This window comes from Halococcus agarilyticus, assembly GCF_000334895.1.
GTDB classification, from domain to species: domain Archaea; phylum Halobacteriota; class Halobacteria; order Halobacteriales; family Halococcaceae; genus Halococcus; species Halococcus agarilyticus.
Window position 1 is genome coordinate 1 of record NZ_BAFM01000017.1, and the last position, 55,838, is coordinate 55,838.

Here is a 55,838-nt window from a genome sequence, read left to right on the forward strand (position 1 = left end):
AACATCGAGAATGAGTATCTTTCCAAGAGATTTATAGAATACAAAACAAGCAGCACCTCGCATTCAAATTCTCTCGAAGAAATGGGACAAATTTCGGCGTATTTTGGCTTTATCCATTCTCTATTGCTTTCAGAAATGCGAGATAAAGATAATGTGCGATTTCTAAGGACCTACGTGCGTCTGTTAGAATTCCGAGCCGAGCGAGCAATTCGTATGGAGAACCATCATGTTTTTGGAGAAGATATACCTACAGCTAATGACGAGAGTAGTTCAGCATCCACGCAGTTTTGGAATTCTTTTCTATTTACTATAAAATATGTTGATAATACAGAGATTTATCGCGAAATTCTCGACAACTATCTCGATGCTGTACTGAAATCGATCATGGAAAATGAGAGGTACATGCGTATGTATAGTGACATACCTAGCAGGGAAGATAGGACGAAGTATGAAGACCAACGTGTTAGATGGGGAAGAATTATTGAGAATCATTATAATGAGTTACTTCGAGAAATGCACCGATATTGCACAAATATAGATTTGGACGAAGGTTCAGAAGTTATATCAGCATTTGACTGGAGTATGAGTAGATTGGCGGGGGAAATACTTGAGTCGAATGGAGGAATTGAATTACGGAAGCGACTGCTATCAAACCTGACGTACTACCATGGTATGATCTGCATAATAGGGCATGAATATGAAGGATATGTTTTCACATCCTACTTGGATGTGACGGTTCTATATGAAAGGGTCAAAGAAGAAGATGATGAAATATCCGACGAGAATATAGAGTTGATTATGCTAGTGTTAGATCGAATTGAGGAATACATTAACGCACTTGATGATATAGACCGCTATATGGACGTATTTTCGTCGATATCTTTAGAGGCATATGAAAGTAACCCAGGTATAATAGAACGAATTGTTGATATATCAATAGACTACCTAGAAAGCCATGAAGGTGACGACCTGAATCTCACCCCAGTAATTGAGAAAGCAATAGAGGAATTTGAGCCGGAACTATCTGCTGATACAGTCGAAAGAATTGAGTGCGTACTTAACGACCAAGATGACAGATAAAAACAATCTATGAAAGAAAATATCAATCGGCAAATAAAGCATGTGATAGAGGTTCTACGAAAGTCTCGCCGGATAATACTCGGAAGAGCATCGACAGCTACCTCCATACGTACTAGAGGACATACAGAAATCTACCGCCAGAACGCATTATGCGTTTCTAGATTGGAATTTCTATCGGTCTATTAGTGGATTGTAGAACGAAACGCCATGTTCCTCGGTTCACAGCTCGCGGGCTTCTGGGGCGATTGCACACCCCACACCACTCCCGACGGCGCGTAGCTCAACAGAAGTTCTGAGTGGCGTACACCCGCGTCCGGCCGTCCTGGCGCTCGACGTACACGCCGATCGCCTCCTGACGCCAGTAGGACTTGAGGAGGTTCTCCCGGTGGCTCGTGGAGTTCATCCAGCCGTTCACGATCCCCTGGGCGAGCTCCTCGGGCGTCTCGTAGCGCACCGACCGATCGTCCATCCGCACCGGCGCGTCGTAGTAGGTGTAGAGGATGTTCTCGCCGCCGGTCGCGTACTGGAACCCGCCCGCGGGAACGCGACACCGGTAGTTGAACTTCGCGTAGCGATCGCCGAGCGTCTCGCCCTCGGGGCCGACGTGGGCGAAGTAGTTGCGCTCGGCCATGTCGGCGCTGTGATACCGGGCGACCGGGCGGAGCTCCGTGTCGAACGCGAGTTCGGATCGGTTGTGCTCTGCGCGCTCCTCGTTGACCTCCTCGTGGACGAGATACTCGAGCCTGGTACCGTTGAGTTCGCTCGGGTCCGAACGCGGGACCTCCGGTACGCTCGCGTTGCCGGCGGCGTCCGCGCCCTCGACCCCACTGACACCGCCGACGCCACCGAGCCTGCCGAGGTCGTCGATCCCATCGCCAGCGGCGTCACCGATCCCACGCACGTCCTCGCCCAGCTCGTCGGCCGAGGTCGGGAGATCGGCCCCGCCGAACGCGAACCCGGCAGCGAGACCGACGACCGCGACCACGAACGCGAGCCGGAGGACCACCGAGACCACCCACGCGAGCAGCCTCGCGAGCGAGCGAAGCATCGGTTCGGACTTCGCTCCCGGAGAGTATGTATCTGTCCGTGGGGCGCGGCCGAACTATCCGACGATCGAGCGGCCGGTGGCCGGATCGGCGGCCGGGCTACTGCGCCGATCAGATCGCGAGCACGCCGGGGTCGATCCCGTCGGTCGGACTGTTCCGTCGCCACCGGACGGGACCGTCGACGGGATCGACGCGCTCGTCGGGGCCACACGAGCCGGCGAACAGCACCACGAGACAGTAGATCGACGATCGATCGCGGTCCGCCTCGTCGCCGACGCCGACCATCGAGATCCGCTCGACGCCCTCGATCTCACAGTCGATCCCGGTCGCCTCGCGCACGTTCCGGACGGCCCCCTCCTCCAGGGATTCGTCGGGGTCGACCCGGCCGCGCGGGGCGGCCCACTCGTCGCGGCGATCGCGCACGAGGAGGACCTCGTCGTCGTCGTTCGTGACCCGCACCCCCGCCGCGGCGCGCTCGTCGGCCGCGACGTCCGCGATCCGTTCGTAGCGCTCCGCCGGCACCGCCCAGCTCGCCTGGTGGACCGAGTCCGACCCGTACTCGTCGGTCAACCGACCGAGCTGGTCTTCGACCCACTGCTCCGAGCGACCGGCGACGTCCATGCCCCACCGTTTCCCGCGACCGGAATAAATCCGATGCATCCTTCATCGCCGAGTCGTATCGACCCGATCCGGCGTTTTCGTTCGTTTCAGCCGATTTCGGGCCACGGAGCCCATCGCTCACGACCGCCGGGGCGAACAGGTTAGACGTGCTCGTCGAGGAATCGGGTGATCGCGGTATAGGCCTCGATCCGGTTCTCGCGCTTCGTGATCCCGTGGCCCTCGTCCTCGAACAGCAGCTTCTCGACGGGGACACCCTGCTCGCGGACGCGTTCGACGATCTGCTCGGCTTCGCCGACCGGCACTCGGGGGTCGTTCTCGCCGTGGAGCACGAACAGCGGCGCGTCGATCCGGTCGGCACGGTGGATCGGACTGATCGATTCGAGGAGGTCGCGGTCCGCCTCAAGCGAGCCGTACTCGGCCTCGCGGAGTTCGCGCCGCCACGGCCCGGTGTTTTCGAGGAAGGTGACGAAGTTCGCGATCCCCACGATGTCGACGCCCGCCGCCCAGAGGTCGGGGTACTCCGTGAGCGCCGCGAGCGTCATGAACCCGCCGTAGGAGCCACCCATCACTACAATTCGGTCGGGGTCCACGGGTGAGCGGTCGGCGAGCCACTCGACGCCCGCCTCGATGTCGGCGACCGAATCCATCCGCTTTTCCACGTCGTCGAGGTGGGTGTACGCCTTGCCGTAGCCCGACGAGCCACGCACGTTCGGCTCGAACACCGCGTACCCCTGATCGAGGAGGTACTGCGTGACGGGGCTGAACCGTGGCCGGCGCTGGCTCTCGGGGCCACCGTGGATGTCGACGACCACCGGCGTGTCGCCCGCCGCGGGGTCGGTGGGCAGCGAGAAGAAGGCGGGAATCTCCCGGCCGTCGAAGCTCTCGAAGTGGACGAGCTCCGAGCCGTAGAATCGATCGTCCGACAACCCGGCGGTCGAGGCGTGCGTCCAGCGCTCGCTCTCGCCGGACGCGATGTCGACGACGTGGACGTTCGGGTTCTCGCGCGGACTCGTCACCGTGACCGCAAAGCGCTCGGCGTCGTCGTCGAACTCGATCGCGCCCGCGAGACCGTCGGGGAGATCGGGCGTCGGGAACGTCTCGATCTCCGTCTCGCCGGCGAGTCGCGCGACCGTGAGATCGGTGTAGCCGTCGACGTTGCGCCCGTAGACCAGCCGGCCGGTGTCCCCATCGAGCGTGAACCGATCGACGTTCCACTCCGAATCGTCGACGACCGGTTCGACTTCCAGACTGCCGAGATCGAGCCGTGCGAGCGAGAGGGTGTCGCCGTCGCGATCGGTCAGACAGTAGAGCGCGTCGCCGTCCGGTCCCCACTCCGTCCCGAGGAAGCGCGCGTCGCCCTCGTGGGGCGTGACGTGCTCGAACGATCCGGTGTCGAGATCGAGCACGTGGAGATCCTGATCGAAGCTCGAATGGGCTTCGCTCACGACGAGGCGGTCGTCGGCGGGGGCGAAGCCGGGGATGGAGAGCCAGCCGTCGCCCTCGTGGACCAGCTCGGCGTCGTCGCCGGTCGCGTCGCGCGCCTGGGTGTAGACGTCGAACACCGACTCGTCGCGCCGGTTCGAGGTGAACGCGAAGCGCTCGCCGTCGTGACTCCAGCCGCCCCATCTGTGTTTGGCTGCGGGACGGTCGGTGAGCGCCGTCACCGAGCGCTCGGGATCGAGCCGGTAGAACTGGACGCGCTCGTTGCCGCCCTCGTCCCGTCCGAAGAGCAGTTCGTCGCGCGTCGGCGAAAACGACGCAAAGGTGACGCGCTCGTCGGCGAACGTTCGCTGCTCGGGCCAGGCCCCGGGTTCGGGAAGCGTCCAGATCTGGGGCGTGCCGGTGGTGTCGAGCAGGAAGGCGAGATCGCCCGACGGCGCGAACGACGCCCCCGACGCGCTCCGGACGTTGAGGTAGCGTTCGATGTCGGAAAGCACGGCGGGTGTTCGCGGAGCGCTCACAAACCGTTTCGGATGGGGGAAAACCGGCGGACGTCGGTGGCCGGGCGTCGTGGACGACCTGTTTGCAGCGGTCGGGCCTTCGTACGCCACGACAAGGCAGATAAGGCCGAACGGCGTACTCGCTTCAAGTGATCGAACCGGGCCCGGAGTCGGAACTACTCGACAGGGAGGAGCTGTCCACCATCGAGCAGTGGCTCGCGCCCGCGGTCGGTGTGCTCGTGGTCGTCGTCCTCCTCGCGGGCGTCGGCTTTCTCGTCTCGGGGCTCTTCGACCAGCCCGGTGCGGCCGAAAGCGACTCGTTCGGAGCCGGCCCGGCCGCCAACGGAACGGCTGCGACCATCGCGCCGGCCCAGAACGGGGCCGCGACGACAGCGACCACGCGATCGACGAACGCGATCGCCACGGCCCCAACCACGACACCAGCTGAACGCCCAGCGCCGACAGCAACGACGGTGTCGACCGTGACATCGTCGCCGACACCGTCCCCGACCGCCACAGCCGCCACGTCGCCAACGGCCACACCGACCCCGACGACCACCGAGACGCCAACCCCGACACCGACCGCGACCGCCACGCTGACGGATACCCCGACGGCGACTCCGACGGACACTGCAACGGCAACACGGACTCCCACGCCGACGGCGACTCCGACTGCCACACCGACTCCGACCGCGACACCGACGGCGACGGCAACCGCGACGCCGACAGCTACCGCAACACCCGTGCCGACATCGACTGCCACACCAACCCCGACCTCGACTCCGACCCCCACCGCCACGCCGACCCCGACACCGACGGCAACGGCAACGGCGACGCCGACTCCCACCGAGACGTCGACTCAAACATCGGCTTCGACCGAGACGCAGGCTCGAACCACGACGCCGACGGCAACACCGACGCCGACGGCAACACCGACGCCGACGGCAACACCGACGCCGACTCCCACCGAGACTCCCACGAGCACACCGACCCCGACTCCCACCGCTACGCCGACTCCGACGCCGACCGAGACGACAACGGCCACCGCGACGGCGACGACGACCGCAACGCCGACTCAGGTCCCGGTTCCGACCGAGACGCAGACCCGAGCCACGACACCGACGCCGACCGAGACAGCCACACCGAGCCCCACGTCAACTGAGACGCCGACGACAACGGCGACCGCGGCACCGACGACAACCGCAACATCGACGACAGTAACCGCCACGAGTTCAGTGACATCGGCGACGTCGGTCACTCCATCCACGACGGAGTCGACACGGGCGACAACCGCGACCACGGAGACTGCTGCGACAGCGACGACGCCACCGTCACGGGCGAGCGCCAGGCAGGGCGAGCGAAACGGGACGGCCAACGAGCGCGGACCGCCGACGCGGGCGAACGACGAACGGGCCGACGAACGCGGACCACCGGAACGAGGGGAGGACGACCGAACCGACGAAGTCACGGAAACCGAAGCAGCCGACGAGGAGGAGACGAGCGACGACGAGGAGTGATCGGCGGGAGCCGGCATCCTGCCGGGATCGCTCACCCGACCCGCCGGCCGTGACTCACTCGTCGCGGTCGAACGCGTGGGGCGCGCCCGCCGCCTCGCTCACCCGCACGGCCGCGACGCTCTCGGCGACGTTGTGGACGCGAACGATGTCCGCCCCTCGCTCGGCCGCGAGCGCGCTCGCCGCCACCGTCGCCGGGAGTCGCTCGCCCGCCTCGCTCCCGACGAGTTCGAACATCGACTTGTGGGAGTGACCCACCAGTATGGGGCAGTCGAGCGCGCGGAGCTCCCCGAGCCGGCCGAGCAGCTCGAAGCTCTCCCGGCGACGCTTGCCGAACCCCAGGCCGGGGTCGACGATCACCTGGTCGCGGTCGAGCCCCGCCTGCTCGCACCGTCGGACGAGCGGTTCGAGCTCTCGAACGGTGTCCTCGACCACGTCGTCGTACTCGGGCTCGGCATCGGGATCCACAGGGGTATCCATACTGTGCATCACCACGATCGGGCAGTCGAACTCGGCGGCGACGAAGCGCATCTCGGGATCGTCGAGCCCGGAAACGTCGTTGATGATGTCGGCTCCGGCCGAGAGCGCCGCCCGCGCGACGTCGGCCTTCCGGGTGTCGATCGAGAGCAGCGCGTCGACGTCGGCGATGCGCTCGATCACGGGGACGACCCGGTCACGCTCCTCGGCTATCGACACCGGCTCCGCGCCCGGACGGGTGCTCTCGCCACCGATATCGATCACGTCGGCCCCCGCTGCGACCATCGCCTCGGCCTGCCGGACCGCGGCATCGGTCTCGTCGAACTCGCCACCGTCGTGAAAGCTGTCGGGCGTGACATTCAGAATGCCCATGACGGCGGTGCCCTCGTTCCACGGGTACGTCGGCCCCTCGTCGGCGGGTTCGTCACCGGGGTCGTCCGCCGGCGAACCGATGTCGAGCGCGTGCCCGATATCGGTGGCGAGCGGGCCGAGCCCGTAGGGCTGGGCGTCGAGCTTCGCCACGAGTCGCTTGAACTGGGCGAGCGTGCCCGCGAGCACGACGTCGAGTCGCTCCTCGTGCTGGTCGTTCAGTCCCGAGACCGCACACTCGCCGCCGAGCGAGAGGAGTTCCTCCTTCAGGTACTGCGCCTGACGCGGTCGAACACGAGTCTTCAGCACACGGTGAACGGTTTTCCCCCGCATCCGGTAGACGCCGGGATCGGTGACGTGTGCGCCGGAGAGCACCCGGCGGGCGTCGTCGAGATCGTCGACCCGTTTCGGCACGTCGAGTCGACTCCAGCGGGTTCTGGCCTCTCGCACAGTGTAGAGCGAGCCACAGACCACGACACAGTCGTCGGAATCGGCGGCCGCGATCGCGTCAGCGACCGCGTCGGTGACCGCGTTCCGGTGCTCGACGGCGACGCCCTCGCGCTCGAACGACGTCGCGAGCACGCCCTCGTCCTCCGCGCGGTCGACGTCGGGCTGACAGGTGACGGCGCGATCCGGCGTCGGAAGCGCGTCGATCATGCCCCGGTGATCCTTGTCGGCGAGCGCGCCGAAGACGAGGTGGAGGTCGTCGTACTCGAACTCGTCGAGGACGCGCGCGAGGCGCTCGCACGCGCCGGGGTTGTGCGCGCCGTCGAGCGCGACCAGTGGCTCCCGACCCATGACCTCGAACCGACCGGGCCAGTAGGCCGTCCGCAGCCCCTGCGCGAGGTCGTCGCCGTCGATCTCGACGCCGAGTGCGCTTCCGACGTGGCGGGCGAGCGGGATCGCGACGCCGGCGTTGTCGGCCTGGTGTGCGCCCACGAGCGGGAGTCTGGTCTCGACGTCCAAGTCCGCTCCCGAGAGTGCGACCCGGCCCTCGATGCCTGCCCGGCCGCCGTAGGTCACCGCCACGTCGGCGTCGGCCCCGGACCCGACGGTCACGACCTCGTCGGCCACCGCGTCGATCCCGGTTCGTGCCTCGCCGGTGGCGGCGGTCACGAGCGGCCCGTCGCTGGGGGCGACGTGAGCGAGGTCGCGCCCGATCTCCTCCACTGTGTCGCCGAGCACGTCGGTGTGTTCGAGCGTGACGCTCGTGACCGCGCTCGCTACCGGATCGACGACGCTGGTCGCGTCGTACTGTCCCCCGATGCCGACTTCGAGCACCGCACAGTCGACGTCCCGGCGTGCGAACTCCCAGAACGCGAGCCCCGTGATCGTCTCGAAGAAGGTCGGTGAGTCGCCGTCGGTCGCGCGGTCGACGATGTATGGTCGCACCGTCTCGACGTACTCCGTGAGGGCGGCCTTCGATATAGTGCGGCCGTTCACCGTGACGCGCTCGCGGATCGAATCGAGGTGTGGCGAGGTGTAGAGTCCGACGTCGAGACCGGCCTCGTGGAGTATCGACTCGGCCATCCGCGCGGTCGAGCCCTTCCCGTTCGAGCCCGCAACCTGGGCGAACGCGCACTCCTCGTGGGGGTCGTCGAGCGCGGCCAGGAGGTCGCGCGTCGCGGAGAGCCGCGGCTTTGGGGGGTAGCGCCGCAGCCCGAAGAGGAAGTTCGCGGCGTCGTGGAACTCCATATCGGATTCCCGTGGGGACGTGGTTTGAGCGTGTCGGACGGGCTCGTTCACCCACCTGTCGACGGTTCCCACAGTCATAGGCGACCGTGTTGAAAACCTCTGGTCGTTTTCCGCGGTCGGCGGCGTTCGCCGGAACGATCGCGGTTCAGCAGTACGTCGAGAGCGCCTCGTAGGCCTCCTGTGCAGCTTCGTCGGGCCGGTCGGGGTAGGTGTAGAGTTCGAGCGTGGCGAACCCATCGTACCCGATGTCGTCGAGCGCGTCGAAGATCGCCCGAAAGTCGAGATCGCCCTCGCCGGGGATCCGATGGTAGTGTTTTCCTCGAACGCCGCCGACGATGTCCTCCAGATGAACGCCCGTAACGTGCCCCGCACTTCGTCGGATCGCCTCGACGGGCTCCTCGCCGTAGACCGCGGCGTGACCGACGTCGAGGTTGATTCCGAGCGAGTCGCGACCGACGTCGTCGATGAGCGCGAGCACTTCCTCGGTGCACTCCACGAGGAGTTCGGGTTCGTACTCGATCCCGACGTCGACGCCGTGTTCTTCGGCGTAATCGAGGATCGCACCGATCGAGTCGCGGAGATACTCGTGAGCGCGCTCGGGCGGCGTGCCGGGGAGCGGTCGGCCGGTGGCGAGACAGACCGCGGGCGCACCGGTCAGGGCGGCGAGGTCGATCGCGCGCTTCGTGTACTCGATCCGCCACTCCCGGTCGTCGTCGTCCGCAGTGATCACGCTCGGATCGAAAAACGACGAGGGCGGTGCGTCGTCGTAGTAGCCCGTCGCGGTGTTGGCGTTGATGTTCGAGACCCGTAGTTCAGAGTCGTCGAGCGCCGCGACCAGGCGCTCCTCGTCGGCGTCGTCGAACGTCGGGAAGTACGCGTGGGGCTCGTCGCCCAAAATTTCGACGCCAGCGTAGCCGTGATCGGCGATCGATTCGATCGCCTCGGGGAGCGCGTGGCGGGTGTAGGCGTTCGTCGAGAACGCGAGATCGACCATACCCCTCCAGATGGCCGCCCACGACAAACACCTTACGAGCCACCGGGCCAATCACGAGACGTCGAACGTTCGGGCGAGCGCGAGCGCGGGCACCAGAAAGGCGAGCACGGCGAGCGACCACGTGATCCCGACGACCGCCGCGAACGCCGCGTCGAGCAGCGCGAGTCCGAGCACGCAGGCACCGACAGCGGGGCCCACAGTTCCCGGACGAGGATCGGCGTACGCCGGTGCGAGCGCGCGCCCGGTCCACGCGAGGAACGCGGCGACGAGCACGACCGCGAGCCCACCCCAAGCGATCGGCGGACCGACGGTTGCGACGACCCCGAGCACCGCCGCGGTGGCCACGACCACCCCGGCGGCCGCGGCCGCGACCGCTCCTCGCGGGGTGTCGGTCGCCTCGTTCGCGGCCATGTACGTCACCAGGGCGATGTAGAGCGCGACGATCACCGGAACTGCGAGCGCCCACGCCGGGAGGGCGATCGTGCCCGCGGCGACCGTCCCGAGAAGGACGTTCAGCCCGCGCGCAGCCCCCATCGCGAGGAATCCGACGGGACCGCCCTTCAGCGCGCCGTCGTAGAGCGCGATCGTGGCCGCGAGCGCCGCCGCGAGAACACCAGCACGCAGGCCGGCAGCGACGAACGCGAGGACGACGCCGGCCACGAGCAGCGATCCGCCGAGCACGCCCGCCGCTCGCCGTGACACTCGTCCGGAAGGGATCGGTCGTTCGGGTCGCTCGGTCGCGTCGATCGGCGCGTCGAAGTAGTCGTTCAGCGTGGTGCCACCGGCGTACAGCAGAACGGCGGCGAGACAGAGGCCGGCGAGCGCGGGAATCGGGACCGCCGTACCGGCCGCAGTCGCAAGCGCCGCGCCGAGCAGCACGTCCGGCGGCGCGCTGAAGAGGTTCGGGACGCGCACCAGCGTGGCGTAGGCTTCGAGTCGCTCCCGCAAGCCGGACTCGTCGGGTCGATCGACCGCCACCCGCCGTCAGACCCACCCACCGTCTTCGAGGGAGGCCATCGCGTCGCGGGCGGTCTCGGCCGCGGTTGCCTCGTAGGGGTAAAGCTCGACCGTGACGAACCCCTCGTAGTTCCGGTCGTCGAGCGCCGCGAGAAAGGCGTCGATGTCCATCGCGCCGTCGCCGAGCTGGGTGTGCTCGTGGCTCCGGTCTTCGGGGATGTCCTCCAGATGGACGTGATCCACGAACGGTTCGAGCGTGTCGAAGGCCTCGACGGGATCCTCGTCCACACAGAAGAGGTGGCCGGCGTCGAAGTTACACCGGATTCGAGGGTGGTCGATCCGGTCGGCGAACTCGCGGAACTGGTCGGAGGTCTCGATCAGGAGGTCGGGTTCGGGTTCGACGTGGAGATCGACCCCCACGTCCTCGGCGACCGGGAGCACCTCGCGGAGGCTCTCGACGAACGTGTCGAGCGCCCACTCGCGGGACTCGTCGTCGGGAATCGGCCCGCCAGGCTCGATCGAGATGTAGTCGTGATCGAGCGCGGCCGCCGTCCGTAGCGCGGCCGTCGTGTAGTCGATGCGCTTCTGGCGGTAGTCGGGGTCGGGCTCGATGTAGGACGGGTGATGGAACCCCTCGATCGCCGTGAGCATGAACGCGTTGCAGTTGCTGATCGCGATCGCGTGCTCGTCGAGTGCGTCGCGCACGTCGGCGACCGTCTCGTCGTCGACGTCGTGGGGGTAGAGATGCGGCCGGTCGAACAGGAGTTCGATCCCGTCGTATCCCGCGTCGGCGACGATTTCGATGGCTTCCTCCCAGTCGTACTCGCGGAACGCGTTGGCCGAGAATCCGAACTTCATCGCGGATCGTACTCGAAGTTCGGCGATTGATCGAAGAACTCGTAGGGGTTGTCGAAGACGACCTTCTTGACGTCCTCGCGCGGCCAGCCCCGATCGAGCATCTTGTCCCTCGCTTTCGGCACCGCGAGCGGATCGGAGGGGTCCCAGTCGGCGGCGCTGTTGAACAGCATTTTGTCGGTGCCGTGCTCTTCGAGGAGGTCGATCGCCTTCTCGTCGGCGATCTTGCCGGGGTACAGCGTGAATCCGACCCAGCAGTCCGTCGTCAGCGAGGTCTCGATCGTCTCGGGGGTGTTGTGATCGATGACGATGCGTTCCTGCGTCACGCCCTCGTCTTCGATGATCTCGACGATCCGCTCGGTTCCTTCTGGTTTGTTCGTGTGTGGCGTGTGGATGATGACCGGGAGTTCGCGCTCTTCCGCCATTCGGAGCTGCTCACGAAGAGCCCACTCCTCGTCGTCGGTTCCTTGATCGAACCCGATCTCGCCGACGCCGACGACGTTCTCGCGGTCGAGGTACTCGGGGACGCGATCGAGGACGTCTTCGGCCATCTCGCGGTAGTTCGCCTCCTTGGGTTCGAGGCCGATCGTGACGTAGTGATCCATCCCCGCCGCGCGCTCGGCGCGATCGGTCTCGAAGTCGATGATCTGTTCGAAGTAATCGAAGAAGGAACCGGCGTGCTGTTTGTCGGTGCCGCTCCAGAACGCGGGCTCGATGCAGCACTCGACGCCGGCGCGGCGCGCGCGTCGGTAGTCGTCGGCCGAGCGCGACACCATGTGCATGTGCGGGTCGATGATCTCCATGCCCTCCGTTCAGTTCCCGGCGTAATATATGTGCGGCCAACCCTTCTAGAGAGCGGACTGCGTGGCGAGATATCGGGGTAGCCACGATCCAAACGCTGAACCTTCTGTGCCCGATACGGTGATGCAGAACAATGATGGACGAGGCAGTTGCCCCCGGCAGGAGGGCAGGCGTGGACGGAGCCGGCCAACCACGGGTGAGCGAGGAAAACGCCCGCAGATGGTGACGAAAACAGGCGTCTGGCTCGTCGGCGCGCGCGGGAACGTCGCCACGACCGCGATGATCGGGGCGCACGCGATCGCCAACGGCGCGACCAGTACGGACGGAATGGTCACCGAGCGCACCCCCCTGACCACCCTCGATCTCCCGGCGGTCGAATCGCTGGTTTTCGGTGGTCACGACATTCAGGCGGGCAGCGTCGTCGACACCGCCGAGCGCCTCCACGAGCGCAACGGGGTTCCCGACCGCGACACGCTCGACGCGGTCCACGAGGACCTCGCCGCGATCGACGACCGGATCGTGACCGGCACCGCGCGCAACTGCGGACGCACCGTCGCGGAACTTGCCGACGACGCGGCGTTCGACGACGATACCCTCTCGCTTCGGGAGCTCGTAGAGCGCATCCGGGCCGACTACGATGCATTCCGCAAGGACGAGGATCTCGATCGGATCGTGGTGGTGAACGTCGCCTCCTCGGAGCCGCTGCCCGCCGATCCCGACCAGTACGACTCGATCGAAGCGATCGAGGCCGCGCTCGACGCCGACGACCCGCTCCCGGCGAGCGCGCTCTACGCCTACGCCGCCATCGATGCAGGCCACCCGTTCGTGAACTTCACGCCGAACGCCGCGAACGCGCTCGGTGGAATTCAGGAACTCGCCGAACGCGAGAACGTCCCCCACATGGGTCGTGACGGCAAAACCGGCGAAACCCTCCTGAAGACCGCGCTCGCGCCGATGTTCGCTGGCCGCAATCTCCGAGTGCTGTCGTGGGAGGGCCACAACATCCTCGGGAACAAGGACGGCGCAGTGCTCGAAGACGACGCGAACAAAGCGGGCAAGCTCCAGAGCAAAGGCGGCGTGCTCGACGGCATCCTCGATTACGACACCCACAATCGAGTGCGGATCGACTACACGCCCGCACTCGGCGACTGGAAGACCGCCTGGGACGATATCCGGTTTCGGGGCTTTCTCGACACGCAGATGAAACTCCAGTTCACGTGGGAGGGCTCCGACTCGGCGCTCGCCGCGCCGCTCGTGCTCGATCTCGTGCGGCTGCTCGCGCACGCCGACGAACAGGGCGAAGGGGGGCTCCAGCCCCACCTCGCCTCCTTCTTCAAGGACCCGCTCGGCGTCGACGAACACGACCTCTCGCGGCAGTTCGATCGGCTCTACGAGTACGCCGACCGGCACGCTGCCGGAGAGAACGAAGCGGGGGATGGATCGTGAGCGACGCCGCGAGCGTCGGCACTGCGGGCCGGGCGATCGTGCTCGACGTCATCGGGCTCGAACCAGGCCACCTCGATCGGGGGCTCGCGCCGAACATCGCCGACCTCGTCGGCGAATCCACACGGGCGACGCTCGAACCACCGTTCCCGTCGGTCACCCTCCCGGTGCAGACCACGCTCGCGACCGGTCGCTCGCCCGAATCCCACGGCGACGTCTCCAGCGGCGAGTACGACCGCGCGAACGACGAGGTCGCGTTCTGGGAGCGCGATCGAGCCGACCGCGACCGGCTCTGGGAGACCGCGAGCGACGCCGGCCTCACCACCGGTGTGTTCTGTTTCCAGCATCTCATCGACACGACCGCCGACGTCGCGCTCACGCCCTCGCCGATCGAGGACGAGGACAACAACATCCTCGAGATGAACTGCTGGACCAATCCCGACGACTTTTACGACGATCTCCAGGAAGAATACGGCCACTTCCCGCTGCACACCTACTGGGGACCGGGCGCGAACGAGGAGTCCTCCACCTGGATCCTCGACGCCGCCACGACGGCGATCGAGCGCTACGACCCTGACCTCCTGTGGATCTACGTTCCCCACCTCGATTACGACGGCCTCCGCCACGGTGCCGGCGACGAACTCGACGACGCGATCGGGGTGGTCGACGATCTCGTCGGCGACTTCCTCGACGGGCTCCGGGGCGACGACCGCTGGGACGAGACCGTCGTGAACGTCGTCAGCGAGTACGGCTTTCACGACGTCGACACCCCAGTCTTCCCGAACCGCGCGCTCCGGGAGGCCGGGCTGCTCTCGGTGATGGACGACGGTGAGGGTGGCGAGGAGGTCGATCTCGACTCGTCGAGGGTGTTCGCGATGGTTGATCACCAGGTGACCCACGTTTACGCCGACGAGAGCGCGGTCGACGACGCCCGCGAGGCGCTCGCCAGTCTAGAGGGCGTCGAGCGCGTGCTCGGCGACGAGGGGAAGGCCGAGTACGGTGTCGATCACCCGAATGCGGGCGACCTGGTGCTCGTGGCGGAGCCATCGGCGTGGTTCCAGTACTACTGGTGGCGCGACGACGCCGATGCACCGTACTACGCGACCGACATGGATATCCACGCCAAACCCGGCTTCGACCCCTGTGAGCTGTTCTTCGGTGACAGCGGTCTCGCATCGCTCGATCCAACGCTCGTCGGCGGCTCGCACGGCCGGGCGGACTGCGGGGGGTTCTACGGGCTTGGCGGCCCGGCCGCACCCGAATCGGTCCCCGAGACGGTCGATGCGCGGACGGTCGCGCCGACGCTCGTGGATCTCCTCGATGTCGACGTGGAGATGGCGTTCGAAACCGACCCGCTCTGATCGAGCGTCTGGCGAGCGCTATCGTCCCCACTCCCACCACGGCGGCAGCGCCGCGACCCGCTCGGCGATCCGGGGGAACACCCACACCGACCCGCCCGCGATCGCGGCGGCGAACGCGGCCGAGCCGAGCGTCGATTCCGTGAGGAGGACGATCGCCGCACCGCCGTGGGCCGCGAGCAGAATCGTGAGGTTGTGCGAGACGGCGCGCGCGAGGAGCAGTCGTGGCGTCAGCGGCGGCCACGCGAGCGACGTCCAGCCGGTACGGACCGTGCCGATGGCGACCGCAGCCGTCGACAGCGCGACGATCGCGGCGAACTTCACCGCGGCGTTGGCGGCCGCGTCGAGCAGGCTCAAAAGGGCCGGCCACGCCAGCACCGCGACCTCCGCACAGCCGAAGAAGACGCCCTCGATCCACCGCTCGACGCCGACTTTCTCGGCGTTTCGCGGCCCGGCCTTGCGCCGTTCGGTAGTGTGATCCGATCCCCTGTTCGGTGGCACTATCTCCGATTCACCCCATTGTACGAGTGACGACGCTCCCACGCGTGCGGTGGCGTACACATCGCAGCGCAGCGGGCCGTCTCAGTCCTCCTGTCCGACCCGAATGACCTGGAGGAGCGATTCGACCGGCACGCCCTCCAGCTCCTCGACACCGCGCTTGTCGACCAGCACGCCACAGCTCACCGGCGTGCCGCCCTCCTCGGCGATGGCGTCGACCGTCTCGGTCATGGTCGTGCCGCTCGTGATGGTGTCGTCGATCACGTAACACTCCCGGTCGCGGATCCCCGCGAAGTTCCGCGAGAAGTTCCCGCTGAGGTCGTCGATGTCGCCCTCCTCCCACTGGTGTTTTCGGGGGGCGTACGTCGCGAGGTCGGCGTCGAGTTCGAGCGCCACGGTGGTCGCGAGCGGCGTGCCGGCCTTCTCGATCCCGACCACGAGATCGATCTCCTCGTTGTCACCGTCCGTGCTGCCGAGCAGGTCGGCCATCGCGCGGCCGACGTACGAGAGCCGGGTGCTGTCGCGGCCGAACGCGCTCCAGTCGACGTGGATGTCTTCGAGTGCGTCGGTCGCCGCCGGCTCCCGGGTCGTCGTGCCGCCGCCGCGCTCGACCAGCCAGCTCGCGGTCTCGCGCGAGACGTTGAGCTCGTCCGCGATCTCGCCGTTCGATAGCCCCTGGTCGGCGAGTTCGTTCGCGCTGCCGATCAGGTCGTCGACGTTCTTCATCGCCGGGGGTTGCGCCCGGCCTGTAATAGGTGTGTTGTCGTCGGGTCGCGCGAGCGGCCCCGATCAGTACGTGCGTCGTCGCTGCCCGCCGTCGTCGATCGATCGATCGGCCCCCATCGGCGTCGCGCCGTCACACCGGTCCGCGCCGGCGGCGATGGCGTCGAGCGTGAGCGCCTCCGTCGGGCCGTTCCGCCGTGCGCTCTCGCTCGCGTGTTCCATACACGAAAGCAGCGTGTCGGTCGCGGCCCCGCGGGTCGTGACGTGCCCGATTGGCCGCTCGGTCACCGTCTCCCCGGCACGCTCCCGACACGTCAGTCGCCAGCGCCCGTCGAGATCGAACGACAGCGGGTTCGCGTCGTCGGCCTTCGTCGCCGCCACTTCGAACCCGCCGTAGGCGAACACGAGCTCGTCCTCCTCGACGTGCTTGCACACCCACCCGCACGGTAGCTGTACGTCTTCGGATAGTGGACTCATGCCTTCCTCCCCCTGTACCCACAAACACGCAGCAACTGTCTTCACGTTCTGCCTGCGGCTGCCAGCATACTATATGGACCCCCGTCGCCGCTTCGTATACCGTCACGAACGAGAGAGTGTCCGGAAACGCCGAACGGTGCGCCCACGGTCGCCGCCGATTCGAGCGTGCGTCAGGAGAACTCGATGTCGGCAGTGTACCGATCGACGAGGAGCACGAGCGCGCCGCCGATGGTGGCGACGAGGACTAGCGTCGTGGCTGCTATCGGACTCACGTCCGGAGTGTTTTCCAGTACTTTGATCGCGGGGAGCCGAAGCGCGCCGACCATCAGGCTCACGAGGAAGGTGAGTGTCGCCTCTCGATAGGTCGCGAGCGCCCATCGGATGGCGTAGGCGATGGAGAAAAGTCCGATGAGTGCGCCGACCCCGAACGCTCCGACGACGATACCAGGTTCGATGACCGCCGCGAGGCTTCCGCCGGTTGCGAGACCGACGAGCGCTTCGGTGAAGTCCGAAAGGACGCCGGTCAGGTACGTGTACTGACCAAGCAAGAGCAGGAAAAAGGCACCCGAAATACCTGGAAGGATCATCCCGGCAATGGCGATAGCGCCTCCGATGAGAACGAACAACGGCGAGTTCGGTAGTCCACCGCTCGCGCTCGCGCCTGAGATCACGAAAGCGATGACGAAACCACTGATCGCGACTGCGAGCCGGCGCGGTGTATCGATCTTGACGTGTCCGTAGAGAACGATAGCGCTCGCGGCGATCAGCCCGAAGAAAAACGCGAACGTCGGGCCAGGATACGTCTTGCGAGCGATGTCGACGACGTGGGCGACGCTCACGATTGCCGTGGCGATGCCCGTCCCGAGCGCGAACAGGAAGGGAACGTCCATTTCGACCAGCACGGCCCGAAGCTCGGCGCGTTCGGTCCGGCGGTGGATCCGCGGCAGATAGCGGAGCGCGCTCGGATCGAGCGCGGTGATCGCGGCGATCAGCCGCTCGTAGATGCCCGTGATGAGCGCGATCGTCCCGCCCGACACGCCGGGCACCGCGTCCGCCGCGCCCATGAAGACCCCCTTCAAGTAGACGACGACCCACTCACGCACCGACTCGCGGCCGCTCATCGTGCCGTCCACGCTCCGACCGGTGTCGCCCGAACTGACGCCGTTCTTGCTGTCGAGTCAACGATCCGCTCGCCGGGGGTCGCCATCGTGCTCGCGTTCGTCGTGTTCGCGGTCGTCCCGTTCGCCCCTTCACTTGCGTTCGCTCCGGCCGAGGCGTTCGTCGCCGTGCTCGCGTTGCTCGACGTGTTCGTTCCATCAGCGTCCGATGCGTTGGCGCTCGTCGGGGACGGAACCGACTCCTGCTGGAGGTCGACCGTGACCGTCTGGTTGGTCCGGCCGATCACCGCTCCCTCGGGGACCTCGGCGGTCGCGTTCCACCGGGTCGCGTTCCCGTCCGTGCCCTCGACCGGCGTGCGGAAGGTGTACGGCCCGGTCGCCTGGACCGAGACGTTCGTCGCGCCCTCCTCGGTCCCCCACCGGTCGTAGCCGGTGGTGGAGTACGGCAGCGTCATCGTGAACCCACCCTGGTCGTTCGTCGTAGCCTGCTGGGTGTAGTCGAACGTGGTGTTGGCCCCGGGCATCCGCATCTCGACGGTGGCCTCCACGGTCGTGTTCGCCGGGCCGGTCCCCTCGACCGTCGCGCCCGGCACCCGCTCGAACGTCTTGACCCAGCTCGGCGTGGTGGGGAACAGCTCGGTCGCGTTCAGCCCCGTCGTCTGGAGCCGCTGGAACGCGGTTCGGGAGAGCTGACGCGAGGACTGCTGGCTCGCGTCGGCGAGACGGTAGTGTTCGAGCGCCGCAACCCGTTCCTGGGGGTACTTCCCGACGCCACCGAGCTGGGCCGAGCCGTCCTCCTCGACGAATTGGCGCGCGGCCGACATGTTGTCGAATCGCTTGACCGCCGACTCGTTGCCCGACGGCAGGTACGCGGCCCGTGTCGAGTCGCCCTGGGGGATCGGACTGTCGTAGTCGACCACGACGGGTTCGGGTTCGACCGCGCTGCCGTGGAACGTGTACAGCCGGGTGCGCATGGTCTCGAAGTGGCGCTGCTCGTAGGCCAGGAAGGCCGTGGTGGGCTGTTCGCCGGACGACTGGATGATCGGCGTCACGTCGTCGTAGATCGAGAGCGGACCGTCGTTGTACCACGTGAACGGGGCGGAGAACAGCGCCCCGCCGGCGGGATCGGCCATCCGCCAGTCGATCATCACGTAGCGCACACCCTCGCCGTCGTCCATTCGGGTGATCTCGTTGGCTTCGCTTGGCTCATCGGCGAGCAGGAAGTTCGCCGCCTGGCGCGCGTTCTGCTGGAACGGGTTCGCGGTCGGGATCCGCTCGCCGAGCACCGTGATCCAGTGGCCGTAGTCCCACCACGACAGCACGCCGTAGGCCCCGTCGGGGTAGTTGAAATCGTCGACGCGGTCGTACTCGCCGTAGTACTCCATCGACGCGTTGCCGCCGCCGTAGCTCCCCTCGGCGGGCGTGTTGTTCGCCATCCACTCTAGACTGCTGTCCCAGCCGAAGACGGTGCTGCCGGGCGAGGAGCGGCTGTCAGCGTAACCGCCGGCGGTCGTCAGCGCCCCGCTCCCCACGCCGCCCCCGCTGCTGCCCGCGGCGAGCGGCGCGGTGATGAGGAAGACGACCGCGAGCACCGTGAGCACCTGGTAGGCCTCGAGATCGCGGAGTCGCCCCCCCGTGTCGGCGGAGGCGGAGCCGAGGAAGCGGACCAGTTCGCCGACGATCACCGCGTTCAGCACGCAGATCGGGACGATGAGGTAGTAGTTGAACCGCGACTGGGTGAGCGTCGCCGCGGTCATCAGCAGGGCCCAGACGAGCACGAACACCGAGGCCGCCCGCTGGTCGCTCCGGCCGAAGACGAGCCGCCCCACGAGGACGACGGCACCGACGATCGCGGTGAAGAAGGCGAGTCCGTAGGAGTTCCGGAAGAAGGTGAGCGCCTGGTCGACAGCGGTCCCGAACGGGACGCCGGTCTGGAACGGGGGCTGGGCCTCGCCGACGGTCAGTGCGGTCGCGCGCGAGCCGAACCCGACGACCCGTTCGAGCTGGGTGAGGAGGTAATCGAACAGCGCGGGCGTGAGGAGCGACATCGCGAGCGCGACGACGACGAACAGCCCGAAGATCGTCGCCGGGTAGGCGTAGCCAGGCAGATCGCGCGTCTCGACGGTGCGGGCGAGCCACGCGAGGAACACACAGCCGATCGCGCCCGCGAACGCGAGCCCGGGATGGAGGATCGAGAAGTTCGTCACGCTCACCTCGAACGTGTCGAACGTGACGAGCATGAGGAACCCCGCGACCGACAGCGTGACCGCGCTCACGATGGCGACGTGTTCGGGGCTCTCGCCGCGGAGGTACGCGGCGGGGAGCGCGACGAGCAGGAAGATCCCGAAGATCCCGACGAGCAGGAGGCCCGGCGGCCACGCCCAGACGTAGAGCGCGATCGCGATCCCCGCGAGCACGCCCCAGCCGACCGGCCGGCGCAAGGAGGAGACGTCACGCTCGACGAACTGCTCGTAGACGGGTTTCTCGCGCTCGGCGACCGTGAGCGCGATCAGGATGACTGCGACCGCGAGCACCTGGAAGAACGCCTCGGCGGCGTGGTGGTCCGAAAAGCCCGCGATCGACCGGGCGAGGAACGTGCTCGGCGAGAGCGCGAGGATCGCCACGCCGACGACGCCGCCGAGCCGGCCGCCGAAGCGCTTGCCGATGAAGTACGCCGGGATCGCGGTCAGCGTCCCGAACACTGCGGGCGCGAACAGCAGGGCGAGCGCAGTGGTCTGCTGGGTGGGGCTGCCGAGCCCGACCGCGAGCGCCGCGGTGGCGACGAGCTGGTCGTACAGCGTGCCGAACTGGCCGACGGCGGTTCCCGTGGGGAAGCTGGTCCACGGGTCGAACGGCATCGTCCACGGCCAGTGGCGGGTCGTGTACTCCACCTGGCGGAGGTGATACCACGCGTCGTTGCCGCTGAAGTACACCTCGCCGTCGACGAGGAACCGCTGCCAGTTGCGCACCCGGATCCAGAGCATGAAGCCGAGGAGCAGAACCAACAGCGGAACGTGATACCACGACTCGGCGCGAGCGAGCGTGGAATCGGCGGCAGAAAGGCGTTCGGCGAGTCGTTCGCGACGCTGACTCATTGGCGCTATCCAGTCGGAAGACGCGCATAAGGCTTGTGAAACGACGAACCCCATCCCCGAGACCGCGCAGCCGGAACGGAAACGGCTATGCGTCGGCCACTGCGAGACGCCGCCATGCGGGTCTCGGTCGTCCTCTGTACGTACGATCCGGCGCTGTTCGACACGTTCCGCGACGTCGCCGACGACGTGCTCGACCAGACCCATTCACCTATCGAGCTCGTGGTCGTGATCGACGGGCGGCCCGCGCTCGCCGACCGAGTGCGGGAGGCGTACGGCGACCGCGAGAACGTCGTGATCCACTGCAACGACGAGAACCGAGGCCTCCTCGAAAGCCGGAACACGGGCGCGGAGCTCGCCTCGGGCGACGTCGTGGCGTTCACCGACGACGACGTCCGGGTCGACTCGGAGTGGGTCGCCGAGCTCGTCGCGGCCTACGAGCACACCGACGCGCTCGCGGTCGGCGGCCGGATGACTCCCGAGTGGGTCGCGGGCCGACCAGGCTTCCTCCCCGCGGAGTTCTTCTGGCTCGTCGGCGTCACCCACCGCGGGTTCGGCCCCGACGGCGACGAGACCGCGGCGGGCGAGGTGCGCAACACGTTCGGCTCGAACATCTCCTTCGACAGGGAGGTCTTTCTCGACCTCGGCGGGTTCGATCCAACTATCGGCGGGCGAAAGGGCGATGCGAACCTCCAGGGAGGTGAGACCGAACTCTGCGCCAGGCTCGAACGCGAGTACGGCCACGGCATGTATTACACCCCCGACGCGCGGGTCGCGCACAAGGTGTTCGAATACCGCACCCGGCCACGGTGGCTCGCCGACCGCGCGTTCTGGCAGGGCTACTCGAAGCGGGCGATGGAGACTCTGGTTCCGGACTCGACGGGCGAGGAGAGCGCGTTTCTGCGTCGGCTCCTCACCGAGTTCCTCCCCGGTCGGCTGTGGGATCTGCTCCGGGAGCCGTCGCGCGAGCGCGCGGCGAGGTTGGTCGGGCTGGTCGCGTTCACGGGCCTGGTTGGCTTGGGGTACTGTTATGGACTCACCCAGTTCCCCGGTGAGTTCGGGGCGTCGAAATGACGGCCACCGATGCCGACCGGAGCGGCGACGTCGGGCTACGGGTGCTGTGGCTCACGCCCGACAAGCCCACGGACATCAGCGTCGGGCGGCGGCGGATCGCCGAGCATCTCCGGAGGGAAGGTATCGACGTGACGCTCCGCGGGACCACGTTGCGGACGGTCCTCACCGCGCTCCGCGAACGCGGCGAGTACGACGTCGTCGTGGGAACGACGCGCGCTGGCGCGTTCGGCGGGGTCGCGCTGAAGCTGCTCGGCATCCCGCTCGTGGTCGATCACGTCGATCCGATCCGGCAGTTCGCCGACACCCACCCGCAGCCACTTGCGCTCGCGGTCCGGCTGGCCGAGAACGCCGCGTTCGCGCTCGCCGATCATACTCTCTACGTCTACGAGGAGGAGCACGCCCGCGTCCGACGGTACGCTCGCGCCGCGACCGAGACCGACCTCGGGGTGGCGTACGATCGGTTCGCCGACCCCGATCCTGGCGTCGTCGAGCACGCCCGTGATCGCCTCGCTGCGGCGGGGGTCGGCTCCGACGACCGGGTGGTGATCTACGTCGGTGGGCTCGAACCGATCTATCACGTCGCGGAGCTGCTCGCGGCGATGAGTCGGCTGGACGACTGGCGTCTGGTCGTCCTCGGAACCGGGTCGCTGGAAGGAGTGGTCGAGCGCGCCACGAACGAGCGCGAGAGCGTCGTCTTCCTCGGGACGGTCGATCACGACGCCGTACCGGGGTATCTTCACGTCGCCGACGTCGGCGTCTCGCTGGTCGACGACCCGCACACGCTGAAGGTGCTGGAGTACGCCGCCGCGGGGTTGGGCGTCGTACAGGCCCGCGGCCGTGCCGAGGAGCGGTTCGAGGAGTACGTCACCTTCTGCGAGCCGACGCCAGCGGCCATCGCTCGTGCCGTACGGGAGGCGAGTGAACGCGAACGCGACGAGGAGTTCCGGGAGTTCGTCCGTGAGTTCGATTACGAGCGGGTGGCAGCGAGCTACGCGGCGGTCCTCAGCGAGATCGCCATCCGGGACGCGTAGGTACCCGTCGGTCGGCGCTCGTGGGCCGTGCGCTGTGAGTGGGTTCCGGCGGTGGTCGCGGCCGACCAGCAAACGTTTGTACGCATCGAGACGAGGACGAGTATGCTCACCGACGTCGCCCGAGGGGCAACGTACGCCGTCCGCGAACTCCGAGCCCACTACGACGATCGGCAGTGGTGGAAAGGACGGTTCCGACACCGGGTCGTCGGCGACCTCTACTATGGCCGGCTGCGGTCGAACAACGGCCTCTACGTGATGGAGGAAGATTGGGACGTCCTCGTGCTGCTCGACGCAGCGGGCTACGACCTGTTCCGGACGGAGGTCGGCGCGTTCGACATCGATCCGACCCGGGTCGAAAAGCGGGTGTCGCGCGGGTCAGCCACGCCACAGTTCCTCGCGGAGAACTTCCCCGGAGCGTACCCCGATACGGTGTACGTGACCGCCAACCCGATGGTCGACGTTCACGTCGGCGACGCGTTCCACGACCTCGTTTCGGTCTGGAAGACTCACTGGGACGACGACGAACGAACGGTCCGCCCGGAGGCCGTCCGCGACGTCGCTGTCGAGACCGCCGCGCGCTACCCCGACAAGCGGATCGTCGTCCACTTCATGCAGCCACACTGGCCGTTCGTCGACCGCGACCTGACCGACGAAGTAGTCGGATTCGGCGCGACCCGCGCCCGAGCCGACGAGGCGTTCGCCGGCGACGTCGACGAGGACGAGAAGAACCTCTGGGACCTCGTCGAGGCCGGCGCGATCGCTCCCGACCGCGCCCGGATGGCCTTTACCGAGAACCTCCGGCTCGCGCTGCCACACGCGCTCGACGTCGCTCGCGAAACGACGGGCCGGGCAGTCGTCACCGCCGACCACGGCAATTCGATCGGCGATCGGGCGTGGCCGTTCCCACTCCGGATCTACGGCCATCCCCCTGGCGTCAGGATGCGATCGCTGGTCGAGGTGCCGTGGCTCGCATTCGAGGACGATGAGCGCCGCGACGTCCGAGCCGACGCCACCGCTGAGACGTCGTACGACGACGCCACGGCGACCGAACGCCTCGAAGCGCTCGGCTACGTCGACTGAGGTGGTCGAGATGGACACCCCGGGTCGTCACCGATCCGTAGTGGCACGTGTGAGACCCTAGCGCGTGCGGGCGTCGCGGCGGATGGCAAGTTTCTCGGTCGTCGGCGACGGGGAGCTACTAAATGACCGATCTCGTGCTCGTCACGGTCGACTCGTTGCGGGCCGATCACGTGGGCCGGTACGGCTACGCCCGTGACACCACGCCGACCATCGACGCCGTGGCGGCCGACGGACATCGGTTTGAGAACGCCTTCGCCCACGCGTGTTCGACTCGTCCGTCGTTTCCGTCAATCCTCACGTCGTCGTACCCGCTGATGTACGGCGGATTCGAGCGCATCGCACCAGGCCGGACGCTGGTTTCGGAACCGCTCGCGGACGCGGGCTATGCGAACGCCGGGTTCCACTCGAACCTCTTTCTCTCGGCGGAGTTCGGCTACGACCGCGGCTGGGAGACGTACTTCGACTCGAAGACCGATCCGTCGGTGACCGCCCGCGCCAAGCAGGCGATCAAGGAGCGACTCGACGAGAACGGTCGCCTCTATCGGTTTCTTGCCGGGGCTGTCGACACCGCCGAGCGCGAGGCCGGCGTCAACGTCGGCTCCGCATACGTCCTCGCCGACGAGATTACCGATCGCGCCCTCCAGTGGGTTCGATCGCGGGCCGGTGCGGACTCGCGATTTCTCTGGGTCCACTACATGGACGTCCATCATCCGTACGTCCCACCCGCCCGCCACCAGCAGCCGTTCCGTGATGATCCGATCGGGGAGCGCGACGCCATCCAGCTACGTCGGAAGATGGTCGAAGACCCAGACGACCTCACCACGACCGAGCGTGACGCACTCGTCGACCTCTACGACGCCGAGATCCGGTTCGCCGACGCCGAGATCGGCCGACTACTGTCGGGCATCCACGAGGCGTGGGACGGCGATCCGCTCACGATCGTCACCGCCGATCACGGCGAGGCGTTCGGCGAACACGGGCCGTACAGCCACCCAAACACCTTCTACGACGAGGTAATGCACGTCCCACTGGTGGCGTCGCTGCCGGACGGCGTGGACAGGGCGGCCGGGATGGGTGACGGGGGGGACGGCAGTATCGTCCACGACGATCTCGTCGGTTTGCTTGACGTCGCCCCGACTCTGGTCGATTACGCGGGCGGCGACCGCGAGAACTTCCACGGCCACAGCCTCCGATCGCTCGTCGAGGGCGGCGACTGGCCCCGTGAGCGGGTCGTTGGCGACCACGAGGGCGGCGGCGAGCGAACCGTCGCGATCCGGACCACCGACCGGAAATTCATCCGGCGGGAATCGACGGGTGAGAGTACCGAGGGGACGGTGATGGCCGCTGGCGACGACCGCCCACGGGGTGCGGGCGTCCACGAGGAGCTGTACGATCTCGGGACCGATCCCGGCGAGACCACGAACGTCGTCGCCGAGCGCCCCGACGAGCGCGATCGGTTCCGGGAAGAAGCCGCAGAGCATCTCCGTGCGGTCGCGGCCACCGACATCGATCTCGGCCGAGTTGAGATGGACGACGCGGCCGCGTCGCGCCTCCGCGACCTCGGCTACCGGGAATGACGGGGCCGAGCGACGAGACGACGCGGAATGGATCGCCCTCAGTCGGTTCGCGGACGGTCCTCGTGGTGTCGAACCGACGACTGGACGAGAATTCGGGCCGCGCCGAGAAGCTTGCCACCCGCGCTCGCCTGCTCCGCGAGCGCGGGTGGGAACTCCGGATCGGCTACGTCGAACCGACGGCGACGAGACTCCCGCGAGGCATCGTGCGGTGTGTCCGGCTGGCGCGCGAGGCCGACGTGATCAACTCCGTCAGCAACCCACCACACCTCCAGATCGCCGGCGCGATCGCCGCCCGTGCGACCGGGACGCCGTGGGTCGCGGAGTTCCGCGATCCGCTCGTCACGAACCCCGATGTCGAGCCGGGATCGGTCGCCGCCCGGCTCCGTCGCTGGCTGGAACGATACGTCCTCGTCCACGCCGACCGCGTCGTCTGGTACGACGGGATCCAGATTCCCGACAACTACTTCGCCACCACGTACCCCGACGTGCCGACCGATCGGTACCGGAAACTGCCACCGATCGGGTTCGAGCGTGCCGCGTTCGACGCCACCACGCCTCGATCGTTCGATCAGTTTACAGTGACGTACGCGGGTTCGTTCTACGAGGGATGGATCGAACCCTACACCTTCCTCGATGGCTTCGGCCAGTATGTCGACGCAAATCCCGGAGCCGAACCGCAGGCGCTGTTCTACGGTGATTGGAACGACGAGTACGACCGTGCAGCTCGGGCGCACGGCGTCGTCGACCACGTGACTCCGAAACCGTTCGTCGACCACGATGAACTCATCGGCGTGCTGAAAGGATCGGACGTGCTGCTGTACGTCGGTGGCGACGACCCGCGAAACCGGCTGAACCTCCCCTCGAAGCTCTACGACTACATCGGTGCTGGTCGGCCGATCCTCGCAGTCGTCGATCCCTCCTTCCGGGTCGCCGAGGTCATCCGTGACAACGGCCTCGGGACCATCGTCGAGCCGGACGACGCCGGAAGCATCCGAACGGTGCTCGAACGAATACGATCGGGCGAGTTCGTCTACGACCCAGACCCGGCGGCAGCGTTCACCCGCGAACGCAGTACTGCCGCCTACATTGAGACCGTGGAGGCGGTGACAGAATGAGCGTCCTCGACCCGATCCGCTACGCAGTCGGCGAACTCCGCACCAACTACGACGACCCCGTCTGGCGGCGCAAGCGGCTTGCGGATCGGGTCGTCCGACCGGTCCACGCCCGCTGGCATGGCACCGACGGCCTCGACATCCCGGCGGCCGACTGGGACGTGCTGGTCGTGCTCGACGGCTGTCGCGCCGACCTGTTCGAGGCGGGCGCGCTCGATGCCGGCGGCGGTCTCGATGGAGCTGACGGCGGAGAGTGGGGCGACCACGGCTCCGTACCGATCGACCCCACCCCGTTCGACGCCTACCGGCGGGTGACTGCTCGCGGGAGCGCGACCCCGGAGTGGCTCAGCGGGAACTTCGCCGACGGGACGTTCGGCGACACCGTCTACGTCAGCGCGAACCCCTACGTCGCTCGAATCTGCGGCGACGCGTTCCACGAGGTGCGCGCGGTCTGGGAGTCCGCGTTCGACGCCGATATGGGAACCGTCCATCCGGCAGCGGTCGCGGCGGCGGCGCGGGCGGCTGACGACGCCCATCCCCACAAACGGCTCGTCGTCCACTTCATGCAGCCCCACTACCCGTTCCTCGGCCACCCGGACCTCCAGTTCGCTGGGATCGACGCAGATCAGGTGCTCGGCAAGCGCGATGCCGTCACAGGTGAGCCACACGACCCGTGGGAGGCGCTCGCGCTCGGCCGCGTCGACCGCCGCCGGCTCCGCCGGGCGTACGCCGACAACCTCGCGGCGGTGCTCCCCGACGCGCTCTCGGTGGCCCGCGACCTCCGGGGGCGATCGGTAGTCACCGCCGACCACGGTAACCTGCTCGGCGAGCGCGCGTGGCCCATACCCGCGAGACTCTACGGCCACCCGATCGGGGTACGAACGCCTGCCCTGGTTGAGGTGCCGTGGGCCGTCGTCGACGGCGAGCGTCGCCCGGTCCGCGACGACGGCGTTGCCGCCCTCGATCCCGCCGACGAGGCGACGATCGACGAGCGCCTCCGACGGCTCGGTTATCGGAAGTGACGGCGAGCATCGGCCCCGATCCCGACGACGAGCGCCGCGGACGAATCCGTGAACCATTTGCCCGCCGCCTGCGCCCGTAGAGGTGTGCGACTCGGCCGGACGTCGGCGATCCACTTCGGCTCACAGGTGATCTCCTCGGTCGTCGGGTTCGTCGCGACGCTGTACATCGCCCGAGGTCTCGGGAGTGCGACGCTCGGCACCTACTCGCTGTTCGTTGCGGTCGTCATCTGGCTGAAGGTCGCGACCGGCACCGGCCTCCAGCAGGCGGTCAAGAAACGCATCAGCGAGCGTGACGGTGGCTCCCGCGATCTCGGTGCCGGGGTCGTCGTCCAAGTTGTGGCGTTCGTGGTCGTCGCGCTCGCGGCCCTCGCGCTTTCGGGCCCGCTCACCGACTACCTTCGGTTCGATAGTACCCATCTGCTGGTCGTCACATTGGCAACGACGTTGGGGTTCTCGTTCGTTGACGCGACCCTCCAGGGTGAACAGAAGGTTCATCTCGCAGCGCTACTCACCCCGCTCGATCGAGTGGTTCGGAGTGGCCTCCAGCTCGCCGTCGTTTTCTTCGGGGCACTCGGTGGTGGCATCGCCGGGCTGATATGGGGGTATGTCGCCGGCGCGGCCGTCGCCGGGATCGTGGGTCTCGCCTTCGTGACGATGCGCCCGCGATGGCCCGGTCGAGAAGGGTTCGAGCGCGTCCTCGGATTCGCTCGGTACTCGTGGCTGTCGGGTATCGAGGGACGGTCGTTCTCTTCGATGGACACCATCGTCCTCGGGCTGTTCGTCGCCTCGAACCTCATCGGCTACTACGAGGTGGCATGGAACCTCGCCTCCATCCTCGCGGTATTCGGGACTTCCATCAGCGACGCTCTCTTCCCGGCGCTGAGTCAGCTCTCCAGCGAGGACGACGAGAGGGCCGTTGCGGGGCTCATCAACGACGCCCTCGCGTACACGGGACTGTTCGTCGTCCCCGGCCTCGCCGGTGTCGTAGTGGTCGGCGATCGCGTCCTCGCGATCTACGGCGGCGAGTTCCGCGCGGCGTCGACGGTGTTGGTGCTCCTCGTGGTCGCGCGGCTCGTCTACGCCTACGAGGCACAGCTGGTCTCCACGCTGTACGCCATCGACAGGCCCGGCGTGGCGTTCCGGGTGAACGTCGCGTTCGTCGTCGCCAACCTCGGCCTGAACCTCCTGCTGGTCGCGCTGTACGGATGGATCGGTGCGGCGGTCGCGACGACAATCGCCGCCGTCGTCGGGCTCGTACTGGCCCACCGTGCGCTCTCGGCGACGATCGCGTTCGACGTTCCGGTGGCGGAGCTTGGTCGCCAGTGGCTCGCGGCGGTGACGATGGGGGGTGCGGTAGCTGTCGCGGAGAGACTCGTTGCCGACGTGCTGGGCTCGGGCATCATCGGAACGGTCCTGCTCGTCGGCTTCGGTGCAGCGGTCTACTTCGTCGCGTTGCTCGGTCTCTCCGGACGACTCCGCGCGACCGTCGCGGACAATATCGCCCTCTGACCGGGCACAGCCGAGCGCAGAGCAACCACCGCCGCTGCAACCGGACCGCGTCTGGCGTTCGAGTGGTCCCTCACGCCACTGCCTCCCCGACGCTCTCGTACTCCCAGACCAACTCGAAGTACCGGTTCAACCCCGCGACGAACGACCCGTTCTCGGTGATCGCGGCCTGGCGAAGGTGGTTCGGGATCTCGTCCTCCTGGACGAGCAGGATCGCGGTGCCGGTCTCGTAGTCCATGCTCGGGTCCGCGAGCGTGCCCCGCCACGGGAGCTGCTCGGTGCTGAAGCGCAGTCCGACGGCGGGGAACTCCGTCCGCAGCCGCTCGACGATCGCGGCCTGGGTCGTGGCGTTCGATTCCGAGAGGTCGTCGGGGTGGAGCACGAGCACGTCGACGTCGATCCCGCGCTCGATCGCGTCGGCGAGCGCCGGCTCGACGGTGTCGAGGTACTCGAAGCTCTTCGAGATGATCCGTATCCGATCCCGGGCCTCGTGGTAGAGTCGCCTGGTCTCGGACTCGCTCGGCTCGCCCACGTCGACCACCGAGAACAGCTCCTCGGCGGGGGTGACGTCCTCGCTCGCTCGCTCGTATCGGGGTTCGAACTCGTCGAGGAACGCCTCGCGGCGGTCGTCGAGGTCAGTTCGAAAGCCCTCGTACGCCTGGCGACGGTTCTCGACCGCGCGATCGAGGATCGCTGCCGGCGAGCGGGGCTGGTAACGCTTCGGACGCTCGGGGATCACCTTCACGAACCCCCGATCGGCGAGCGCGTCGAGCACGCCGTAGATCCGGGCCTTCGGGATCCCGGTGGCCTCGGCGAGCGTCGGCGCGGTCGTCCGTCCGAGGGTGAACAGCTCGGTGAGCGCGCCCTCCTCGTACTCGGTGAGGCCCACCCGATCGAGCGTTCCCGTGGGGTCGGCGTCGGTCATACCGACGGTTCGACGGTCGGGACTGTAACGCTGCCGGAGGCGTCGCGAGTGGCTGTGAACGGGCCGCGACTCACCGCACGACCGTGGCAGTTTTCGGATCGCCGTCCCGCCTGGGACGACGGATAGTCCGTACTGGGGAAAGGTATTTACGACCGGCCGTCGTTGGTTACTCAGAAACCGAGTAACCATGGCATCGAAGGCAACCACTGAGGACGACGCGTCGGAGGAAGCGCCCGCCGACCGGCATCTCGACGGCGTCGCGGACGGCTGTGGATGTACCGAAATCTGGGAGCACCTGAGCGAGCGGCGCGCGGCCGACGACTGAGGCTGCTCTGGGGTTCGCTCGGCGCGTATCGGTCCGGTCGGGTAACAAAGGCTTTTGCGCGCGCGCCGCCGAACCCCGGGAAATGGTCGATCGCGGCGAGGTCTGCGTGTTGCTCCCGACCTACGAGGAAGCCGCGACCGTCGGCAGCGTCATCGCGGCCTTTCGCGATCGTGGCTTCTCGAACGTGCTCGTCGTCGACGGCCACTCGACCGACGGAACGCGGGAGATCGCCCGCGAGCACGGTGCACGCGTTATCACCCAGTCCGGCCGGGGCCGTGGCGGCGGCAAGGGCCAGGCGGTTCGGGAGGGGGTCGAACGGGCCGACGCACCGTACGTCCTCCTGCTCGACGGCGACGGCACCTACCGACCGGAGGACGCCGACGCGCTGCTCGAACCGCTGCTGAGCGGGGAAGCCGAGCACGTCATCGGCGATCGGTACGCCGACATGGCCGACGGCGCGATGACGCGGCTCAACGGCGTCGGCAACGGGTTGATCAATCGTGCCTTTCGGTACATCCACGGCCGCGACCTCGGGGACATCCTGAGCGGCTATCGCGCGTTCACCCGGGCGTCGTTCGAGCGGTGCAACCCCACCTCGGAGGGGTTCGGGATCGAGACCGAACTCGCCGTCGAGTGTGTGAAACGCGGCATTCCGACGACGGTGGTCCCGATCCGGTATCGAGCGCGGCCCGACGGCTCGGAGACCAACCTCAGACCCGTCCGCGACGGCGGAAAGATCCTCCTCACGCTCTACCGGCTCGCGAAGACCAACAACCCGCTCTTTTACTTCGGGAGCGCCGGCGGCCTCGCGGGGTTCGTCGGGGCCGTGGTGGCTGCATACGTCGCCGTCGAGTGGCTCACGCTCGGGATCTCCCACGAGGTGCTCGCGGTCGCGTCGGCCTTTGCGATCATCGTCGGCGTCCAGCTGGTGATGTTCGGCGTCCTTTCCGATATGATGCTCGCGATCAACCGCGAGCAGACGCGGCGGTTCGAACAGCTCGTCGGTCGCCGCCAAGCAGACGACCGGCCCACGGTCGCGAGACGATCACCGACCGACCGGGACGACACCCGAGTTGAACGCCCGCCCGTCCTGCACTACGATCGGCCGCGGGACGGTGGCGACCGGGAACGACGAGTGCGGGAGGAGGACGGAGAGGAACGGCGAGTGCGGGACGGAGAGAGCGACGGCGGGCGTGTCGAGCACGGAACCGAGGAGGAGCAGGCAACCGACTGATCCGGCGGACGAACGAGCGCTGAAGCCGCAGTAGGGCCCTTCGGCCGAGTTCGAGACCCGACGCTCTCGTGGTCACACCGACGGGGACCTCACCGTACGCTGCGGGAACGAATCGGCTCTCGTCCACAGCGTGTTCCGGAACGATCCCAGCCGAACCCATCCACAGCAACGCACGGACGACGTGCTCCGAACCGATTGTCACGAACGATATGGTTTATATCGACGGACGTGGTACGGTATACCGAGGCGAGAGCATGAGCACGGAAACCGGAAACAGCCGGAGGAGCAGGCCGTTCACTGACAACTGGCGAGTACTGGCAGGCGTTGGAGCACTCGTATCGATTCTCGGGATCATTGCGATCTTTTCGCCGTTCGTGACCGGTATCGCCCTCTCGCCGATCCTCGGTGTGTTGCTCGTCATTGGTGGCATCGGCCACGCCGTCCACGTCTTTTCCGCCGAAGGGACGAGAACGTTCGTCTGGCAGGCCCTGCTCGCGGTGGCCTACGCCGTCAGCGGCATCACGTTGATCGCGAACCCGATCATCGGGCTGCTGACGCTCACGCTCCTGCTGGCGGTGTTCTTCGTCATCGAGGGTCTCATCGAGGTCGTGATGGGAGTGCGACGTCGTCCGGCGTCCGGGTGGGGCTGGCTGCTCGCCAGCGGCGTCGTCGGCATCGTCGCCGGCGTGCTGGTCTGGATCGGGTGGCCGATCAGCGCGCTGTGGGTGGTCGGCCTCGTCTTCGGGATCAAACTGCTCAGTACGGGGGCGACGATGATCGTACTGGCCATGGGGAGCCGCAGAGCCGCGCGCGACACCAGATCGTCCGGTACGACGTCGCGCAGCGCCTGAACTCTCTGCAACTTTTGCGTAGAGGGTGCAGAACCGTCGACGAGACCCTGCAACTCGGTGAGCGAGTCCGACTCGGTTCGAGAGGGAGTTGATGTCGGAATTTAGATGTCTTCAGAAAACATTATTATCGATCAAAAGGTATCGGTGGTACGGCTCCGGGATCGGGGACGGCGAATCGTGGACGGTTGAGTGCTCCACGGCGCAGACGAGCGTCCGACTCGGTTCGAGACCCGATCGACGGAGCGATGGGGGAACACGATGGCAAATCAGGAATTTCACGGCCGCATTGGACGCACGTACGACGAATCCGAACCGTGGTGGCCCGAGCAGGCGCGAGCGCCGGCAGACGCGCCGAACGTTCTGTTGATCACCCTCGACGACGTCGGGTTCGGCCACTGGGGCTGTTATGGCGGGATCGCCGACACGCCCAACATCGATCGCCTCGCCGAGAACGGCCTTCAGTACAACAACTTCCACACGACGGCGATCTGTTCGCCGACCCGGAGTTGTCTGCTGACCGGACGGAACCACCACTCCAACGGGATGGCCAGCATCGCCGAGGTATCCACGGGGTTTCCGGGATACAACGCCCATATTCCCCACGAGAACGGTTTCCTCTCCGAGACGCTCGTGGAGGAGGGCTACAGCACCTACGCGCTCGGCAAGTGGCATTTGACACCCTCCGAGACGAACAGCGCCGCGGGACCGTACGATCAGTGGCCGCTCGGTCGCGGGTTCGAGCGCCACTACGGGTTTCTCGGCGGGGACACCGACCAGTACACGCCCTCGCTCGTTCACGACAACCACCAGGTCGACCCACCGGCGACGCCCGAGGAGGGCTATCACCTCACCGAAGACATCGCCCAGCGCGCCATCGACTTCATCGGCGACGCCAAACAGGTCGATCCCGACAAGCCCTTCTTCACGTACTTCTGTCCCGGCGCGTGCCACGCACCGCATCAGGTACCCGAAGAGTGGATCGAGAAGTACGAAGGGGAGTTCGACATGGGGTGGGACGAGGCACGCGAGCAGATTCTGGAACGTCAGAAAGAACTCGGCGTCGTCCCGGAGAACACGGAGCTGTCGCCACAGAACGAGGACGTCCGGGCGTGGGATTCGCTCTCCGATGACGAGCAACGCCTCTACGCCAGGATGATGGAGATATTCGCCGGGTTCCTCGAACACACCGACCACCAGATCGGCAAAGTCCTCGACTACCTCGAAGAGCTCGGCGAGCTGGAGAACACGCTCGTGATGGTGCTCTCGGACAACGGTGCGAGCGCGGAAGGTGGCCCGAACGGTTCCGTCGACGAGAATCACTTCTTCAACAACGTTGAGGAAGATCTAGAGGAAAACCTCGAGGCGATGGACGACCTCGGCGGCCCGAAGTACTTCAATCACTACCCGTGGGGCTGGACGTGGGCCGGCAACACGCCGTTCCGCCGCTGGAAACGCGAGACCTACCGTGGCGGCGCGAGCGATCCGTTCGTGATCTCGTGGCCCGAGGGTATCGAGGCCAGTGGCGAGATTCGCGAGCAGTTCATCCACGCCATCGACGTCGTCCCCACGGTACTGGAGTGTCTGGATATCGACGCCCCCGACGAGATCAAGGGCGTCCCCCAATCACCCATCGAAGGGACGAGCTTTGCCTACTCCTTCGACGAACCCGACGCGCCCGAACGACACACCACCCAGTACTTCGAGATGTTCGCCACCCGGGCGATCTATCACGACGGGTGGCGCGCGGTCCACCCTTGGGAGTTCAACAAGCCGATCACCACCGAAGATCTCTCGGCGACGAGTCTCGAAGAATCCGGCTGGGAGCTGTATCACGTCGCCGAGGACTTCTCGGAGGCCCACGACGTGAGCGACGAGCACCCCGAGAAGCTCCTTGAACTCGTTCAGCTGTGGTGGACCGAGGCCGGCAAACACGACGTGTTGCCGCTCGACGGTCGTGGCACGCAGCGCTTCGCCGAGGAACGTCCCGAGCCCGGCAGACCCCGTGACACGTACGTCTACTACCCCGGCGGCCAGTCCATTCCGGAGAACGCCGCGGTCAAGGTGCTCAACCGGGATCACAGCATCACCGCCGACCTGACGACAGCCGACGGCGAGAACGAAGGCGTGCTCATCGCCAACGGCTCTCGTTCGGGCGGCTACTCGCTGTACGTCATGGACGGTCAACTCCGCTACGTCCACAACTACGTCGGCAAGGAGGAGTACGAGGTGACCGCCGAAGAGTCGCTCCCCGAGGGCGAGGTTTCGGTCCGCATGGAGTTCGAGACGACCGGCGAGCTCGACCTCGAAAACGGCGAAGGCAGACCCGGAACAGTCCGGCTCTACTACGGCGACGAACAGATCGGCGAGGACGAGATTCCCGTGACGATCCCGATAACGACGGGCCTGACCGCGGGGCTGAGCTGTGGCCGCGACGCCGTCAGCGCCGTCTCCGACGCCTACCGCGATCGGGCACCGTTCGCGTTCACGGGAGACCTCGCCCGAGTGACGGTCGACGTGAGCGGCGACGCGGTCGTCCACCACGAGGCCGAGATGGATCGCATCATGGCCCGGGAGTGAGTCACTTCGCCACCGCGTCGCGATCCGCTCGTCACACCATCACGACCGGAGACGAAGACGGTTCGGGATGCCAGTAGTTCTCGAATCGCTGGCTCGGCTCGCGGTGCTGGTCTTCGTCGTGGCCAGCATGCTCGCGATGGGACTGAGCCTGACCCTCGATCAGATCATCACGCCACTCGAAAACACGAGGCGCGTCGCGAGGGCACTGCTGGCCAACTTCGTCGTGGTGCCGCTGGTCGCCTTCGGGATCCTCCTCGTCGTTCCCCTCTCGGAGCCCCAGTCCATCGGTCTCGTCTTACTTGCGACCGCGGCCGGAGCGCCGTTTCTACCGACGCTGGTTCAGGCCGCCAAGGGTGACGTCGCGTTCGGCGTGGGCCTCATGGTTCTGCTGATGGTGGTGACGGTCGCCTACGTCCCGCTGGTGTTGCCGCTGTTGCTTCCCGGCGTTGAAGTCAACCCGCTCGACATCGCGAACTCGCTCGTCGTGTTGATGCTCCTGCCGCTGGCCGCAGGCCTGGCGATCAGAAGTCGGTACACAAGCGTGGCGTCGACGCTGCAGCCGACGATGGCACAGACCGCCAGCACGTCGCTGGTCCTCCTGATGGTGCTCGTGCTGGTGTTGAACTTCGAGAACATCGTCGACGTCATCGGAACTGGGCTCATCGTCGCCCTGCTGGTACTCGTCGTCCTCTCGCTGGCGGCTGGATACGTGTTGGGTGGGCCGACCCTCGGGACCAGATCCGTCGTCGGACTGGGGACGGCTCAACGGAACATCTCCGCCGCGCTCGTCGTGGGCGCAGGGAACTTCACGGACCCCGACGTGATCGTCACGCTCCTGGTCGGCGCACTGATGATGCTGGCGGTGCTGCTGGTCGTCGGCGGCGAGCTCGGAAAGCGCAGTAGCACTTCACAGGACTCGTCCGAAGAGGACGCGACGTCACGGGGAGTGACGCCATCCGAGGACTGAACCGAGTCAGAGGAACATGACGAAAATGAGTCTACGGCTACCTCGGCTACTCGCCATCGACGCTGTTGGAACGGATGATAGCCGACGCGCCACTCGCGATGTCGGAACTGCGAGTGAATTTTTAAGCCTTGGCCGTACCATCCCAAAACAGTAAATCATGGTTCAAAGCGTCACGAGGGACACTCCGGCTTCGAACTCTCAGCTCGCTCGTGAACGACTCACCTCGGTACTCGATCCGATCAAGGGGGCAGGACTGTGGTCGTAATCACTCTCGTCGTGCTTGCAACACTGATCGGGCTATCCGTGGTTCTCTACTCGAGTCGCGTCCAGAGTTCGAAACGCTACCAGGCCATGGTGGTCCCACTCGCGGATATCATGGACATCGGGTTCGTTGCGATGACGCCGATCATCGTGGGCATCACCGGGATCGACTCACCGCTGACGATGATCGGCCTCTGTGCGCTCGGCTACGCAACGGGGTGGGTCATGCGCTACAACATCCGGTACTTCGAGCCGGTGTCCACCGTGAAAGGTGTGATACGCAGTGTAGCGCGTGTGTCCCAGGGTGCGCTGGTCGTGGCGTCCGTGGTGAACGTCGCGTACTACCTGCAACTGATGGGCGTCGTCGTCGTTCTCCTCGTCGCCGTCCCCTTTGACATCGACGGTGGTGCCGTATCCGGGACGGGAGTCGCCGTGGTGGTGCTCGTCGCTCTCGGGCTGATCGGCTTCCTCCGCGGATTGGAGGAGTTCAACGAGCTGGGTGAGCGAACGACGGCCTTCAACCTCGCTGCTGTCTCCGCGATCATCGTCGGATTTCTGGCGTACAACCTACAAGTGGCCGCGGCAGGGAACTGGTCGCTCCCCGATTACAACCCCCCACTGACTGCACAGGGCGCACGACAGCTGCTTGGATTCTTCGCTCTCGTCCAAGGGTTCGAGGCCTCACGGTACATGGGCCGACAGTACAGCGCGGAGCGACGGATGCGGACGATGCGGGACGCGCAGATCATCGCCACGATCGCCTTCGTACTCTTCCCTGCGGGGGCCCTCCTCCTCTTCGCACAGGTTCAGCCGGATCTGGAGCCGACCGCGATCGTTCGGATCGGCGCGGTGGCGAGTCCCGTCCTCCCGTGGCTCATACTGGCCTTGGCGATCGGCAGCCAGGCCTCCGCCGCGATCAACACGATCTCCTCGCGCTGTGACGTCCTCTTGAACCTCTCCAACGAGGCGATTCCGCGACGTTTCACCTTCCCGGTTCTTGCAGCGGGCTCCATCGCCGTCGTGCTGGTCACCGATGTGCTCACGGCCGTCGCAGCCGCCTCACGGGTCTTTGCGATATTCTTCACGCTACAGTGTCTGATCGCTCTGGTCCTGGCCAACCGCCACGACCATCGGAGACAGGCCGTTGGCATCATCCTCGTCGGTTTGGCGATGGTTATCATCGCGATTTTCGGGCTCGCTACCTGATGGGGCTCACGCCTGTCGACTCCGTGATGACTGTGGGCTCAACGCTCGCCGCCGAAGAGCCCATCACTCTCGCTCGACAGCCCGCAAAGGGTTCAACCACGACCACACTACTCACGACACCACCGGTCGATGACCGACGCGATCGTTGCATCCTCGTGGACGCCACCCAGTTCCTCGTCCCCGTCGGCAGCCTGTAACAGTTCGACGACTCGTTGATTCGCGCCCGCGACGTGGAGGAGCGGCGTCTACTACCCGGACTGCTGTGAGAGGGTGAAGACGACCTGCACGTTCACGGATCTGCCGGTCGCCTGAGTCAGACGGCCGTCGATCCGCGAGGCGAGATCGGGCGGCACGTCGGCACTGTCGAGTCCGACGGTGACACGTACCTCCGCCGGGTTGCCGAGGGCGAGGTCGACCCCGTCGTAGTCGACCGTGGTGTCGACGAGCGTCGCCCCCTCGTAGTCGGGGCCGTCGAGCAGTGCATCGACCTCGGCGTTCGTCTGCTGTTCGAACGTCGCCACCTGGAACGAGGCGAACGTGACCGCTGCGAGCACGATCGAGAGCACGACGAGTGCCCCGATGAGTCGAACGGACCGTCCGACGAGTGCGGACCGAGCCCCCTCGACCCGGGAACTGTGCGCCGGGCGGTAGCCCGAAAGCCAGAGCACGATCAGCGCCGAGAGGTTGATCGCGAGCAGGTTCACGAGCACGAGCGTGCTCGCGGTGACGAATACTAATGGAGCGCCCCACGCGATGCCGAGCCCGGCGGTCGCCGCCGGCGGCACGAGCGCGACCGCGATCGCGACGCCGATGAGCGTCGATCCGGCCCCTCGAACGATGCTGATCGAGGCGGCGATCCCCGACCCGAGCGCGAGAAACAGCGAGAGGAAGTTCGGCTGAGTCCGTTCGGCGATCTGGGGCACTTCGGTGATGTCGAGGCCTGGCGGAACGAGCACGGTCTCCTTGAGAATCACACCGAGGACGGCGGCACACACGATGGCCAAGAGGAGGCCGCCGACCTGGAGCGCGATCCCTCGACGGGCGAGATCGGACTCGTCGACGACGGTGCCGACGCTGGCCGAGATCGCCGGTCCCATGAGCGGGGCGATCACCATCGCGCCGATGATGGTCGCGGCCGAGTCGAGCAGCAACCCCGTCGCAGCGATCACCGTACTGAGCACGAGAAAGGCGACGTACGTCGACGTCGCCGGGGCGAGGTCCGCGGCGCGCGCGACGAGTTCGTCGCGCGAGATGCGCAGGTCGGTGTAGCGTTCGCGCAGCGCGCCGATCCGCCGAGAGACTACGGTCTCGGTCGATTGGACGATCGTGTAGGCGTCCTCCTCGACACCCGCCGCCCGCAGCCTGTCGAGCACGGGCTCGACGCCGCTCGTGGGAACCGGAAACGAGACGACCGCCTCGAACTCCCCGCGGCCCGTCTCCTCCCACACTGCGTAATCGATCCCTTCCTCGTCGAGTTCCCCGAGGATCGCTTCGCGCGTCCCCTCCGGAACCAGCACCTGGATCAGACGCATACACCGAATTCACCTACTGAAGTATAGCTCATGGGGATCGACAAGTTCGAAAAGGAAGTCGTGACTGGCTCGTCAAGCCGCGGTACGGCGACGAATCGATCGTGAAAGCAGCACCACCTGCAATGAACACTTCCGTGTCGGATGCGGACTCCGGCCGTACGCCCGGCAATCTTATCGTCTACTGTTGATATGGTACGTCCATGGCAGACGTCGTCATCACGACCACGGACGGGCTCGACGGGACGGAAGTGACCGAATACCTCGGTGTCGTTTCGGGGGAGGCGATCATCGGCGCGAACGTCGTGAGTGACGTCTTCGCCGGGGTTCGCGACGTCGTCGGCGGGCGAAGCAGGTCCTACGAGAAGAAAGTCGCCAAGGGGCGCAAGGAAGCGCTCACGGACATCGAAGCCGAAGCGGCGGATCTCGGTGCGGGCGCCGTCGTCGGTGCTGCCTTCGACTACGAGGAGATGTCCGAAGGCATGCTGTGGGTCAACCTGTCGGGAACTGCTGTCAAAACACGCTAACCAGGCGGTCGGAGGATCCGTCCCCACCTCGTCACACCTCGGGAGACGGAACGGCGATGGTGCAGAGCGCTCGTTCGGGGCGTTCTCCGAGTGAGCTAAAAGAGCGATCGGAGCCGATCGAGGAGTCCCGTGGGACCGGACTGACGCCGTTCCTCGAAAACGGGATGGAGCGCGTCGAGCAGTTCGTCCTCGGAGTCGAAGCGCTCCCGTTCGACCCGTTCGAGCGCAGCCGAGAGCGCCATCGATCGGCCGGATGGGTCGTACGGCACGTCGGGATCACCGAGCGCCCGAACGGTCTCGTCGGCGTCGGCGGGAAAGGTGAGATCGGCACGGTCGAGGCGGTCGTCGAGTGCGGCGATCCCGAACGCGAGCGTGTCCGGTTCCTCGGCGTCGTCCTGGGGCGGTCGTGCGGCCATACCCGGCCATACCGGTCGAGCGACGAAAGTCTTGGCAGGTCACAACGACTATCCGCCGGCCCCCGCTTGCTCGAACGATGACCGACTACACCACCGTCTCGATCCCGAAGGATCTCGCCGATCGGGTCGAGGAGACCATCGAGGGGACGAGCTTTCAGTCGACCAGCGACCTCGTGCGATTCCTGCTCCGGAGCATCGTGATCCAACACCAGAAGCAGGGCGAGCTCACCGAGGCCCAGTTCGACGAGATCGCCGAACAGCTCCAGGATCTCGGCTACCTCCAGTGACTACTCGATGAACTCCGCGGGCGGCGCGCCGGCCAGGCGTTCGAGCGATCGTCGGGTCCCGTCCCGCGAGAACGCCGCGAGCGATTCGGGCTCCCACGGCGGCACCGCGACGAACACCACCTCGTGGAGGTCGTCGGTCCGCGTGAGTTCGAGTTTTCCTTGAGGGTGCGAGACGAACCGACCGTGAGTCTGACCCGCCGGCGTGCCGAGATCCATCCCGAACACCGTCGACACCGACTGGCCCGCCTCGGGGAAGTAACAGTGAGTGAACACGGGCGTCTCGGGCGGGAGATTCGGTTCGGGCGCGGATCTACCCGCGACTTCGAGCTCGCCCGCCGGCGTGACCGCGAGCCCGATCGTCACCGACTCGGGCTCGGCCTCGCGGGCGAACTCCAGCAGCGCCTCGACGAGGCCGTGGGTCGCGTACACCACGTTTTCGGCACGGTCGACGGGCGACATCCTCCCGCGGACTCACCCCGAGAGGAACAGCCGCGCGGTCTTCGCGTAGAGCGACGGCGCACGCCGGCGCGATCCGTCGAGCGCCGTCGAGAGCGCCCGACTCGCGCCCTCGTGGACGCCCGCGCCGTGACCAGCGAGGATCCGATCGGGCGCGAACCCGCGGAACGACCGTCGCGGCGGGAGCAGTCGTAGCGCCGGATGGACGCCGAGTCGCTCGGTGCCGGTCCGGAAGAACTCCGCCGTGCCGAGCGCTTCCGCGACCACGAGCGTCCCCTCCCCGTCGTGGTACAGCGCCGCCTCCTGCCACAGCGGCGTCGAGACCTTCCGGAGCCGATAGCCCGACTCGCCGAGCTCGCTCGAAAACCGTTCGATGGGTGCGTCGAGATCGGACGCGATGTCGGTCATCCACGACGGGACGTGGACCGACACGTCGTGTCGGCGCGCGATCTCCGCCGCATCGCGCTCGTGTCGAGGGAGCAAGAGCACGACACCGGCGACGTCGCCGAACTCCGCGAGGAGGTCGTCGAGGCCGGCCGCGTCGAGCGGATCGACGAGCCAGGTACCCTCGTCGGACGCGAGGGCGTGACTCGCGCGCTGCATCCGCTCGTCGGGGTAGGCGATCCAGCCGACGCCGCCGTCGAAGCGGTCGATCTCCTCGTACGCGGCCCGTCCGGAGCCTTTCATCGGCATGAACGGGCTTGGAATCGGCGGCCCATGAGCGCGTCGGTGGCACGGGCGTTTATCCCGTCCCGGGCCGTTCGCCGGGTATGATCGCGACGCTCGACTGGCTCGCGCTCGAAGTCAAGTATCTCGATCGCGCGAGCACGTTCTACCGCGATCACCTCGACCTCGAAACCGTCGGGGAGGGAAGCGACGAGGTCGCGCTCGCGGTCGGCGACACCGATCTCGTGCTCCGTCGGCCCACAACTCTACCGCGTGGCGGCCTCCACACCCACTACGCGCTCTCGATCCCCGCCACCGAGTACGACGCGTGGTACGACCGACTCGCCGAAACGTTCGATCTCGACGAGCACACCTTCGGGAGCGCACGCTCGCTGTACTTCTACGACACCGAGGGCAACTGCGTCGAACTCGGCGAATCCGAGGCAGCTGGGACCGGCGTTCTCGGCGTGTTCGAGGTCGTCCTCGAAGTCGCGGACCTCGACCGCGCCGAGGCGTTCTACACGGCGCTCGGGATGGACGTGATGGATCGCGGGAGCGAGCGACGGCGGGTCCGGCTCGACGCCGGCCCGTTCGCCCTCGAACTCTGGGAGCCCCAGTTGGGCATCGCCGACGCGCGTGGCGGCGTCCACGTCGATTGCGGGTTCGGCGTCGAAAACCCCGAGGCGGCGCTCGAACGGGTCGAGGATCGCGTGTCGACGACCGAGCGCATCGAGGAGGGAATCAGGGTGCGCGATCCCGACGGTCACTATCTGACCTTCGTGTAGCGTCGACGCGAGGCAGGCAGTCGAGGGCCGCGAAGCCGTCAGTCCAGCCGGTCGGTGTCGATCGTGACGCCGGGCGGCGTGACCAGGAGGAATCGCCGGAAGTGGATGAGTTCGCCGCCCATCTCGCGGATGTCGGGCGCGAACCCGGCCGCGAGGCGCTTCATGTCGCCCTCGACGGCGAGCACGAGCACCGCGCCGCCGTCGACTTCCGCGACCCACTCCTCGTCGGGCGTCCGGCCGTCGAGCACCCCGAGGACCACTCGACCGGTGCCGTCGGCGTCCTCCACGTCCATCTCGGATTCGATCGTCTGGAGATCCAGATCGAACTCGCTCATACCGGGTCTCAGCGCGGTCGAAGAAAACGCTTCCGTCAGTCGTCGGCCGGCTCCGCCCGCGGGGCGTCGGGCGTCCGGGCGGCCTGCCGGGAGAAGTACGTCGCCAGCGCGGGGCCGGTGACGTTGTGCCAGACGCTGAACAGCGCAGGCGGGAGCGCGGCGAGCGGGCTGAAGTACGCCGTCGCGAGCGCGACCGCGAGACCGCTGTTCTGGAGAGCGACCTCGAAGGTACACGCCCGGACCCGTTCGGGGCTCATTCCGCTCGCGCGCCCGACGCCGTAGCCAGCCCCCAGGCCGATCGCGTTGTGGGCGACGACCGCGAGCAACACGACCGCGCCCGCAGTCAGGATGTTCTCGACGTTGAGCCCCACGACCGCCGCGACGATGGCGACGATGGCGGCGACACTGATCGCGGGGAAGATCGAGAGGCCCGCCGCCGCGAGTTGCGGCGCGTAGCGGTCGAGGGCGATCCGGAGCACGAACCCGGCGACTACGGGGAGCAGGACGACCTGAACGATGCTCGTGAACATCTCAGCGAACGTGACCTGAAGCTGTTCGCCGGCCAGCGCGACGACCCACGCCGGCATCACGACCGGTGCGGCGATCGTCGTCACGGTCGTGATCGCGACCGAGAGCGCGACGTCGCCCTTCCCGAGATACGTCATCACGTTCGACGCCGTACCGCCCGGTGCGGCACCCAGCAGGATCACGCCGATCGCGAGTGCGGGCGGGAGCGAGAGCGCGACCGTGATCGCCCACGCCGCGACCGGCATCACGAGCCACTGGGTGACCGCACCGATCGCGACGTCGCGCGGACGTTCTGCGATCCGCGTGAAGTCCTCGGGCTGGAGCGTCAGCCCCATCCCGAGCATGATGACGCCCAGCAGCGGCGTGATGTAGGGTTCGATCCAGGTGAACGTCGCTGGCGAGGCGAGCGCCGCACCCGAGAACAGCACCACCCAGACCACGAAGTACGTGCTCGCGAACTCCCCGATCCGTTCGAGTCGGTCGAGCACGCTCACGTTCTCACCTCCTCGCTCACGTGATGGCGGCCCCGCCACGCGAGTGTGCGAGACGATCCATCGGCACGATCGACGTCGTCGGACATACCACGGCCGTCATCACGCCCCGATAAAAGTCCTCGCCCGCGTCGGCTACGCGTACTCCTTCCGGAACCCGCGGAACTCGGTGCGGTGGGCCTCCTCGTCGGTGAGGATCGTCACTGCGTAGTCCTCGGTCACGGGGTCGTCGGCGTCGCGTGCGGCGTGGATCAGCGATCGATAGGTCTCGATGGCGTCCTCCTCGGCTTCGAGAACGCCGTCGATCACCGCGGGCACGTCCGTCGAATCCTCCGGCGGTTGGAGGCTCTCTTGGTGCATCTCGAAGTCGGCCGATGCTGGCGGTCGTTCGTCGAGCTGCTTCAGCCGCTGGCCGAGCATCCGGGCGTGATTGAGTTCCTCGTCGATGTCCGCTTCGAGGCTCTCCTTGATCTCCTCGGCGCGAACCCCGTCGAGCACGATGGAGTTGGTGAGGTAGTTCATCACGGTCTCGATCTCGTCGCCGTAGGCCACTTTGAGCAGCCGAGTCACCTCGTCGCTCGTCATGCGCTTCGCTACGTGGGCCGAGAACTTCAGTGTAGCTGCCGTCGGCCGGCCGACGATTCTCGCGATGCCATCGGATCGCGCGCGAGTCCCGTTCCGTTGTATTCTACCGAATCACGGCGGAAATGTCACTCCGACAGCGGCCACGTCGCGACGGTTTGCCGTGATCAGTACTAACGAATATAAGGAATTGCCGACAATCGGTATCCGTTGATTGCTGTCGGTTTCGGGGTCGACCGTCGCACGAGCCGTCCTCCGGTGTGTGGCGGAGCGACAGGTTTATCAGTACCATGCACATCGGAGTCGATTGCAATGTCCCACCACAACGTGGACACGGAGGACACGTCGGAGACCCCGGCGGGTCGAGTTCTTCCAGGGCACACTGGAATCCACAACTGAAGTCGACACGGTGCGAATTTTCGACACGACGCTACGTGACGGCGAGCAGTCGCCACGCACCTCGTTCAGCTACGACGACAAGCGCGAGATCGCCGCGACGCTGGACGAGATGGGAACCCACGTCATCGAGGCCGGGTTCCCCGTAAACTCCGACGCGGAGTTCGAGGCCGTGAACGACATCGCCGAAAGCACGAGTGTGACAACCTGCGGCCTGGCACGCGTCGTCGAGGGCGACGTCGACGCCGCGCTGGACGCTGGCGTGGAGATGGTCCACGTCTTCGCGTCCACCAGCGACGTCCAACTGGAGGACGCGATGCACGCCAGCCGCGAGGAGATGAAAGAGCGCTCGGTCGCAGCGGTCGAGCGCGCGAAGGAGGCCGGCGTCGAGGTGATGTTCTCGCCGATGGACGCCACCCGGACCGATCCGGAGTACTTGATCGACGTGATCGAGGCGGTCTCTGTGGCCGGCACGGACTGGATCAACGTCCCCGATACGTGTGGGGTTGCGACCCCGACGCGCTTCGGCGACCTGATCGAGACCGTCCGAGCGCACACCGACGCCCGGATCGACGTCCACACCCACGACGACTTCGGGCTGGCGAGCGCGAACGCGCTCGCGGGCTTCGAAAGCGGGGCCGAGCAGGCCCAGGTCAGTGTCAATGGCATCGGCGAGCGCGCCGGCAACGCCGCCTACGAGGAGGTCGTGATGAGCGCCGAGTCGCTCTATAATGTGGACACCGGGATCGACACGACCCGGATCACCGAGCTCGCGCGGACCGTCGAGCGGATGAGCGGGATCGAGACCCCTGCCAACAAACCGATCGTCGGCGCGAACGCGTTCAGCCACGAGTCGGGCATCCACGCCGCGGGCGTGATCGAGAACTCCGACACGTTCGAGCCGGGCGTGATGACTCCCGAGATGGTCGGCGCGGAGCGCGAACTCGTCCTGGGAAAACACACCGGCCAGCACTCGGTGCGCGAGCGGCTCGTCGAGGCGGGCTTCCAGCCGACCGACGACGAGGTGCGCGAGTGCACTCGGCGGGTGAAGGACTTCGGTGCCGAGAAGGAACGGGTCACGATGGACGTGCTGACCCGGTTCGCGCACGAGGTCGGCATCAGTCAGTCGGAGCAAATCGCCCGGACGGAGGCCGACGACTGAGCCATGTCCGTTTCGAGCGCTTCGTCCCACCACCGACGGGTAGCGCCAGCCCGTGTGAGCGGGCGTGGCGGCGCGATCGATCGTCGCCGCGACCGCGGCTGGTGCAACGTTTGCAGCGCGCGCAAGGGTTATTACCATCCGGCTGGTGAAGATCGATACGATGTTCCGATCGACTGTCGCACGAGGGTCGCAGCCTCGGAGCGACGCGGTCGGCGTGCGTGTGTCGATTATTGTAGGGGCATAGCCCCCTACACCACCTTCTCCCCCGACCCTGTTGCACCGACCGCACAGCGAACAGCACGCGCGACTCCCACGCGATCCATGCACGACCGACAGCGAACTCGAAAACAACGACCGACCCGACCACGCCAGGCGCATCGCCCACGACCCACGCCACGAACGGGGGGTGTGTCGTGAGCGAGCAGCAACCGACCCACCGCCCCGACGCGGACGAACCGACCACCGACGGCGCGATGGCCGAGGAGGTGGCTGCCGAAGACACGAGCACCGAAGCGGCGTCCCCCGAGGACGGCGCGGACGCTCGGCCCGTGACGACCGGTTCGGAGTCGGTGGTACGCGCGCTCGAAAGGGCCGGCGTCGAGCATCTCTTCGGCGTCCAGGGCGGCGCGATCATGCCGGTGTACGACGCGCTCTACGACTCGGCAATGGATCACGTCACGATGGCCCACGAGCAGGGCGCGGCCCACGCTGCCGACGCCTACGGCATCGTCTCGGGCGATCCGGGCGTCTGCCTCGCGACCTCGGGACCCGGCGCGACGAACCTCGTGACCGGGCTCGCGGACGCCTCGCTCGACTCGGATCCGATGATCGCGCTGACAGGACAGGTCCCGACCGCGATGGTCGGCTCGGACGCCTTCCAGGAGGCCGACACCACCGGGATCACGAGCCCCGTGACGAAGGAGAACTACTTCGCGAGCGACGCCGACACCGTGGGCGACGCGGTCGGTGAGGCGTTCGCGCTCGCCGACGAGGGTCGCCAGGGGCCCACCCTCGTCGACCTCCCGAAGGACGTGACGAACGGCGCGACCGAGCAGGAGCCCGCCGCGGGGCGAACGCCCGAAACCTACGATCCGCCCGAACGCGCCGAGCGTGAGGCGGTCGCAGCGGCCGCCACCGCGATCGCCAGCGCCGAGCGGCCCGTGATCCTCGCGGGCGGCGGCGTGATCAAGGCCGAGGCGTGCGACGAACTCCGGAAGTTCGCCACCGAGTACGGCGTGCCGGTGGTGACGACGATGCCCGCGGTCGGCGCGTTCCCCGAGGATCACGACCTCGCGATGGAGATGGCGGGGATGCACGGCACGGGCTACGCGAACATGGCGATCACTCACTGCGACGCGATGTTCGCGGTCGGCACCCGCTTCGACGACCGGCTCACTGGTGGGGTCGAGACGTTCGCGCCGGAGGCCGAGATCGTCCACGCCGACATCGATCCCGCGGAGATCAGCAAGAACGTCCACGCCGACTACCCGCTGCTCGGCGACGCCGGCACGGTGCTCGACCAGGTCCACGACGCGCTCGCCGAGGAGCGCGCGGCGGACATGTCGGCGACCGGCGAGCGCTGGCAGGAGTGGCGCGAGCAGTGTCGGGACTGGAAGGACGAGTACCCGATGGACTACGCCGCGCCGGACGACGCACCCCTCAAACCACAGTTCGTGGTCGAGGCCGTGGACGCGGCGACGGCCGACGACACGATCGTGACGACCGGCGTCGGCCAGCACCAGATGTGGGCGGTCCAGTACTGGACGTACACCGAGCCCCGGACGTGGGTCTCCTCGCACGGCCTCGGGACGATGGGATACGGGCTACCCTCGGCCATCGGTGCGCGCTTCGCGGCCGACGACGACCAGTCGGTCGTCTGTTTCGACGGCGACGGCTCCTTCCTGATGACGCTCCAGGAGCTCGTGGTCGCGGTGCGCGAGGACCTCGACATCGTAGTGATAATCCTGAACAACGAGGCGGTCGGGATGGTGCGCCAGTGGCAGGACGGGTTCTTCGAGGGCCGACGGATGGCCTCGGAGTACCCGTGGGTGCCCGACTTCGCGACGCTCGCCGAGGCGTTCGGCGCGCGCGGGTACACCATCGAGGACGAAAGCGAGGTCGAGGACGTCGTGAGCGAGGCGCTCGCGGACGACGGGCCGTCGGTCGTCGACGCCCACATCGATCCCACGGAGAACGTCTACCCGATGGTGCCGAGCGGCGGCGCGAACGGCGAGTTCGTCCTCGCGGAGGACCAACTATGACCGAGGGACTCCAGGGCCCCGCGCCCGACGAGCGGCCACAGCCATCGGGGCGGCGCAACGCCCAGGGCATCCGGATCGATCCCGCGGTCGCGGCCGAACCCGAATCGCGGCGGACAGTTCTATCGGCGCTGGTCGAGAACGAGCCGGGTGTGCTCGCGAAGATCTCCGGGCTCGTCTCGCGCCGGCAGTTCAACATCGAGTCCCTCACCGTGGGAACGACCACGAACCCCGCAACCTCCCGGGTCACGCTGGTGATCGAGGAGCCCGAACCGGGCGTTCGCCAGGTCGAAAAGCAGCTCGACAAGGTGATCAACGTGATCTCGGTCCGCGAACTCGGCGACGACGCCGTGCGGCGCGAGCTCGTGGTGCTGAAAGTTCACGGCGAGGAGCCGGACAAGGTCCACGCCGTCACCGAGATGTACGACGGGGAGACGCTCGACGCCGGGCCACGGACCATTACCGTTCAGATTACCGGCGACGAACAGAAGATCGACGACGCGATCGACGCCTTCCAGCAGTTCGGCATCCGCGAGCTCGCACGAACCGGTCAGACCGCGCTCGCACGCGGCGAGGAGTGGACGACACACGCCGAAGAGGAGCGGTACGAACGGGTACACGAAACATGACAGAACACGCGACGATCTACTACGACGACGACGCAGACAGCACCGCCATCGACGGAAAGACCGTGGCCGTACTGGGCTACGGCTCCCAGGGCCACGCCCACGCCCAGAACCTCGCCGAGAGCGGGGTCGAGGTGGTCGTGGGGCTCCGCGAGGACTCGAGTTCGCGCGATGCCGCCCGCGCGGACGGCCTCGACGTGAAAACCCCAGCAGAGGCCGCCGCCCGCGCGGACGTCGTCTCGATGCTCGTGCCGGACACCGTCCAGCCATCGGTGTACGCCGACATCGAGAACGAACTCGACGCCGGCGACACCCTCCAGTTCGCCCACGGGTTCAACATCCACTTCGGGCAGATCGAACCGCCCGAGGACGTGGACGTGACGATGATCGCCCCCAAGAGTCCGGGCCACCTCGTCCGGCGCAACTACGAGAACGATCAGGGGACGCCGGGCCTGCTCGCGGTCTATCAGGACGCGACCGGGGAGGCGAAAGCCGAGGCGCTCGCGTACGCCGAGGCGCTCGGCTGCACCCGTGCGGGCGTCGTGGAGACCACGTTCCGCGAGGAGACCGAGACCGACCTGTTCGGCGAGCAGGCGGTGCTCTGCGGTGGCGTGACGAGCCTGATCAAGCAGGCCTACGAGACGCTCGTGGACGCCGGCTACTCCCCGGAGATGGCGTACTTCGAGTGCCTCAACGAGATGAAGCTCATCGTCGACCTGATGTACGAGGGCGGGCTCGGCGGGATGTGGGATTCGGTCTCCGACACGGCCGAGTACGGCGGGCTCACCAAGGGCGACGTCGTGGTCGACGAGCACGCCCGCGCGAACATGGAGGAGCTCCTCGACGACGTCCAGAACGGCGCGTTCGCTCGCGAGTGGATCGCGGAGAACCAGGCCAACCGGCCCGCCTACCGCCAGCTCAGGCAAGCCGAGAAGGATCACGAGATCGAGGAGGTGGGCGAACGCCTGCGTGGGCTGTTCGCGTGGGCCGACGAGACGGAATCGAGCGAGGAACAGGGCGAAGCGGAGCGAGTCCAAGCAGATGACTGAGCACACGACACCGACGACGACCGAACCGACGAACCGAACCATGAACGACGTGAGCCACACCAACCCGAAGACCGGCCGGCCGTTCGGCGAGCGCGTGGTCTTCGCGCGCGGCCCGACGGTGGCGGCGGACGGAGGTGAGCGAAGCGACGGTTCGCGATCCTCGTCGGTCGAGCGAAGCGAGTCCGACGGTGGTGAGAGAAGCGACGGTTCTCGAACGACGGCAGACGGAACGTCTGCCGGAAGTGAGCCGAACGCGGAGCGGGCCGCGGACGACACAGCCGAAGACGCCGACGACGAGGCGGCCGACCGCATGGAGGACGTCGACCACGAGCCGCCGAGCGAGACCGCGGCGAACCCGGTCTTCGAGCGCGGCCGCGAGGGTCGCGACGACGCTCGATGAGCGAGTGCACCCTCTACGACAAGGTCTGGGATCGCCACGCGGTCGCGGAACTCCCCACCGGCCAGACCCAGCTGTTCGTCGGCCTCCACCTCATCCACGAGGTGACGAGCCCCCAGGCGTTCGGGATGCTCCGCGAGCGCGATCTGGAGGTCGCCTACCCCGAGCGCACCCACGCAACGGTCGATCACATCGTCCCGACGGCCGACCAGTCCCGGCCCTACGGCGACGACGCCGCCGAGGAGATGATGAGCGAACTGGAGGCAAACGTCCGTGAGGCCGGGATCGACTTCTCCGATCCCACCACGGGCGATCAGGGCATCGTCCACGTCGTCGGTCCCGAGCAGGGGCTGACCCAGCCGGGGATGACCGTCGTCTGTGGCGATTCGCACACCGCGACCCACGGCGCGTTCGGCGCGCTTGCCTTTGGAATCGGGACCTCCCAGATTCGGGACGTGCTCGCCACGGGCTCGATCGCGATGGAGAAGCAGCAGGTCCGCAAGATCGAGGTCACGGGCGAACTCGGCGCGGGCGTCGAGGCGAAAGACGTGATCCTCGCGATCATCCGGAAACTCGGTACCGACGGCGGCGTCGGCTACGTCTACGAGTACGCTGGCGACGCGATCGAAGCGTTGGGAATGGAAGGCCGAATGAGCATCTGCAACATGTCGATCGAAGGCGGCGCGCGCGCAGGCTACGTCAACCCCGACGAGACGACCTACGAGTGGCTGCGCGAGACCGACGCCTTCCGTGACGATCCCGAGAAGTTCGAGCGACTGAAGCCCTACTGGGAGTCGATCCGCTCGGAGAGCGATGCCGGGTACGACGACGTCGTGACGATCGACGGCGGCGCGCTCGAACCGATGGTGACGTGGGGCACGACGCCCGGCCAGGGCATCGGCATCTCCGAGCCGATCCCCGCACCCGAGGACCTCCCCGAGAGCGAGCGTGACACCGCGCGGCGCGCCCAGGAGCACACGCGCGTCGAGCCGGGTGAGAAGATGGACGGGTACGAGATCGACGTCGCCTTCCTCGGATCGTGTACCAACGCTCGCCTGGCTGATCTGCGCCGCGCGGCGCGGATCGTGGCCGGTCGCGAGGTCCACCCCGACGTGCGCGCGATGGTCGTCCCCGGCAGCCAGCGCGTCCAGACTGCCGCCGAGGAGGAAGGGCTGCAGGACGTGTTCACCGCGGCGGGCTTCGAGTGGCGAAACGCGGGCTGTTCGATGTGTCTCGGGATGAACGAGGATCAGTTGGAGGGCGACGAAGCGTGTGCCTCCTCGTCGAACCGGAACTTCGTGGGTCGCCAGGGATCGAAGGAGGGCCGCACAGTCCTGATGAACCCGCGGATGGTGGCCGCAGCAGCCCTGAAGGGGACGGTCACGGACGTTCGCGAGATCGAAGAACGGGAGGTGCCCACCGCATGAGCGCCGGTGATAGCGGCGCTGCGGACGCCGACGCGGACGGCGGGGACGGTCCCGTCGAAACCGTCGAACACGTCTCGGGGACGGGCGTCCCGATCCGGGGCAACGACATCGACACCGACCAGATCATCCCGGCGCGGTTCATGAAGGTCGTCACGTTCGACGGACTGGGCCAGTTCGCCTTCTTCGATCAGCGCTTCGACGACGATGACCAGCCCAAAGAACACCCGATGAACGAGGAGCGCTTTCAGGAGGCCTCGGTGATGGCGGTCAACGCCAACTTCGGGTGTGGCTCCTCGCGCGAGCACGCTCCCCAGGCGCTCCAGCGGTGGGGGATCGATGCGCTGGTCGGCGAGTCGTTCGCCGAGATCTTCGCGGGCAACTGCCTCGCGCTCGGGATCCCGACCGTGACCGCCGACGCGGAGGCGATCGCCGATCTCCAGGACTTCGTCGAGGACAACCCTGACGCCGCGATCGACGTCGACGTGGCCGCCGAAACGGTGCGCTACGGGGATCGAGAGATCGACGTTGCGGTCGACGACGCCCAGCGCACGGCGCTCGTCGACGGCGAGTGGGACACGACCGCGTTGATGCGATCGAACGCAGGTGTCGTCGACGAGACTGCACGGGCGCTTCCCTACGTCGATGACTGACCACATCGCGGTGATCCCCGGTGACGGGATCGGCGGGGAGGTCGTCCCGGTTGCGGTGAAGGTGTTCGATGCGGTCGGCGAGTTCGAATTCGAGTACGCCGAGGCTGGCGACGGAGCGCTGGCGGCAACCGGCAGCGCGCTCCCCGACGGCACCCGCGAGCTGGCCGCGAGCGCGGATGCGACGCTGTTCGGTGCGGCGGGCGAGACCGCTGCCGACGTGATCCTCCCGCTCCGGCGGGCGGTCGAGTCGTTCGCGAACGTCCGGCCAGCGCGGGCGTATCCCGGCGTCGACGCGCTCCACCCCGAGACCGATCTCGTGTTCGTCAGAGAGAACACCGAGGGTGTCTACGCGGGGATCGAGAGCGAGATCACCGAGGACGTCCGGACGCTCACGCGCGTCACCACGGAGTCGGCCTCGCGCCGGATCGCCGAGTTCGGGTTCGATTACGCCACCGAGCACGGCTACGACGTGACCGTGGCGCACAAGGCGAACGTGATGCGCCGTACCGACGGTCTGTTTCTCGACGGCATCGGGGCGGTCGCCGACGAGCGCGGTGTGGAGTACGAAACCCATCTGATGGACGCCCTCGCGATGCATCTCGTGATGGACCCCACCGAGTATGGGGTCGTGATCTGTCCGAACCTCGCGGGCGACGTGCTCTCGGATCTCGCGGCCGGCCTGGTCGGCGGGCTGGGACTGCTCCCGAGCGCGAACGTCGGTCGCGACCGCGCGCTGTTCGAGCCCGTTCACGGTACTGCGCCCGACATCGCTGGCGAGGGAGTCGCCAACCCCGTCGCGACGGTGTTGAGCGCCGCGATGTGCTGTGAGTATCTCGGCCACGACGCGGCGGGCGAGCGCGTGCGCGGGGCCGTGCTGGAGGTGCTCGCGGACGGACCCCGGACGCCGGATCTCGGTGGCGACGCGACGACCGAGGACGTCGAGCGCGCGATCGTCGACCGGCTCTGAGGCGCGGCCGCCGCAGTTAAGCAGTTCGGGTGCGTTGGTGCTCTCGATGCCAGACGTCACCCTCGACGAGGAAACCGTCGACCGGCTGGATCGACTACGGGTCGACGAGGAGTCCTACGACGAGATCGTGACCGAACTCATCAACATCTACGAGACCGAGGAGCGGACGCTGTTTCGCGGCGGCAGTCCCTAGTTCCCTGCGCTCGTGCGGATGTCGTCCCACTTGCCGCGCTCTTCGAGGCGCTGCTGGAGCTCGTCGGCGTAGCGCTGGGTCAGTCGCTCGGCGGCGTCGATCCGCTCCTGATCGGTGCCGCCGTCGCCGTCCATCCCGAGCGCGCTCTTGATCGAACCGAAGACCCCGCCATCGTTACTGTTTCCACCGGAGCCCTCGCCGCCCATCGCGCCCATTCCACCCATCCCACCGCCGACGTTGTCGAGCTCGGGCATGATATGGGGAAGGTTGTCGGTGTTCGCGACGAGGCGATCCTGGCCCTCTGCCGACCCTTCGACCTCGAACTCGACGGCGGTCATGATGAGCCCCCACTGCTGGCGGGAGAACTGGGAGTTCTCGACTGTCGAGGCGAACTCCTGGTCGACAGCCATTCGATCGCCGGCGATCCTGTCGCTCCACTCGCGGTCGCTCATGATCGGGGTTGGAGGGGGGTGCGTATCAGGCTTCCGTGCGTGGCGATGCGGGTGCGGTGGCGGTGCGGGTGCGGTGCCTGGCGGATGAAGGGCGAGGTCCGCTCTGCGGCTCGCGGGTCGCGCTGTTCCCCGCTCGCTTGTTCCGAGGTACTCGCTTCGCTCGCACCTCGCGTTCGAGGGCTTCGGCGGTGCTGTGCGGTTTGCAGTCGCGGAGAGATAGCATCCACGCGAGCGAAGCGAGCGTGGTTCACCGCGAGCGAGGCCGATGGCCGAGCGAGCGGGTGTTTTTGGTCCACCGGAAGACGCTTCGCGTCTTCCGAGCTGCTTGAAAACGCGAAGCGTTTTCAGCATCACGAAACGCCGGAGGCGTTTCGGTTGACTTCGTTCGCTTCGCTCACGAAGACAGGGTTTTGGACGGGGTCCGAGGCGAGCGACCGTGGGGAGCGAGCCGAGAGCCCCGTGTGAAAAAGTGGGGCTCCGGAAGGTTTTTGATTACCCGTGGTTATCACCGGCTATGGAGCTGCCGACGCCCGACGACCTCCGGGAACGCCGTCACGAGGTCGATCTCACTCAGAGCGCGCTCGCCGAGCGGGCGGGGGTCTCCCAGCCGTTGATCGCGCGGATCGAGAGCGGTGACGTCGATCCGCGGCTTTCGACCCTCCGGCGGATCGTGACCGCGCTCGACGCCGCCGAAGGCGGGATTCGCCGTGCGCGCGACCTGATGGGCGAGTCGGTCGTCCACGTCGCACCCGACGACAGCGTCCGGGAGGCGATCGACCGGATGGGCGAGGCGGGGTACTCCCAGCTCCCGGTGGTTCACGACGAGTACCCCGTCGGGATCATTTCCAATGGCGACATCCGCCGCTCCGGCACCGACGACGCCGCCGAACTCCCGGTGGCCGACGTGATGCGCGAGTCGATCACGACCGTGGCTCCCGACGCGACGCTCGACGCGGTCGATACCCACCTCGATCACCACGACGCGGTCATCGTGGTCGAGAGCGGCCGGATGGCGGGGATCATCACCGAGGCCGACGTGGCCGCTCACCTCTCCTGAGACACCCACATTTCCGAGGAGGGGTATCCTCGCGCTTGCTGCGCTCGCGCTGCGGGTACCCCTCCCCGCAAAAATCTGGACTAAAAACACCCGCTCGCTCGGCCATCGGCCTCGCTCGCGGTACGGTCGCTTACACCAACTACAACCGCAAAGCGGGCCTCGCCCTCGATCCACCGAGGAACCGCACCGCAACCACACAGCACCGCCGAAGCCCTCACCGCGCGCTCCCTGCGGTCGCTACTCACTCGGCCTTCGGCCTCGTTCGCGCGGCTCGCCCTTCATCCGCCAGGAGAGCAACGCTCTCCTGAGCCTCGGCTCACTTCGTTCGCCGAGACGCCAGGCCCGCGCCGCTCCGCACCGCTACCGCCCAACGCGGCGTACCGAGTCCTACGCTTCCTCGTCTTCCGGATCGTGTTCGATGGTCTCGACGATGTCGAGCGGCACGTCACGGAGCGCGCCGCCGACCTCGCTTTTGGCGATCCGCTGGGCGTGCTCGCGGCCGTCGGCGTTGAAGATCTCGATTTCGAGGACGAGGCCCACGATCGCGGTCCCGGCGGCGACGAACGCCGAGTCGAACGGCTCGCCGCAGGCCGGACAGCCGGTCGCGCCGACGTCGACCTCGACGTAGGACTTGTCGCGCTCGTTGAGTCGCTTGCCGGCCTCGCTGACCGCGACCCCGATCGCGTCGTCGACGTCCTCCACGTCCCGAACCAACCACGCCGCCTCCAGCGCCACGAGATAGTCGCTCATACCTCGCGTGCGTCCCGCGGCGTGACGTGCCTTGTGGTTCCACCGC

General features: G+C 66.9%; 56 protein-coding genes. 30 read left to right on the forward strand and 26 right to left on the reverse strand.

Annotated elements, in window-relative coordinates:
* The coding region (locus TX76_RS17660; protein ID WP_228842378.1) for a hypothetical protein at nucleotides 1-1,080 on the forward strand (1,080 nt) is incomplete at its 5' end.
* 280 nt (nucleotides 1,081-1,360) lie between these two features.
* Here the strand turns inward: TX76_RS17660 and TX76_RS13280 are convergent.
* The 6 genes from TX76_RS13280 to TX76_RS18145 form a co-directional block, all read right to left on the reverse strand.
* Nucleotides 1,361-2,128: a CAP domain-containing protein gene (locus TX76_RS13280; protein WP_049903013.1), complete on the reverse strand. Its 768-nt coding sequence runs from the start codon at nucleotides 2,126-2,128 to the stop codon at nucleotides 1,361-1,363.
* A gap of 109 nt (nucleotides 2,129-2,237) precedes the next feature.
* The gene (locus TX76_RS13285) at nucleotides 2,238-2,747 is read right to left on the reverse strand and encodes an NUDIX domain-containing protein (protein ID WP_049903014.1); all 510 of its coding nucleotides are present in this window, start codon (nucleotides 2,745-2,747) and stop codon (nucleotides 2,238-2,240) included.
* Nucleotides 2,748-2,887: 140 nt separating this feature from the next.
* Nucleotides 2,888-4,684 (reverse strand): S9 family peptidase, encoded by a 1,797-nt coding sequence (locus TX76_RS13290; protein WP_049903015.1) that lies wholly within the window; start codon nucleotides 4,682-4,684, stop codon nucleotides 2,888-2,890.
* 148 nt (nucleotides 4,685-4,832) lie between these two features.
* Complete coding sequence (locus tag TX76_RS18140; RefSeq protein WP_195156058.1) at nucleotides 4,833-5,534, reverse strand: hypothetical protein; 702 nt, start codon at nucleotides 5,532-5,534, stop codon at nucleotides 4,833-4,835.
* Nucleotides 5,535-5,546: 12 nt separating this feature from the next.
* Nucleotides 5,547-5,732: a hypothetical protein gene (locus TX76_RS13300; protein WP_049903017.1), complete on the reverse strand. Its 186-nt coding sequence runs from the start codon at nucleotides 5,730-5,732 to the stop codon at nucleotides 5,547-5,549.
* A 30-nt stretch (nucleotides 5,733-5,762) separates the two neighbouring features.
* On the reverse strand, nucleotides 5,763-5,945 hold the full coding sequence (locus TX76_RS18145) for a hypothetical protein (RefSeq protein WP_195156059.1): 183 nt from the start codon (nucleotides 5,943-5,945) through the stop codon (nucleotides 5,763-5,765).
* On the opposite strand from TX76_RS18145, the gene TX76_RS13305 reads away from it, so the two are divergent.
* A complete protein-coding gene (locus tag TX76_RS13305; RefSeq protein ID WP_049903018.1) occupies nucleotides 5,923-6,204 on the forward strand; it encodes a hypothetical protein in 282 nt (93 codons plus the stop codon). The genes TX76_RS18145 and TX76_RS13305 overlap by 23 nt on opposite strands.
* 54 nt (nucleotides 6,205-6,258) lie before the next feature.
* Here the strand turns inward: TX76_RS13305 and folP are convergent, their stop codons facing one another.
* The 5 genes from folP to TX76_RS13330 form a co-directional block, all read right to left on the reverse strand.
* Complete coding sequence (folP, locus tag TX76_RS13310; protein WP_049903019.1) at nucleotides 6,259-8,742, reverse strand: dihydropteroate synthase; 2,484 nt, start codon at nucleotides 8,740-8,742, stop codon at nucleotides 6,259-6,261.
* Between the two features lie 145 nt (nucleotides 8,743-8,887).
* Complete coding sequence (locus tag TX76_RS13315) at nucleotides 8,888-9,736, reverse strand: sugar phosphate isomerase/epimerase family protein (protein WP_049903022.1); 849 nt, start codon at nucleotides 9,734-9,736, stop codon at nucleotides 8,888-8,890.
* Nucleotides 9,737-9,787: 51 nt separating this feature from the next.
* A complete protein-coding gene (locus tag TX76_RS13320; RefSeq protein WP_049903023.1) occupies nucleotides 9,788-10,714 on the reverse strand; it encodes a UbiA family prenyltransferase in 927 nt (308 codons plus the stop codon).
* A gap of 6 nt (nucleotides 10,715-10,720) precedes the next feature.
* Nucleotides 10,721-11,551 carry a sugar phosphate isomerase/epimerase family protein gene (locus TX76_RS13325; RefSeq protein WP_049903024.1) on the reverse strand — a complete coding sequence of 277 codons (831 nt, stop codon included), beginning with the start codon at nucleotides 11,549-11,551 and terminating at the stop codon, nucleotides 10,721-10,723.
* Nucleotides 11,548-12,351, reverse strand: a complete 804-nt coding sequence (locus TX76_RS13330; RefSeq protein WP_049903025.1) for a TatD family hydrolase — start codon at nucleotides 12,349-12,351, stop codon at nucleotides 11,548-11,550. The genes TX76_RS13325 and TX76_RS13330 overlap by 4 nt, the downstream gene beginning before the upstream one ends.
* A 217-nt stretch (nucleotides 12,352-12,568) precedes the next feature.
* On the opposite strand from TX76_RS13330, the gene TX76_RS13335 reads away from it, so the two are divergent.
* Nucleotides 12,569-13,795: an inositol-3-phosphate synthase gene (locus tag TX76_RS13335; RefSeq protein WP_049903026.1), complete on the forward strand. Its 1,227-nt coding sequence runs from the start codon at nucleotides 12,569-12,571 to the stop codon at nucleotides 13,793-13,795.
* Nucleotides 13,792-15,153 (forward strand): alkaline phosphatase family protein, encoded by a 1,362-nt coding sequence (locus TX76_RS13340; protein ID WP_049903027.1) that lies wholly within the window; start codon nucleotides 13,792-13,794, stop codon nucleotides 15,151-15,153. The genes TX76_RS13335 and TX76_RS13340 overlap by 4 nt, the downstream gene beginning before the upstream one ends.
* Nucleotides 15,154-15,171: 18 nt before the next feature.
* Here the strand turns inward: TX76_RS13340 and TX76_RS13345 are convergent, their stop codons facing one another.
* From TX76_RS13345 to TX76_RS13365, 5 genes are all read right to left on the reverse strand, one after another.
* Nucleotides 15,172-15,651, reverse strand: a complete 480-nt coding sequence (locus tag TX76_RS13345) for a hypothetical protein (RefSeq protein WP_049903028.1) — start codon at nucleotides 15,649-15,651, stop codon at nucleotides 15,172-15,174.
* Nucleotides 15,652-15,732: 81 nt separating this feature from the next.
* Nucleotides 15,733-16,374, reverse strand: a complete 642-nt coding sequence (gene gfcR / locus TX76_RS13350) for a transcriptional regulator GfcR (RefSeq protein ID WP_049903031.1) — start codon at nucleotides 16,372-16,374, stop codon at nucleotides 15,733-15,735.
* A gap of 63 nt (nucleotides 16,375-16,437) precedes the next feature.
* Complete coding sequence (locus tag TX76_RS13355) at nucleotides 16,438-16,848, reverse strand: hypothetical protein (protein WP_228842379.1); 411 nt, start codon at nucleotides 16,846-16,848, stop codon at nucleotides 16,438-16,440.
* A gap of 170 nt (nucleotides 16,849-17,018) precedes the next feature.
* Nucleotides 17,019-17,969, reverse strand: a complete 951-nt coding sequence (locus tag TX76_RS13360; RefSeq protein ID WP_049903098.1) for a DUF368 domain-containing protein — start codon at nucleotides 17,967-17,969, stop codon at nucleotides 17,019-17,021.
* Nucleotides 17,966-21,061, reverse strand: a complete 3,096-nt coding sequence (locus TX76_RS13365) for an oligosaccharyl transferase, archaeosortase A system-associated (RefSeq protein WP_049903034.1) — start codon at nucleotides 21,059-21,061, stop codon at nucleotides 17,966-17,968. Before TX76_RS13365 ends, TX76_RS13360 begins: the two co-directional genes overlap by 4 nt.
* Before the next feature lie 114 nt (nucleotides 21,062-21,175).
* On the opposite strand from TX76_RS13365, the gene aglG reads away from it, so the two are divergent.
* The 7 genes from aglG to TX76_RS13400 all read left to right on the forward strand — a co-directional run bounded on the left by aglG (nucleotide 21,176) and on the right by TX76_RS13400 (nucleotide 29,463).
* The gene (gene aglG, locus TX76_RS13370; RefSeq protein WP_049903037.1) at nucleotides 21,176-22,132 is read left to right on the forward strand and encodes a glucosyl-dolichyl phosphate glucuronosyltransferase; all 957 of its coding nucleotides are present in this window, start codon (nucleotides 21,176-21,178) and stop codon (nucleotides 22,130-22,132) included.
* Nucleotides 22,129-23,163, forward strand: coding sequence for a rhamnosyltransferase WsaF family glycosyltransferase (locus TX76_RS13375; protein ID WP_049903039.1), 1,035 nt, complete (start codon nucleotides 22,129-22,131; stop codon nucleotides 23,161-23,163). The genes aglG and TX76_RS13375 overlap by 4 nt, the downstream gene beginning before the upstream one ends.
* A 102-nt stretch (nucleotides 23,164-23,265) precedes the next feature.
* The gene (locus TX76_RS13380; protein ID WP_049903041.1) at nucleotides 23,266-24,243 is read left to right on the forward strand and encodes a hypothetical protein; all 978 of its coding nucleotides are present in this window, start codon (nucleotides 23,266-23,268) and stop codon (nucleotides 24,241-24,243) included.
* A 122-nt stretch (nucleotides 24,244-24,365) separates the two neighbouring features.
* On the forward strand, nucleotides 24,366-25,820 hold the full coding sequence (locus TX76_RS13385; protein WP_049903043.1) for a sulfatase: 1,455 nt from the start codon (nucleotides 24,366-24,368) through the stop codon (nucleotides 25,818-25,820).
* Between the two features lie 65 nt (nucleotides 25,821-25,885).
* The gene (locus TX76_RS13390) at nucleotides 25,886-26,935 is read left to right on the forward strand and encodes a glycosyltransferase (RefSeq protein WP_195156060.1); all 1,050 of its coding nucleotides are present in this window, start codon (nucleotides 25,886-25,888) and stop codon (nucleotides 26,933-26,935) included.
* Entirely contained in the window at nucleotides 26,932-27,954 is a 1,023-nt protein-coding gene (locus tag TX76_RS13395) for a hypothetical protein (RefSeq protein WP_049903046.1), read from the forward strand. Before TX76_RS13390 ends, TX76_RS13395 begins: the two co-directional genes overlap by 4 nt.
* A gap of 84 nt (nucleotides 27,955-28,038) precedes the next feature.
* Nucleotides 28,039-29,463: a lipopolysaccharide biosynthesis protein gene (locus TX76_RS13400; RefSeq protein WP_049903048.1), complete on the forward strand. Its 1,425-nt coding sequence runs from the start codon at nucleotides 28,039-28,041 to the stop codon at nucleotides 29,461-29,463.
* 70 nt (nucleotides 29,464-29,533) lie between these two features.
* On the opposite strand, the gene TX76_RS13405 is transcribed toward TX76_RS13400, so the two are convergent.
* A complete protein-coding gene (locus TX76_RS13405) occupies nucleotides 29,534-30,385 on the reverse strand; it encodes a TrmB family transcriptional regulator (RefSeq protein ID WP_049903049.1) in 852 nt (283 codons plus the stop codon).
* A gap of 187 nt (nucleotides 30,386-30,572) precedes the next feature.
* Here TX76_RS13405 and TX76_RS18150 point away from each other — a divergent pair, with 187 nt between their 5' ends.
* The 6 genes from TX76_RS18150 to TX76_RS13430 all read left to right on the forward strand — a co-directional run bounded on the left by TX76_RS18150 (nucleotide 30,573) and on the right by TX76_RS13430 (nucleotide 37,806).
* Nucleotides 30,573-30,710, forward strand: a complete 138-nt coding sequence (locus TX76_RS18150; RefSeq protein ID WP_195156061.1) for a hypothetical protein — start codon at nucleotides 30,573-30,575, stop codon at nucleotides 30,708-30,710.
* 82 nt (nucleotides 30,711-30,792) lie between these two features.
* The gene (gene aglJ, locus TX76_RS13410; RefSeq protein WP_228842380.1) at nucleotides 30,793-31,944 is read left to right on the forward strand and encodes an S-layer glycoprotein N-glycosyltransferase AglJ; all 1,152 of its coding nucleotides are present in this window, start codon (nucleotides 30,793-30,795) and stop codon (nucleotides 31,942-31,944) included.
* Between the two features lie 254 nt (nucleotides 31,945-32,198).
* A complete protein-coding gene (locus TX76_RS13415) occupies nucleotides 32,199-32,795 on the forward strand; it encodes an HdeD family acid-resistance protein (RefSeq protein ID WP_049903099.1) in 597 nt (198 codons plus the stop codon).
* 258 nt (nucleotides 32,796-33,053) lie between these two features.
* Complete coding sequence (locus tag TX76_RS13420) at nucleotides 33,054-35,372, forward strand: arylsulfatase (RefSeq protein WP_049903101.1); 2,319 nt, start codon at nucleotides 33,054-33,056, stop codon at nucleotides 35,370-35,372.
* 67 nt (nucleotides 35,373-35,439) lie between these two features.
* Entirely contained in the window at nucleotides 35,440-36,339 is a 900-nt protein-coding gene (locus TX76_RS13425; protein ID WP_049903051.1) for a bile acid:sodium symporter family protein, read from the forward strand.
* A 255-nt stretch (nucleotides 36,340-36,594) separates the two neighbouring features.
* A complete protein-coding gene (locus TX76_RS13430) occupies nucleotides 36,595-37,806 on the forward strand; it encodes a hypothetical protein (RefSeq protein WP_049903052.1) in 1,212 nt (403 codons plus the stop codon).
* Nucleotides 37,807-38,054: 248 nt separating this feature from the next.
* Here the strand turns inward: TX76_RS13430 and TX76_RS13440 are convergent, their stop codons facing one another.
* Nucleotides 38,055-39,338: a TIGR00341 family protein gene (locus TX76_RS13440; RefSeq protein ID WP_049903056.1), complete on the reverse strand. Its 1,284-nt coding sequence runs from the start codon at nucleotides 39,336-39,338 to the stop codon at nucleotides 38,055-38,057.
* A gap of 200 nt (nucleotides 39,339-39,538) precedes the next feature.
* On the opposite strand from TX76_RS13440, the gene TX76_RS13445 reads away from it, so the two are divergent.
* Nucleotides 39,539-39,862: a YbjQ family protein gene (locus TX76_RS13445; protein WP_049903057.1), complete on the forward strand. Its 324-nt coding sequence runs from the start codon at nucleotides 39,539-39,541 to the stop codon at nucleotides 39,860-39,862.
* A gap of 95 nt (nucleotides 39,863-39,957) precedes the next feature.
* On the opposite strand, the gene TX76_RS13450 is transcribed toward TX76_RS13445, so the two are convergent.
* Nucleotides 39,958-40,278, reverse strand: coding sequence for a DUF5789 family protein (locus TX76_RS13450; protein WP_049903059.1), 321 nt, complete (start codon nucleotides 40,276-40,278; stop codon nucleotides 39,958-39,960).
* Between the two features lie 77 nt (nucleotides 40,279-40,355).
* On the opposite strand from TX76_RS13450, the gene TX76_RS13455 reads away from it, so the two are divergent.
* Nucleotides 40,356-40,565 carry a ribbon-helix-helix domain-containing protein gene (locus TX76_RS13455; protein ID WP_049903061.1) on the forward strand — a complete coding sequence of 70 codons (210 nt, stop codon included), beginning with the start codon at nucleotides 40,356-40,358 and terminating at the stop codon, nucleotides 40,563-40,565.
* Here the strand turns inward: TX76_RS13455 and TX76_RS13460 are convergent, their stop codons facing one another.
* Nucleotides 40,566-41,024, reverse strand: coding sequence for a hypothetical protein (locus TX76_RS13460; RefSeq protein WP_049903062.1), 459 nt, complete (start codon nucleotides 41,022-41,024; stop codon nucleotides 40,566-40,568).
* Between the two features lie 12 nt (nucleotides 41,025-41,036).
* Complete coding sequence (locus tag TX76_RS13465; RefSeq protein ID WP_049903063.1) at nucleotides 41,037-41,714, reverse strand: hypothetical protein; 678 nt, start codon at nucleotides 41,712-41,714, stop codon at nucleotides 41,037-41,039.
* A gap of 77 nt (nucleotides 41,715-41,791) precedes the next feature.
* On the opposite strand from TX76_RS13465, the gene TX76_RS13470 reads away from it, so the two are divergent.
* Nucleotides 41,792-42,472: a VOC family protein gene (locus TX76_RS13470; protein WP_049903064.1), complete on the forward strand. Its 681-nt coding sequence runs from the start codon at nucleotides 41,792-41,794 to the stop codon at nucleotides 42,470-42,472.
* A 38-nt stretch (nucleotides 42,473-42,510) separates the two neighbouring features.
* On the opposite strand, the gene TX76_RS13475 is transcribed toward TX76_RS13470, so the two are convergent.
* The 3 genes from TX76_RS13475 to TX76_RS13485 form a co-directional block, all read right to left on the reverse strand.
* Nucleotides 42,511-42,807 (reverse strand): DUF5779 family protein, encoded by a 297-nt coding sequence (locus tag TX76_RS13475; protein ID WP_049903065.1) that lies wholly within the window; start codon nucleotides 42,805-42,807, stop codon nucleotides 42,511-42,513.
* A gap of 35 nt (nucleotides 42,808-42,842) precedes the next feature.
* Complete coding sequence (locus TX76_RS13480; protein WP_195156062.1) at nucleotides 42,843-43,829, reverse strand: bile acid:sodium symporter family protein; 987 nt, start codon at nucleotides 43,827-43,829, stop codon at nucleotides 42,843-42,845.
* A 132-nt stretch (nucleotides 43,830-43,961) separates the two neighbouring features.
* Nucleotides 43,962-44,411 (reverse strand): ferritin-like domain-containing protein, encoded by a 450-nt coding sequence (locus TX76_RS13485; RefSeq protein ID WP_049903070.1) that lies wholly within the window; start codon nucleotides 44,409-44,411, stop codon nucleotides 43,962-43,964.
* Nucleotides 44,412-44,715: 304 nt separating this feature from the next.
* On the opposite strand from TX76_RS13485, the gene TX76_RS13490 reads away from it, so the two are divergent.
* The 9 genes from TX76_RS13490 to TX76_RS18155 all read left to right on the forward strand — a co-directional run bounded on the left by TX76_RS13490 (nucleotide 44,716) and on the right by TX76_RS18155 (nucleotide 53,533).
* A complete protein-coding gene (locus TX76_RS13490) occupies nucleotides 44,716-45,966 on the forward strand; it encodes a LeuA family protein (RefSeq protein ID WP_049903072.1) in 1,251 nt (416 codons plus the stop codon).
* A gap of 473 nt (nucleotides 45,967-46,439) precedes the next feature.
* The gene (gene ilvB, locus TX76_RS13495) at nucleotides 46,440-48,227 is read left to right on the forward strand and encodes a biosynthetic-type acetolactate synthase large subunit (protein ID WP_394295441.1); all 1,788 of its coding nucleotides are present in this window, start codon (nucleotides 46,440-46,442) and stop codon (nucleotides 48,225-48,227) included.
* Nucleotides 48,224-48,853, forward strand: coding sequence for an acetolactate synthase small subunit (gene ilvN / locus TX76_RS13500; protein ID WP_049903074.1), 630 nt, complete (start codon nucleotides 48,224-48,226; stop codon nucleotides 48,851-48,853). Before ilvB ends, ilvN begins: the two co-directional genes overlap by 4 nt.
* Nucleotides 48,850-49,899, forward strand: coding sequence for a ketol-acid reductoisomerase (ilvC, locus tag TX76_RS13505; RefSeq protein WP_049903076.1), 1,050 nt, complete (start codon nucleotides 48,850-48,852; stop codon nucleotides 49,897-49,899). The genes ilvN and ilvC overlap by 4 nt, the downstream gene beginning before the upstream one ends.
* Nucleotides 49,892-50,299, forward strand: a complete 408-nt coding sequence (locus TX76_RS13510) for a hypothetical protein (protein WP_049903077.1) — start codon at nucleotides 49,892-49,894, stop codon at nucleotides 50,297-50,299. The genes ilvC and TX76_RS13510 overlap by 8 nt, the downstream gene beginning before the upstream one ends.
* A complete protein-coding gene (leuC, locus tag TX76_RS13515; protein WP_049903079.1) occupies nucleotides 50,296-51,723 on the forward strand; it encodes a 3-isopropylmalate dehydratase large subunit in 1,428 nt (475 codons plus the stop codon). The genes TX76_RS13510 and leuC overlap by 4 nt, the downstream gene beginning before the upstream one ends.
* Complete coding sequence (gene leuD, locus TX76_RS13520; RefSeq protein ID WP_049903080.1) at nucleotides 51,720-52,373, forward strand: 3-isopropylmalate dehydratase small subunit; 654 nt, start codon at nucleotides 51,720-51,722, stop codon at nucleotides 52,371-52,373. The genes leuC and leuD overlap by 4 nt, the downstream gene beginning before the upstream one ends.
* The gene (locus TX76_RS13525) at nucleotides 52,366-53,340 is read left to right on the forward strand and encodes an isocitrate/isopropylmalate dehydrogenase family protein (protein ID WP_049903081.1); all 975 of its coding nucleotides are present in this window, start codon (nucleotides 52,366-52,368) and stop codon (nucleotides 53,338-53,340) included. The genes leuD and TX76_RS13525 overlap by 8 nt, the downstream gene beginning before the upstream one ends.
* A gap of 46 nt (nucleotides 53,341-53,386) precedes the next feature.
* On the forward strand, nucleotides 53,387-53,533 hold the full coding sequence (locus TX76_RS18155) for a DUF7557 family protein (RefSeq protein ID WP_195156063.1): 147 nt from the start codon (nucleotides 53,387-53,389) through the stop codon (nucleotides 53,531-53,533).
* On the opposite strand, the gene TX76_RS13530 is transcribed toward TX76_RS18155, so the two are convergent.
* Nucleotides 53,530-53,985, reverse strand: coding sequence for a DUF5799 family protein (locus TX76_RS13530; protein WP_049903082.1), 456 nt, complete (start codon nucleotides 53,983-53,985; stop codon nucleotides 53,530-53,532). The genes TX76_RS18155 and TX76_RS13530 overlap by 4 nt on opposite strands.
* A gap of 514 nt (nucleotides 53,986-54,499) precedes the next feature.
* Here TX76_RS13530 and TX76_RS13535 point away from each other — a divergent pair.
* Entirely contained in the window at nucleotides 54,500-55,042 is a 543-nt protein-coding gene (locus TX76_RS13535; protein WP_049903084.1) for a CBS domain-containing protein, read from the forward strand.
* 387 nt (nucleotides 55,043-55,429) lie between these two features.
* Here the strand turns inward: TX76_RS13535 and TX76_RS13540 are convergent, their stop codons facing one another.
* On the reverse strand, nucleotides 55,430-55,792 hold the full coding sequence (locus TX76_RS13540; protein ID WP_049903086.1) for a DUF555 domain-containing protein: 363 nt from the start codon (nucleotides 55,790-55,792) through the stop codon (nucleotides 55,430-55,432).
* Nucleotides 55,793-55,838 lie beyond the last annotated feature (46 nt).

What these genes read in the sequence shown, in the direction of transcription:
- TX76_RS13280 (WP_049903013.1), bottom strand. Translation starts at nt 2,128, where the DNA reads ATGCTTCGCTCGCTCGCGAGGCTGCTCGCGTGGGTGGTCTCGGTGGTC.
- TX76_RS13285 (WP_049903014.1), bottom strand. Translation starts at nt 2,747, where the DNA reads ATGGACGTCGCCGGTCGCTCGGAGCAGTGGGTCGAAGACCAGCTCGGT.
- folP (WP_049903019.1), bottom strand. Translation starts at nt 8,742, where the DNA reads ATGGAGTTCCACGACGCCGCGAACTTCCTCTTCGGGCTGCGGCGCTAC.
- TX76_RS13315 (WP_049903022.1), bottom strand. Translation starts at nt 9,736, where the DNA reads ATGGTCGATCTCGCGTTCTCGACGAACGCCTACACCCGCCACGCGCTC.
- TX76_RS13325 (WP_049903024.1), bottom strand. Translation starts at nt 11,551, where the DNA reads ATGAAGTTCGGATTCTCGGCCAACGCGTTCCGCGAGTACGACTGGGAG.
- TX76_RS13330 (WP_049903025.1), bottom strand. Translation starts at nt 12,351, where the DNA reads ATGGAGATCATCGACCCGCACATGCACATGGTGTCGCGCTCGGCCGAC.
- TX76_RS13335 (WP_049903026.1), top strand. Translation starts at nt 12,569, where the DNA reads ATGGTGACGAAAACAGGCGTCTGGCTCGTCGGCGCGCGCGGGAACGTC.
- gfcR (WP_049903031.1), bottom strand. Translation starts at nt 16,374, where the DNA reads ATGAAGAACGTCGACGACCTGATCGGCAGCGCGAACGAACTCGCCGAC.
- TX76_RS13355 (WP_228842379.1), bottom strand. Translation starts at nt 16,848, where the DNA reads ATGAGTCCACTATCCGAAGACGTACAGCTACCGTGCGGGTGGGTGTGC.
- TX76_RS13360 (WP_049903098.1), bottom strand. Translation starts at nt 17,969, where the DNA reads ATGAGCGGCCGCGAGTCGGTGCGTGAGTGGGTCGTCGTCTACTTGAAG.
- TX76_RS13365 (WP_049903034.1), bottom strand. Translation starts at nt 21,061, where the DNA reads ATGAGTCAGCGTCGCGAACGACTCGCCGAACGCCTTTCTGCCGCCGAT.
- aglG (WP_049903037.1), top strand. Translation starts at nt 21,176, where the DNA reads ATGCGGGTCTCGGTCGTCCTCTGTACGTACGATCCGGCGCTGTTCGAC.
- TX76_RS13375 (WP_049903039.1), top strand. Translation starts at nt 22,129, where the DNA reads ATGACGGCCACCGATGCCGACCGGAGCGGCGACGTCGGGCTACGGGTG.
- TX76_RS13380 (WP_049903041.1), top strand. Translation starts at nt 23,266, where the DNA reads ATGCTCACCGACGTCGCCCGAGGGGCAACGTACGCCGTCCGCGAACTC.
- TX76_RS13385 (WP_049903043.1), top strand. Translation starts at nt 24,366, where the DNA reads ATGACCGATCTCGTGCTCGTCACGGTCGACTCGTTGCGGGCCGATCAC.
- TX76_RS13395 (WP_049903046.1), top strand. Translation starts at nt 26,932, where the DNA reads ATGAGCGTCCTCGACCCGATCCGCTACGCAGTCGGCGAACTCCGCACC.
- TX76_RS13405 (WP_049903049.1), bottom strand. Translation starts at nt 30,385, where the DNA reads ATGACCGACGCCGACCCCACGGGAACGCTCGATCGGGTGGGCCTCACC.
- TX76_RS18150 (WP_195156061.1), top strand. Translation starts at nt 30,573, where the DNA reads ATGGCATCGAAGGCAACCACTGAGGACGACGCGTCGGAGGAAGCGCCC.
- aglJ (WP_228842380.1), top strand. Translation starts at nt 30,793, where the DNA reads ATGGTCGATCGCGGCGAGGTCTGCGTGTTGCTCCCGACCTACGAGGAA.
- TX76_RS13415 (WP_049903099.1), top strand. Translation starts at nt 32,199, where the DNA reads ATGAGCACGGAAACCGGAAACAGCCGGAGGAGCAGGCCGTTCACTGAC.
- TX76_RS13420 (WP_049903101.1), top strand. Translation starts at nt 33,054, where the DNA reads ATGGCAAATCAGGAATTTCACGGCCGCATTGGACGCACGTACGACGAA.
- TX76_RS13425 (WP_049903051.1), top strand. Translation starts at nt 35,440, where the DNA reads ATGCCAGTAGTTCTCGAATCGCTGGCTCGGCTCGCGGTGCTGGTCTTC.
- TX76_RS13440 (WP_049903056.1), bottom strand. Translation starts at nt 39,338, where the DNA reads ATGCGTCTGATCCAGGTGCTGGTTCCGGAGGGGACGCGCGAAGCGATC.
- TX76_RS13445 (WP_049903057.1), top strand. Translation starts at nt 39,539, where the DNA reads ATGGCAGACGTCGTCATCACGACCACGGACGGGCTCGACGGGACGGAA.
- TX76_RS13450 (WP_049903059.1), bottom strand. Translation starts at nt 40,278, where the DNA reads ATGGCCGCACGACCGCCCCAGGACGACGCCGAGGAACCGGACACGCTC.
- TX76_RS13455 (WP_049903061.1), top strand. Translation starts at nt 40,356, where the DNA reads ATGACCGACTACACCACCGTCTCGATCCCGAAGGATCTCGCCGATCGG.
- TX76_RS13460 (WP_049903062.1), bottom strand. Translation starts at nt 41,024, where the DNA reads ATGTCGCCCGTCGACCGTGCCGAAAACGTGGTGTACGCGACCCACGGC.
- TX76_RS13465 (WP_049903063.1), bottom strand. Translation starts at nt 41,714, where the DNA reads ATGCCGATGAAAGGCTCCGGACGGGCCGCGTACGAGGAGATCGACCGC.
- TX76_RS13470 (WP_049903064.1), top strand. Translation starts at nt 41,792, where the DNA reads ATGATCGCGACGCTCGACTGGCTCGCGCTCGAAGTCAAGTATCTCGAT.
- TX76_RS13475 (WP_049903065.1), bottom strand. Translation starts at nt 42,807, where the DNA reads ATGAGCGAGTTCGATCTGGATCTCCAGACGATCGAATCCGAGATGGAC.
- TX76_RS13485 (WP_049903070.1), bottom strand. Translation starts at nt 44,411, where the DNA reads ATGACGAGCGACGAGGTGACTCGGCTGCTCAAAGTGGCCTACGGCGAC.
- ilvB (WP_394295441.1), top strand. Translation starts at nt 46,440, where the DNA reads ATGGCCGAGGAGGTGGCTGCCGAAGACACGAGCACCGAAGCGGCGTCC.
- ilvN (WP_049903074.1), top strand. Translation starts at nt 48,224, where the DNA reads ATGACCGAGGGACTCCAGGGCCCCGCGCCCGACGAGCGGCCACAGCCA.
- ilvC (WP_049903076.1), top strand. Translation starts at nt 48,850, where the DNA reads ATGACAGAACACGCGACGATCTACTACGACGACGACGCAGACAGCACC.
- TX76_RS13510 (WP_049903077.1), top strand. Translation starts at nt 49,892, where the DNA reads ATGACTGAGCACACGACACCGACGACGACCGAACCGACGAACCGAACC.
- leuC (WP_049903079.1), top strand. Translation starts at nt 50,296, where the DNA reads ATGAGCGAGTGCACCCTCTACGACAAGGTCTGGGATCGCCACGCGGTC.
- leuD (WP_049903080.1), top strand. Translation starts at nt 51,720, where the DNA reads ATGAGCGCCGGTGATAGCGGCGCTGCGGACGCCGACGCGGACGGCGGG.
- TX76_RS13525 (WP_049903081.1), top strand. Translation starts at nt 52,366, where the DNA reads ATGACTGACCACATCGCGGTGATCCCCGGTGACGGGATCGGCGGGGAG.
- TX76_RS18155 (WP_195156063.1), top strand. Translation starts at nt 53,387, where the DNA reads ATGCCAGACGTCACCCTCGACGAGGAAACCGTCGACCGGCTGGATCGA.
- TX76_RS13530 (WP_049903082.1), bottom strand. Translation starts at nt 53,985, where the DNA reads ATGAGCGACCGCGAGTGGAGCGACAGGATCGCCGGCGATCGAATGGCT.
- TX76_RS13535 (WP_049903084.1), top strand. Translation starts at nt 54,500, where the DNA reads ATGGAGCTGCCGACGCCCGACGACCTCCGGGAACGCCGTCACGAGGTC.
- TX76_RS13540 (WP_049903086.1), bottom strand. Translation starts at nt 55,792, where the DNA reads ATGAGCGACTATCTCGTGGCGCTGGAGGCGGCGTGGTTGGTTCGGGAC.